Source organism: Eubacterium sp. An3, from assembly GCF_002159465.1.
Taxonomy (GTDB): domain Bacteria; phylum Bacillota; class Clostridia; order Lachnospirales; family Lachnospiraceae; genus Anaerobutyricum; species Anaerobutyricum stercoris.
The window spans coordinates 1-56007 of sequence record NZ_NFIR01000025.1 but is presented as its reverse complement, the minus strand read 5'-3'; the positions used below and the strand labels follow the sequence as shown (position 1 = coordinate 56007).

50 protein-coding genes and 3 pseudogenes are annotated in these 56007 nt (G+C 44.0%); 13 read left to right on the top strand and 40 right to left on the bottom strand.

What is annotated here, in order from left to right:
• Positions 1–174 precede the first annotated feature (174 nt).
• The 6 genes from B5F87_RS16080 to B5F87_RS16055 form a co-directional block, all read right to left on the bottom strand.
• Positions 175–570: a hypothetical protein gene (locus B5F87_RS16080; RefSeq protein ID WP_087282858.1), complete on the bottom strand. Its 396-nt coding sequence runs from the start codon at positions 568–570 to the stop codon at positions 175–177.
• 25 nt (positions 571–595) lie between these two features.
• Entirely contained in the window at positions 596–4498 is a 3903-nt protein-coding gene (gene dnaE, locus B5F87_RS16075) for a DNA polymerase III subunit alpha (protein WP_158097071.1), read from the bottom strand.
• Positions 4499–4559: 61 nt separating this feature from the next.
• Positions 4560–5813: a leucine-rich repeat protein gene (locus tag B5F87_RS16070; protein ID WP_087282854.1), complete on the bottom strand. Its 1254-nt coding sequence runs from the start codon at positions 5811–5813 to the stop codon at positions 4560–4562.
• Between the two features lie 65 nt (positions 5814–5878).
• Positions 5879–6259, bottom strand: a complete 381-nt coding sequence (locus tag B5F87_RS16065; RefSeq protein WP_087282852.1) for a hypothetical protein — start codon at positions 6257–6259, stop codon at positions 5879–5881.
• A 12-nt stretch (positions 6260–6271) separates the two neighbouring features.
• Complete coding sequence (locus tag B5F87_RS16060) at positions 6272–8035, bottom strand: hypothetical protein (RefSeq protein ID WP_087282850.1); 1764 nt, start codon at positions 8033–8035, stop codon at positions 6272–6274.
• 199 nt (positions 8036–8234) lie between these two features.
• Entirely contained in the window at positions 8235–8945 is a 711-nt protein-coding gene (locus B5F87_RS16055) for a CHC2 zinc finger domain-containing protein (RefSeq protein ID WP_087282848.1), read from the bottom strand.
• 132 nt (positions 8946–9077) lie between these two features.
• Here B5F87_RS16055 and B5F87_RS16050 point away from each other — a divergent pair, with 132 nt between their 5' ends.
• From B5F87_RS16050 to B5F87_RS16040, 3 genes are read left to right on the top strand one after another with little or no spacing between them, the layout of a single operon-like run.
• Positions 9078–9602 (top strand): hypothetical protein, encoded by a 525-nt coding sequence (locus B5F87_RS16050; protein WP_087282846.1) that lies wholly within the window; start codon positions 9078–9080, stop codon positions 9600–9602.
• Positions 9603–9654: 52 nt separating this feature from the next.
• Positions 9655–10020 carry a hypothetical protein gene (locus B5F87_RS16045; protein ID WP_087282844.1) on the top strand — a complete coding sequence of 122 codons (366 nt, stop codon included), beginning with the start codon at positions 9655–9657 and terminating at the stop codon, positions 10018–10020.
• Positions 10021–10042: 22 nt separating this feature from the next.
• A complete protein-coding gene (locus B5F87_RS16040) occupies positions 10043–10429 on the top strand; it encodes a hypothetical protein (RefSeq protein WP_087282842.1) in 387 nt (128 codons plus the stop codon).
• 284 nt (positions 10430–10713) lie between these two features.
• Here the strand turns inward: B5F87_RS16040 and B5F87_RS16030 are convergent, their stop codons facing one another.
• The 6 genes from B5F87_RS16030 to B5F87_RS16005 all read right to left on the bottom strand — a co-directional run bounded on the left by B5F87_RS16030 (position 10714) and on the right by B5F87_RS16005 (position 16820).
• Positions 10714–11637 carry a stomatin-like protein gene (locus B5F87_RS16030; RefSeq protein WP_204246087.1) on the bottom strand — a complete coding sequence of 308 codons (924 nt, stop codon included), beginning with the start codon at positions 11635–11637 and terminating at the stop codon, positions 10714–10716.
• A 73-nt stretch (positions 11638–11710) separates the two neighbouring features.
• The gene (locus B5F87_RS16025) at positions 11711–12166 is read right to left on the bottom strand and encodes an NfeD family protein (RefSeq protein ID WP_087282836.1); all 456 of its coding nucleotides are present in this window, start codon (positions 12164–12166) and stop codon (positions 11711–11713) included.
• A 104-nt stretch (positions 12167–12270) separates the two neighbouring features.
• Complete coding sequence (locus tag B5F87_RS16020; RefSeq protein ID WP_087282834.1) at positions 12271–13143, bottom strand: hypothetical protein; 873 nt, start codon at positions 13141–13143, stop codon at positions 12271–12273.
• 13 nt (positions 13144–13156) lie between these two features.
• Positions 13157–13660, bottom strand: coding sequence for a siphovirus Gp157 family protein (locus B5F87_RS16015; RefSeq protein WP_087282832.1), 504 nt, complete (start codon positions 13658–13660; stop codon positions 13157–13159).
• Between the two features lie 16 nt (positions 13661–13676).
• Positions 13677–14777, bottom strand: a complete 1101-nt coding sequence (locus B5F87_RS16010) for a DNA polymerase III subunit beta (protein ID WP_087282830.1) — start codon at positions 14775–14777, stop codon at positions 13677–13679.
• Between the two features lie 468 nt (positions 14778–15245).
• Positions 15246–16820 carry a DHH family phosphoesterase gene (locus B5F87_RS16005; RefSeq protein WP_087282828.1) on the bottom strand — a complete coding sequence of 525 codons (1575 nt, stop codon included), beginning with the start codon at positions 16818–16820 and terminating at the stop codon, positions 15246–15248.
• A 798-nt stretch (positions 16821–17618) separates the two neighbouring features.
• Between B5F87_RS16005 and B5F87_RS16000 the strand changes: the two genes are divergently transcribed.
• The 3 genes from B5F87_RS16000 to B5F87_RS15990 all read left to right on the top strand — a co-directional run bounded on the left by B5F87_RS16000 (position 17619) and on the right by B5F87_RS15990 (position 20280).
• The gene (locus B5F87_RS16000) at positions 17619–18566 is read left to right on the top strand and encodes a hypothetical protein (RefSeq protein WP_087282826.1); all 948 of its coding nucleotides are present in this window, start codon (positions 17619–17621) and stop codon (positions 18564–18566) included.
• Positions 18567–19601: 1035 nt separating this feature from the next.
• The gene (locus tag B5F87_RS15995) at positions 19602–19973 is read left to right on the top strand and encodes a hypothetical protein (RefSeq protein ID WP_087282825.1); all 372 of its coding nucleotides are present in this window, start codon (positions 19602–19604) and stop codon (positions 19971–19973) included.
• A 13-nt stretch (positions 19974–19986) separates the two neighbouring features.
• Entirely contained in the window at positions 19987–20280 is a 294-nt protein-coding gene (locus B5F87_RS15990) for a hypothetical protein (RefSeq protein WP_087282823.1), read from the top strand.
• 66 nt (positions 20281–20346) lie between these two features.
• Here B5F87_RS15990 and B5F87_RS15985 read toward each other — a convergent pair whose 3' ends face one another.
• The 10 genes from B5F87_RS15985 to B5F87_RS15940 form a co-directional block, all read right to left on the bottom strand.
• Positions 20347–21258, bottom strand: a complete 912-nt coding sequence (locus B5F87_RS15985) for a DNA/RNA non-specific endonuclease (RefSeq protein ID WP_087282821.1) — start codon at positions 21256–21258, stop codon at positions 20347–20349.
• 213 nt (positions 21259–21471) lie between these two features.
• Positions 21472–22173, bottom strand: coding sequence for an RNA-guided endonuclease TnpB family protein (locus B5F87_RS15980; protein ID WP_087282819.1), 702 nt, complete (start codon positions 22171–22173; stop codon positions 21472–21474).
• A 37-nt stretch (positions 22174–22210) separates the two neighbouring features.
• Complete coding sequence (locus B5F87_RS15975; RefSeq protein ID WP_087282817.1) at positions 22211–23017, bottom strand: AAA family ATPase; 807 nt, start codon at positions 23015–23017, stop codon at positions 22211–22213.
• Positions 23007–24296 (bottom strand): DDE-type integrase/transposase/recombinase, encoded by a 1290-nt coding sequence (locus tag B5F87_RS15970; RefSeq protein ID WP_242964519.1) that lies wholly within the window; start codon positions 24294–24296, stop codon positions 23007–23009. The genes B5F87_RS15975 and B5F87_RS15970 overlap by 11 nt, the downstream gene beginning before the upstream one ends.
• Before the next feature lie 92 nt (positions 24297–24388).
• Entirely contained in the window at positions 24389–24955 is a 567-nt protein-coding gene (locus B5F87_RS15965; RefSeq protein WP_087282815.1) for a DUF6431 domain-containing protein, read from the bottom strand.
• A gap of 224 nt (positions 24956–25179) precedes the next feature.
• On the bottom strand, positions 25180–25950 hold the full coding sequence (locus B5F87_RS15960; protein ID WP_087282813.1) for a MerR family transcriptional regulator: 771 nt from the start codon (positions 25948–25950) through the stop codon (positions 25180–25182).
• Entirely contained in the window at positions 25943–26854 is a 912-nt protein-coding gene (locus B5F87_RS15955; RefSeq protein ID WP_087282811.1) for a DUF2268 domain-containing protein, read from the bottom strand. The genes B5F87_RS15960 and B5F87_RS15955 overlap by 8 nt, the downstream gene beginning before the upstream one ends.
• A gap of 87 nt (positions 26855–26941) precedes the next feature.
• The gene (locus tag B5F87_RS15950) at positions 26942–27364 is read right to left on the bottom strand and encodes a YjdF family protein (protein ID WP_009258123.1); all 423 of its coding nucleotides are present in this window, start codon (positions 27362–27364) and stop codon (positions 26942–26944) included.
• Complete coding sequence (locus B5F87_RS15945) at positions 27361–27885, bottom strand: PadR family transcriptional regulator (protein WP_087282809.1); 525 nt, start codon at positions 27883–27885, stop codon at positions 27361–27363. The genes B5F87_RS15950 and B5F87_RS15945 overlap by 4 nt, the downstream gene beginning before the upstream one ends.
• A 238-nt stretch (positions 27886–28123) precedes the next feature.
• The gene (locus B5F87_RS15940; RefSeq protein ID WP_070090027.1) at positions 28124–29503 is read right to left on the bottom strand and encodes an MATE family efflux transporter; all 1380 of its coding nucleotides are present in this window, start codon (positions 29501–29503) and stop codon (positions 28124–28126) included.
• A 211-nt stretch (positions 29504–29714) separates the two neighbouring features.
• On the opposite strand from B5F87_RS15940, the gene B5F87_RS15935 reads away from it, so the two are divergent.
• A complete protein-coding gene (locus B5F87_RS15935) occupies positions 29715–30236 on the top strand; it encodes a PadR family transcriptional regulator (protein ID WP_070090080.1) in 522 nt (173 codons plus the stop codon).
• 100 nt (positions 30237–30336) lie between these two features.
• Here the strand turns inward: B5F87_RS15935 and B5F87_RS15930 are convergent, their stop codons facing one another.
• The 17 genes and pseudogenes from B5F87_RS15930 to B5F87_RS15850 form a co-directional block, all read right to left on the bottom strand.
• Positions 30337–32142, bottom strand: coding sequence for a CHAP domain-containing protein (locus B5F87_RS15930; RefSeq protein ID WP_087282807.1), 1806 nt, complete (start codon positions 32140–32142; stop codon positions 30337–30339).
• 33 nt (positions 32143–32175) lie between these two features.
• Positions 32176–32964, bottom strand: coding sequence for a class B sortase (gene srtB / locus B5F87_RS15925; RefSeq protein ID WP_087282805.1), 789 nt, complete (start codon positions 32962–32964; stop codon positions 32176–32178).
• A gap of 17 nt (positions 32965–32981) precedes the next feature.
• Positions 32982–33734: a DUF6674 family protein gene (locus tag B5F87_RS15920; RefSeq protein ID WP_087282803.1), complete on the bottom strand. Its 753-nt coding sequence runs from the start codon at positions 33732–33734 to the stop codon at positions 32982–32984.
• Positions 33735–33757: 23 nt separating this feature from the next.
• Positions 33758–34168, bottom strand: coding sequence for a DUF6075 family protein (locus tag B5F87_RS15915; protein ID WP_087282801.1), 411 nt, complete (start codon positions 34166–34168; stop codon positions 33758–33760).
• Positions 34168–36525 (bottom strand): ATP-binding protein, encoded by a 2358-nt coding sequence (locus tag B5F87_RS15910; RefSeq protein WP_087282799.1) that lies wholly within the window; start codon positions 36523–36525, stop codon positions 34168–34170. The genes B5F87_RS15915 and B5F87_RS15910 overlap by 1 nt, the downstream gene beginning before the upstream one ends.
• On the bottom strand, positions 36518–36931 hold the full coding sequence (locus B5F87_RS15905) for a PrgI family protein (RefSeq protein ID WP_087282797.1): 414 nt from the start codon (positions 36929–36931) through the stop codon (positions 36518–36520). The genes B5F87_RS15910 and B5F87_RS15905 overlap by 8 nt, the downstream gene beginning before the upstream one ends.
• 14 nt (positions 36932–36945) lie before the next feature.
• Positions 36946–37566 (bottom strand): annotated as a pseudogene (locus B5F87_RS15900) (hypothetical protein); the annotation flags it as partial.
• Between the two features lie 516 nt (positions 37567–38082).
• Positions 38083–38544, bottom strand: coding sequence for a metal-dependent transcriptional regulator (locus B5F87_RS15895; protein ID WP_087282795.1), 462 nt, complete (start codon positions 38542–38544; stop codon positions 38083–38085).
• 72 nt (positions 38545–38616) lie between these two features.
• Entirely contained in the window at positions 38617–40365 is a 1749-nt protein-coding gene (locus tag B5F87_RS15890; protein WP_087282793.1) for an ABC transporter ATP-binding protein, read from the bottom strand.
• Entirely contained in the window at positions 40365–42122 is a 1758-nt protein-coding gene (locus tag B5F87_RS15885) for an ABC transporter ATP-binding protein (RefSeq protein ID WP_087282791.1), read from the bottom strand. Before B5F87_RS15885 ends, B5F87_RS15890 begins: the two co-directional genes overlap by 1 nt.
• A 25-nt stretch (positions 42123–42147) precedes the next feature.
• Entirely contained in the window at positions 42148–43617 is a 1470-nt protein-coding gene (locus tag B5F87_RS15880; RefSeq protein WP_087282789.1) for an energy-coupling factor ABC transporter ATP-binding protein, read from the bottom strand.
• The gene (locus B5F87_RS15875) at positions 43614–44360 is read right to left on the bottom strand and encodes an energy-coupling factor transporter transmembrane component T (RefSeq protein WP_087282787.1); all 747 of its coding nucleotides are present in this window, start codon (positions 44358–44360) and stop codon (positions 43614–43616) included. Before B5F87_RS15875 ends, B5F87_RS15880 begins: the two co-directional genes overlap by 4 nt.
• Positions 44360–44944 (bottom strand): MptD family putative ECF transporter S component, encoded by a 585-nt coding sequence (locus tag B5F87_RS15870; protein ID WP_087282785.1) that lies wholly within the window; start codon positions 44942–44944, stop codon positions 44360–44362. The genes B5F87_RS15875 and B5F87_RS15870 overlap by 1 nt, the downstream gene beginning before the upstream one ends.
• Before the next feature lie 70 nt (positions 44945–45014).
• Complete coding sequence (locus tag B5F87_RS15865; RefSeq protein ID WP_087282783.1) at positions 45015–45626, bottom strand: TetR/AcrR family transcriptional regulator; 612 nt, start codon at positions 45624–45626, stop codon at positions 45015–45017.
• 249 nt (positions 45627–45875) lie between these two features.
• Positions 45876–46349 carry a sigma-70 family RNA polymerase sigma factor gene (locus B5F87_RS15860; RefSeq protein ID WP_087282781.1) on the bottom strand — a complete coding sequence of 158 codons (474 nt, stop codon included), beginning with the start codon at positions 46347–46349 and terminating at the stop codon, positions 45876–45878.
• Between the two features lie 80 nt (positions 46350–46429).
• Positions 46430–46857 (bottom strand): annotated as a pseudogene (locus B5F87_RS15855) (sigma factor-like helix-turn-helix DNA-binding protein).
• 817 nt (positions 46858–47674) lie between these two features.
• Positions 47675–48646, bottom strand: a complete 972-nt coding sequence (locus B5F87_RS15850) for an AraC family transcriptional regulator (protein ID WP_087282779.1) — start codon at positions 48644–48646, stop codon at positions 47675–47677.
• A 172-nt stretch (positions 48647–48818) separates the two neighbouring features.
• On the opposite strand from B5F87_RS15850, the gene B5F87_RS15845 reads away from it, so the two are divergent.
• The 6 genes from B5F87_RS15845 (at position 48819) to B5F87_RS15820 (ending at position 55535) form a co-directional block, all read left to right on the top strand.
• The gene (locus tag B5F87_RS15845; protein WP_087282777.1) at positions 48819–49430 is read left to right on the top strand and encodes an MptD family putative ECF transporter S component; all 612 of its coding nucleotides are present in this window, start codon (positions 48819–48821) and stop codon (positions 49428–49430) included.
• Complete coding sequence (locus B5F87_RS15840; protein WP_087282775.1) at positions 49427–50101, top strand: energy-coupling factor transporter transmembrane component T; 675 nt, start codon at positions 49427–49429, stop codon at positions 50099–50101. The genes B5F87_RS15845 and B5F87_RS15840 overlap by 4 nt, the downstream gene beginning before the upstream one ends.
• A gap of 3 nt (positions 50102–50104) precedes the next feature.
• Complete coding sequence (locus tag B5F87_RS15835) at positions 50105–51520, top strand: ABC transporter ATP-binding protein (protein ID WP_087282773.1); 1416 nt, start codon at positions 50105–50107, stop codon at positions 51518–51520.
• Between the two features lie 103 nt (positions 51521–51623).
• Complete coding sequence (locus tag B5F87_RS15830; protein ID WP_087282771.1) at positions 51624–53393, top strand: ABC transporter ATP-binding protein; 1770 nt, start codon at positions 51624–51626, stop codon at positions 53391–53393.
• The gene (locus tag B5F87_RS15825) at positions 53386–55113 is read left to right on the top strand and encodes an ABC transporter ATP-binding protein (RefSeq protein ID WP_087282769.1); all 1728 of its coding nucleotides are present in this window, start codon (positions 53386–53388) and stop codon (positions 55111–55113) included. Before B5F87_RS15830 ends, B5F87_RS15825 begins: the two co-directional genes overlap by 8 nt.
• 23 nt (positions 55114–55136) lie before the next feature.
• Positions 55137–55535: a metal-dependent transcriptional regulator gene (locus tag B5F87_RS15820; protein WP_087282767.1), complete on the top strand. Its 399-nt coding sequence runs from the start codon at positions 55137–55139 to the stop codon at positions 55533–55535.
• 354 nt (positions 55536–55889) lie between these two features.
• Here B5F87_RS15820 and B5F87_RS21460 read toward each other — a convergent pair.
• Positions 55890–56007 (bottom strand): annotated as a pseudogene (locus B5F87_RS21460) (sigma-70 family RNA polymerase sigma factor); the annotation flags it as partial.

The window sequence follows — 56007 nt, the reverse complement described above, 5'->3', positions numbered from 1 at the left end:
AAAAATTCTTTGAAGGATATTCATAAGACTATTATGAAGGAAAACAGCACAAAAAGAAACCCCTAATTCCCCCATGAATGGGGGCTAGGGGGTTGAAGTGTCAAAGACACTTTTTTATTCATCCCCGAACGACATCCGTCGCACGGGGTTTTCTCTTTAGACTGTCATAATCGTCTACGAAAAATAAATGATATCATCATTAAATTCTGCTTCTTCAACATACATATAAGAATCCTTTTTTGGTAGATAAATACTATCCTCATTCCAATCAGAATTTCCATATGACACTACATATTTTCCGTCAATATAATCTACTGATATTTTTCCAGATGAAAAATTTAAAAGTAAGTCGCGGATTGTGATTTCATCTTTTAACATTTTGACAATACTCGATTTATCTGTTTTTCCGACCAGCCATTTACATCCTTCTCGATTATTTTGACAACATACACAAATAAATATATTGTTACTGGCATTTCTACAAGTAAAAATAATCGGAAAATACGATTCAAAAAGAATTCTATCCACGTAAAGATCCCCATATTTATTTATCTTTATGAACTTTTTCATTTAATCCCCCCTCTCATGAATATGGTTATCTAAATCTAAATATCTTTTGTGTGATCTGTCCATAGGCTTTTTCTGTCAGGCTGACCGTAACAACAACCGGGACACTCCTAACAACGCCGTCTCTTCCATGTATAAATTTTAATACATGCAATGTACAGTATTTTTCTGCCGGGGCAGCGAAACGGTCCTCATTAAGGATATCCTGTAAATACTGCTGCTTTTCCATTGTATCACAGATAAAAGACGTCTCATTTTTCTGGTTCGTTTTTTGCAAGATCCGTATATTTTCCAGAAAGAACCCTTTTTCTCCCTTTTTTACTTGCATGGATACAGGTAGAAAAAGGTAATCAGACAATTGTGGAAAATATTTCTGTAACCCGATGATAGATAGATATTCCTTTCCATCAAAAAACGAAAGGATATAAATAGGAGTTCCCTTACGGCTGACCTTTTCTTCTAAGTTACAGATATATCCCATGATCTTATTTTTACCCGGACGTATCTGATCAAAAGGGACACATCCATAATATTGTGGTGGTGCAAAACCAGATAATGGGTCTTCACTATACACATCACCCAGATACTCCAATTCCATTTGCATGTTCCACCTTTTATCAGAGATGTTCCCAACAGGGACAGAGAAAGATTGGATGATCAATTTGATCTTATCCATACGATTTTCCCCTTTTGTACTGGATATCCTCTTCCTTATCTCCTGATACGCTTGCAATAATCTTTGCCTGTTTTTGTAAAAGACATCAAATACACCAACGGATATCATCTTTTCCACCAAGGTTGCGGGCGGTTGTACCACCTTGCCATCTTCTTCGCTAATGCAACACCTTAAAAAATCAGCAAAAGAATGCAATTGATCTGTTTCCCGGGCAACCTTGATCTGGTCAATAAAACCAAGGGTTTTTTCCGCGATACCCTTGATGCTCCGCATTCCAAGACGGATGGCGCCGTCCTCTATGGTACAGTCAAAATGAGACCGCAGGATAGATGGCGGCAGAATCCGTACCCCTTTTCCTCTGCAATCCTCAATGATAGGTGCATAATCCTTCTGTTCCGTATTATTAAGCATGGCACAAGCGAAACAATCTGGGTGATGGTATTTTAACCAAGCTGTCTGATAGGAGACCATCGCATAGGACGCCGCATGGCTTTTGTTGAAGGCATATTTAGCGAAATCCATCAGATTATCAAACAACGTATTTGCCTTTGATTCAGGGATTCCTTTGGAGAGACACCCGCAAATACCACGCTCTTTATCCCCATACAGGAAAGCCTTTCTTTCCTTCTTTAACTTATCCAACTTTTTCTTAGACATTGCCCTTCTCACCAGGTCTGCCCCTCCAAGGGAATATCCTGCCAGGTCCTGAAAGATACGCATGACCTGTTCCTGATAGATCACAGCACCGTATGTTTCAGACAAGATCGGCTCCAGCTCCGGGATATCATAGTGAATCGGTTTCGCTCCCTGCTTTACAGCGATAATATCATCCAGGTATTGCATCGGGCCTGGACGGTAAGCAGCGACCAGTAAGATGATATCCTCAAAACAGGACGGTTGGAATCGCTGCAGCATCTTCTTCATGCCGGCACTTTCAAATTGAAAGACGGAATTCGTCCGGCCAGCAGAATATATTTCGGAAAAGACAGCATCCTCAAATGGGATATTATTGATATCAACTGCGGTACCCGTATGCTTTAAGATCAGATAAAGGGCATCCGTGATGATATCCAGGTTTTTTAGTCCCAATAGATCAAACTTCAGAAATCCCTTTTCCTCCAATCGGACCATATCGCATTGCACGGCCCAGACATCAAGCGAGTGGTTATAGTAAATAGGAATATATTCGTTGATGTCACGGTTATCAGAGATCACTACCCCACCGGCGTGAACTCCTGTAGAAAATAACTTTCCTTCGAGTAAAGACGCTTTCTGTATGATTTTTTGAGATATATAACCAAATGAGCCTATATCTATATCAGCAACCTTCATTCCAGCATCCAGTTGATCTGAAACCGGATAGACATATTTGTGCATAAAGAAAGATTTTTCTTTATTTCGCTCCTTTAACGGCAGATGCCCATATAAACGGTCTGCTTCATCTCGTCCCGCTGCCTGAATCGCCCCCCTTGCGCCATAAGTTGTTTCCGTCATGATCGAGGCGACAGCGTTGATCCCATAACGCCATTGGACATATTGGATCAATATCGGGCGCAGGCTTGTAGCAATATCCGTATCAATATCCGGCATGGTCACTCTTTCCGGGTTTAGAAAACGTTCAAAAAGAAGGTGATATCGGATAGGATCGATATTAGTGATTCCCAGAAGGTAACAGACTAAACTGCCGGCGGCGCTGCCCCTGCCGGGACCGATCCCCTCCCCGATCGTATAATGATGTTCGGCAAGCCAATCATCTACTTTGCTGAAATCCGACGGGATATTTTTCCGTTCTTCTTTCGGCACCACACCTAATTTTCGTCCCATGATACAAAAATCCCGGACGACCAAATGATAGTCTACAAAGCCCATGGATTTTATGACAGGAATCTCATGCTTCAGACGGGACTCATGTTCCGGAGTCCATTCCCCGCGTCTTATTTTTTCCTCTCTTGCCTTTTGAAGCAAGGCGTCAAAGGATGTTTCCGTAGGGACTTTAGGATAATGCTTTTCTTCGGGTAAGACAACATGACAGGAGGATAAGATTTCCAGGTTATTCATCGCTTCCATGACGGTATCCTGATCTATGATCTGCGACAGCGACTGTGACAATTCTTCGTCTGTCTTTAAATACATCTCCCGGTCTGCCGAGGAGATTTCCTGATGTTTTTCAAAATAATTGAACCGCATAAGCCTTCTGGCTTCAATAGACTCCACAGAACCATCCACCATGTGGGCATCATTTGCAGCGATCACAGGGATTTCTGTCTCTTTAGCGATCTTTGCTAAGACAGGATACGCTTGCGCTTCCATAGAAAGCCCATGATATTGGAGTTCGATATAAAAATGCGGAAATAAATCCTTATACTCCAACGCTTTCTTTTTTGCATTCTGGTACAAGGTTTCCTCTGGAATGAAATAGCTTTGCAGCTGCTCCTTTTCTTCTGATAATTTTTTATATTTTTTCCATGCATTCGAAAGCCCGGATAACTGTTTTTTTAGATCATTCTTTTGCTTTTTCAAAGCCTCGACTTTATGTTCTAACACAGGGATTTCCTTCTCTGCCCGTTTTATATTTTGTTCCATAGAAAAAATTTCTTGTTGTGTGGTATCCAGAAAGAGAGAGATTTGTTCCGCCCCTTTTTGTTTCTTTTTCAATGCTTTTTTATATGCAGGGGTAAGGAACTTCTTTTCTTCTTTTATTTCCTGTTGAAAATATTTCAGGGAATCCTGTACATTCTGTAGCTTTTTTGTGATCTTCTCGTATTCCAGTGCAGCATCCTGTACTGCGGCTATCTGTTTTTTCTTTTTATAGATAGCTTCCTGTATCTTATAGTTTGAAAGGATGATCTTAGATAGTGGCCCTTGTACACAAGCCGAAGTTGCTATCACATGCTCTTTATTTTCCATTTCTTCCAAAGCCTGATAGGGAACAAGGGCATATGTCCTTTTCCCCACGTCTTTGTACTGCGCCTTTCGGAATAGATGGATCAGAGATTGATAGCCTGCATAATCCCTGGCGACCAATAAAAAATGTTCCCTGTTTTCCAGATAGATCTCCATACCAGGGATAGCGTTAACTCCCAGTTCCTTCCCTGCCTTTAAAAATGGCTCTATACCGAGCATGGTGCCATGGTCGGTCAGGGTGATGTTTGGAGCGCCCAGTTCCTTTGCCTTTTCTACCAGCTCCATCGGTGTTGCAGTACTGTCATTTGTCGAATACATGGTATGGCAATGTAAAAATCCATATTTAACCACAGCTTTCCCTCCCTGTAGTGAAAAATCCCCTGCTGTACATCTCATACAGCAGAGGATCGCATTAATTTGCTGTTGCCTGCGCCTGCGGCATCTGGCCGTTGACTGTGATGTGGGTGTTGCTATATTCTAACGCAATCGCATTTAACTGTGAGGAATTCCCTGCAAGGTTGATGGTCGTTGCCACGGCAGCATCATCAAAGCACCCGTTCCAATATGTTGTATTCGACTGGATCGTAAGGGTCCCTTGCAAAGCAGAACACCCGGAAAAACAACTAGAGTAATCGGTACAAGCCGCAGGGATATTTGTAACGGCTGATAAGGAATAGTCGCCTTGGTACATATTCGCCATGTTTGTGACCGTCTCCGGTGTCTGTGGCATTTCCTTCAGATTGATGCATCCCGCATACATGGATTCTCCATTTACCAATGCAGGAGGTAAAGATGCAGATACTAAATTGCTGCATTCATTGAACATTTCCTTTGCCTGTGATAAAGAAGATGCCCCGGACAGGTCCGGCGCCGTTTTTAACTTTTCCGCTTCTTTATACATCGCTTCCGCTACACGAACGGATGCAGGGAGGGGCGAACTTTCCTGCAGGCTGATACAGCCCTGATACATGGAAGTGGTGTTCAGCAGGTTCCCACACACGGTTAAGTCAGGTGCTTTTGTTAAGTTTTCACAATTTTCAAATGTATGGGCAGCACTCTCCACAGATGTAGGGATAGCAGGGACATACTCTAAAGTATCCATGTCAGAAAACCAATTATCCATGATCTTTGGAGTCACCCCTTCTTCAAAGGTGACGGATTTGATAACGATATCGTCCTCGGATTCATAATCCTTCCACGGGTGATCGCTAAACTGGCGGACATCCCCTTGCCCTTCAAAACACAGCTCCCCATTGCTGTAAAGAACAGCTTTTACAGAATCTAATTCTGGAGATCCGCATTTAAAACGCACGACAGGATCTCTTTTATTCTTCACATAAACATCTTTGGTGTATTCTTTGGAACCATCCTTGCAGGTAACTGTTACCTTTGTCGTTTTCCCTGTTTTTGCTGGGCGTTTCCGGGATACCGTCACTGCATCTTCCGGGGCAGCGCTTTTTTTACCGTTTTTATGGATAAACTCGACAGTGAAATCTTTCGCTTTGATCCTTTGTGACTGCGAATATGTTTTATTATTTGAGACAGAGATCCCTGTAACGGGAGACTGTGCGGTACGCAGCGCATTGATCTTCGGAATCAGGAAGACCATTCCCAGCAGCAAGAAAATAACTATCACCGGTAAAAATAAATAAAAATATCTTTTCATAAAAAGCTCAACCAACCATCTTTACCGAAAGCATCAGATAAAGAAAGTTGGGCAGCACCTCCTTCCTATTTCTGCGGCGGTGCAAGTAGCATCCGCCGTTGGTTTTGTACAGATTGGATCGCTTGTCTATGGCATTTATCGATTGCCCGGTTGAGCTTTGAGCTATCAAATACATCATAGATATAACTCAAAGCTGACGCATAATCACGGAGCAAGGAATGTTCCAGATAATAGATACCGGCTTCTAACGCTTTCCGCTCTTTTTTTCGTTTCCTATAGCATGAAGCAACCTGTACCATCGTCTGTTTGATATCGCCGGTCTTGCTAAAAGCCTCCGAAAAAAGAGTAATGTATCTTTTGGCACGACTTCTTTTCTGTATACGCATGATCCCAGCGACAAGCAGGGACAGTCCGATAAGTAAGATGCACGGTAAAAAAAAGATCATATACAATCCCCCCTACCGCAAAGGTTCAACACGTTTGATAACTTCTTTCAGATCAGATACGGTGTCGTCACTATAGAGGTATTTTTTCACAATCAGAAGGTTATTATATAAACTATAGGACGAATTCAGGTCGCTCGTATTCCAGTCATGGATAGTACGCACATGCTTTTTCCCACGCCGGAGCTCTTTCTGTAATAAAGCAAAACGGTGAAGGGTGTCGATAACGACAGTAAGCCCATCAGGGATGTCTGGAGAGCCATGCAGTTCGTAAAGACCTTCTTGCTCACCCACCATCTCCCTTATAGAAAAACCTGCCTCTTCAAAATCCTCGATATCCACAGGTTTGACCGTTTCCATCCGGGCCTGTTCGAGCCTTGCTTCTAAGTCGGAAGCTTTATTTTTCGCATCAGAAAGCTGCTGTTCCATCCGCTTAACTTGATCTTCCCATTTTTCCTGTTCTACCTTCTCTTTTTCTGCTGCGGACTGCATCCCATCATATAACCGACGAATCTTATTGTTTTCCGATGTCAAGCGGGAGACCTCAGACTGAAGATCTTGTACGGTCTGCTCAGAATCCCGCAGGGCTTTTACATAAGCTTCATGCTCTTCCCTGTTTACTGCATCGGTTTCCGGCAGGATTTCAGAAAAGAAGGAACCCCTCTTCATTTCCTTATCTTTTGCCTCAATGCTTTCCTGCAAGATCACGATCATCTGTTCTTTGTTCTGCAGTTCCTGTGTTAAGGCGATCCGTTCAGCAATATCAGCGGAATCTTTTTCGTTTTTTTCTTTCATTGCAAGGACTTCCGCTTTCTGCTGCATCAAGTCATCCTTCTTTTTCTGATAATCCGCAATCTTGTCATCGACAGCAGCTTCCATTTTTTTGACTAACTGCTGCCGCCGTTCGATGTCAGCGATCTGAGAACGGCAGAATTTTTCAAAATCCGATCTTTCCTTATGGAAAATACCAGGCTGTAAAATTTCAGCAATAGATTGTGAGGAATGCGTATTTGGAAATGGCGCAGCATTTTTTCGAACATCTCTTTCTGTCTGCGTTTTTTCTTTTTTTGATGTATCAGCGGAGCCTTTATTCGGCAGTTCCTTCGGCTTTTCCTGATTGGATGGGGCGACAGGAGGATCCATTTCCTTATCTCCTGCAACAATATGGTTTTCTCCATCTTTTTCTGCTACAGGATGTTCCTCTTCACTTGCTTTCTCTGCAAAGTATTCCGCAGACGGTGGCTCCGTCTCTGGTACAGGAATCACAGGAGCATCTACCTTTTCGGAAGTATCTGTCTGAAGATCATCAAAAGGGTCTTCTTTTTCCGGAATATCAGGTGTGACAAGCACTGGCTTTTCAAAGAAAGATTCGATCTTATCTTTGTTTTCGATAAGATATTGAATAAAATCCTCTGCTCCACGGTTTGCCTCTTTTTGTGCATTTTCCTCCGATAAATCAGAGAGCGGCAGGGTATAAGAACCAGACAACTTTCCGTTTTCGGCATACCACCGGTACTTAGTGGATCCCAATTCATTTTTGCAAAATTCCCTTGCGTCTGTTTCATTGATCCAATCCGGGATATCCCTTGATACACGGATAAGCAGAAGGTTGGTGTCTCTACGCAGCCGGTAGTCAACGTGAAGCCCTCCAACATCAAAGAAAAGATCATAATGTTTTCTTTTTTCCTGCGGCGGGAAACCTAAGTTTGTGACATCTGTCTCTTTTTTGAGACTTGCATAGATCGTTCTGTAGCATTTCGCTTTACTTTCGCTGTTCAAAATATAAAACTCCTTTCTATCATTGTTATCGCAGGGGACTCGCCCTGTCTGAATGTAAGTTGCCTACAATACGGAAATAAAGATATTTCCATATATTCTTTTTTAATATGAAGAAAAAGGTTGTGAGAAATCACAAAGAAAAAGATTCAAAAAAACACCTTTCCCTGTTATTCTTTGAATACAGGAAAAGGTGCTTTTGTCATACAGGATTATTTTGGCTGCTTAAGAAATTTTGGCAGTCGGAGAATGCTTTTACACAGATATCCCATTCTTCTCGAAGAATCTTTTTCATATATGGATCCTCTATGTTACGGAAACAAACCTGTATCGCTTTCATCTTTTCTTTTGCCCGGTTAAGTACCATTTCAGCTAAAGATTCTGTAGAAATAAAATCCATCCAGGTCACACGTTCTCTTTTGCACCTGACATACTCTAACGAATTGCTCATATAGGAATATTTTTCCTGATTCTTCTTCCTTCCTGCATTCCTGTTATAGTCATCGATCCCAACCGGTACCGGGATGTAGGACGGAAGCGTGATCCCCAGGAAACGTAAGGTTTTGTAATCTAAAGGAAGATTCTTTTTCGTATTCTTCTTTTCATCGATCTTCACATAATCCGGGCATCCGGATAATTCCCATAGCTCCCGGACCGCTTCATAAAAAGGCACTCCTTTGGTATACCGGATCAGATCGATCGCATCGATTGTTTTATGACAAACAAGACAGTACATATAATTATCTCCATCTTTGAAGAAACAATTGGTTGCATGTTCGTCATGATGGTGCGGAATGGGACACAGACAAAAATAAGAGCTTCCTCTTTTGACAGTTTCAATTCCAATGCTATTGGCGACAAATCCGATATCGGCATTGTCCACAAGCAGATTTACTCCTTCGATTTTATTCATTTATGTATAACCTCCTTCATTTGCTGAACTTTCATTGCCAATATGACTGTCTGTTTCTCAAAGAATTTAAAAAAAATAGATAAAAGAAAGCCATATTACTAACGATAAAAAAACACAGTAAGGAGGGTATTTATGACACCTAACGAATGGACAAGCTTATGTGACAAATACTGGAAAAATAAAGAAGGGTTAGGATTTCATCCTAAGATAAAACCAGTATCGGACGGGCGTTTTGAATTATCAACGGACGCAGATCCAAAATATGAGCCAGCGCTTAAAAAGATAATGATCGCAATGGCGCAGGGGGCAGTATCATATGCAATCGCTTCCATTAATACAGACAATGTGGAAGAAAAGGATAAAAATACATATGTACAAAAATGGACGGCCAACGTGAAAGAAAATAGCCTGATCTTTATCCAGATCCTATTGGAATATGGGCAAGAGAAATTTCTGGAACACATTTTTTTGGAACAAACCAGACATGAAATGTCCTACATACTAGAAAAAACTCATCCACGGCTCACAAAAGATGGAAGTATTGTGTTTTCTGCGCCAGGACATGTGTATTGGAATGGGGCTTGGCATAACAAAAAAAATGAATCCGTGCCATTGTTTGATAATACATTAAACTGGGGACGGATACTACAAGCGTAAAAGTCGCATCCATACACAGGTATGTAAATGTAAATGATAAGGAGGATGAAAGATGAGTTATTCAGCACGAGTAATAGAAAATCATTTAAAAATTGACTACGAAGGATTATCGAAAAACATATCATCCGATTTCATTGTTGAACATGGATGGATCTACGAATTAGATTCGTATAGAAACATCACCAACATACAGTGGAATACAGGTGCTAATTTCTATATCGATCGGTCGCTTCTCTTTTTTAAGAAACTGCTCCCATACATTAAAGCCGGATCTTATATCTATTTTAATGGAGAAGACGGAAACAACTACGGCTTTTTCTTTGAAGATGGGACGGTTACAGCCGAAGCACTTTATTTGGTCCGCGAAAAAGACTATGAGCTGCTTCAAAAGATTCAGAGACAACGCACTGATCATTGAGTATTGAAAAAGGAGAAAAAATATGGCAAAAGAAAATGCAAGAAACCGGATGATCCGGCAGTTATTGGAATTTAAAGATGCCGGATTGGATGTGTATATCAATCACGTTACTGAATTGACCGATTCCCATTATGGGATAATTACTGACGGGGAAAATATCATATATATACAGTTTGCAACATACAGTTCAGACACATTATTCAGCATGTCATTTGAGTATGTGCCATCCCGAAAAAATGGTTCTGGTGTAGGCTTCATAGAGAGTAAAGAGAGTCTTACCATGAATGATTTTGAAGAGTGCGTCACCTATGGACGGCGGTTTGCCGCCAGATATGGAGCAGAGTTGTACCGCTCTTTTGAGCAATACATGAAAGACCCATGGCACAAAGAACATTACGAAAAATTATAAGACAAACAGAAAGGATTTTTTATGACAAAAGAACTTTTTTTCAAATACGTTAGCGAAAACTTCAATCTTGACACCACATCCAGACGTCTGACTCACAACATCCTAGACTATCTGGAAAGACAACCGATAACACAAACTGAAAAACAGAAGGTAACTTACGAGTTGCTACGTGATATCGGCTTAACCGAAGAGGAAGCCAGCAGACTGCAATTATAACATTCAATAAAAACGCACAGATTGATTTCTGTGCGTTTTTGTTTTTTACATTGGATGATAAATGACTGTTATTCTGGATCCACGATTGTTTCTTTTAAAGATGCTGCCAGCCCGGCCAGCCCCTGGATATCGGACGGGATGATCAGTTTTGTCGCTTTGCCATCCGCTGCCTTCTCGAAAGCTTCCAGTGATTTAAGCTTGATAACCGCCTCGTCGGCCCCTGCTTCTTTAATTGATCTTAAACCATCCGCTGTCGCCTGCTGCACTTTCAGGATTGCTTCGGCTTCACCTTCCGCCTCCCGGATCATCGCCTCTTTCCTGGCTTCCGCATTTAAGATCGCAGCAGCTTTTTCCGCCTCCGCTTCCAGGATCGCAGACTCCTTATGTCCTTCTGCGATCAGGATGGAGGACTTTTTCTCCCCTTCTGCCCGGAGGATCGCTTCCCGGCGCTCCCGTTCCGCTTTCATCTGTTTTTCCATGGCATCCTGGATTTCTGCAGGCGGAATGATATTTTTAAGCTCAACACGGTTCACCTTGATCCCCCACGGATCGGTAGCTTCATCCAGTGTTGCCCTCATCTTCGTGTTGATGGTCTCGCGGGATGTGAGTGTGGCATCCAGCTCCAAATCACCGATAATGTTACGGAGGGTTGTCGCCGTCAGATTTTCAATCGCCATGATCGGATTATCCACACCATACGTATACAGCTTTGGATCAGTGATCTGATAATAAACGACGGTATCGATCCGCATGGTTACATTGTCTTTTGTGATGACCGGCTGCGGTGCAAAATCCTCTACCTGCTCTTTTAAAGATACTTTCTTTGCCACACGCTCCAGAAATGGGATCTTGATATGCAGCCCAACACTCCATGTACATTTATAAGTTCCCAAGAGCTCAATGACATAAGCCTGTGCCTGTGGCACGATCCGGATACAGGAAATGACCAGATACAAGACCAATACAATAAGTAGCATGATCAGTATATTCATAGATAAAACCTCCATAGATAAAACTCCCTCGACTATATTTTGCTAAGATTTTAAGACTATCACAGTTCACGCATCACTGGATCTCACTGGGATAAACGATCAACGTGACACCAGATATCTTTTTGACAGTGACTTTTGCACCTTCTCTGATGATCGATCCTTCTTTGATGAACTTCCCATCTTCTTCTGCCCGGGCAGTCCAATACTGTCCTTTGACCAAAACCTGTCCTTTTGCATGGAGATTATCAATGTCTTCTGTCACCACTCCGGTACATCCGATCACGCTGTCAGCGTTTGTTTTTTCTGTCTTGTCGTTAAGAAACTTTTTCGCGATAGGGCGTGTAAAGATCAGACATAACACACTGACGATCACAAAGACAGTAAGCTGTACGGAAAATACACAGCCAAAGAGCGCCATAGCAGCTGCTATAAAGGCACCTATCGCAAACCAGATGGTTGTAAGCCCCATCGTTAATGCTTCCAGCAATAAAAAGACGATCGCAGCAAGAGCCCATCCAACAGCAAACATAGGCATCCGCCTCCTTTCTTTTATTGATGATAATAATATGACAAAAAGCAAGCAAAAACCTAAAAAAATCCCCTGTACGATATGTACAAGGGATTTTGCTGTTTTCACGGAGAAGCCCAATAACACCGGTTGTCAATGATCATGATAGGCAGCACGATCTCTTTGTTCATAGGGAATGGATTTTCTGGAAATTTATTAAAATACAAGAGAAATCCATGTCCCTTCATAGAGCATTCACAGTAATAATACCCATTCTGATCCCTGCGAAAGTTGGATGTGATCATAAGCCGGTAATTCTTTGCTCCGGGAGGATTTTGCGGTGGCGCCGCCTGGTACTGCTGAGGCATAGCCGTTGCATTTTGACGGAAAGCCGCTCTCTCCTCTTTTTCTTTCTTTTCCCATTCTGCCAGGTTATGTTCCATGACCCCGACTTCTATCTTTTTTAATAGGAAGTAATCCGCGCAATTTTTCAGACATTCCGCGAGTTTAGGGGTAGGGAGGGAAAAGAATCCTTTTTTTGTCTCTTTGTATGTGCCACTGGCGGCCATATATCCGCCCGTCTTTGTCTTCACTTTTTTGGCGTACCCGTTTGAAATGGATATGCCCCACACTTTTTTGCTCTCCGTCCAGACAAATTCCAGTTTTGTCATTTGGCAGAGTCCTTGGTATGGGCCGGATGCCATCGGTTCGCCAAAGATCTTGCTCTCCGGGTATTTATTATCCGGATAACGCAGGTCCCTTCCCGCATAATAGGATGCCGCGAGGAGGTTCTGTAAATGCGGGAGAGCCCCCGCATCCAGCCTTGCAACAGCTTCTATCGCACTTTGCCCTTTTCCCTTGGAAAAGTCATAGATCCGGATCTTGACCTTCCCGTTGATGATCTCCCCGTAATGTTCTTTTGGGGCGATGGTCACAGAAGGAATAAAGGAGATATTTTTTGTCGGAGTTGACGCAAACCCCGCTACGTTATTATACATACAGATACCCCCTTTATTTTACCTGCAGACTGAAATTCGGCTCAAAGTGTCCAAAAGAGCTGACATCATGGGTCTGTGCCCATTTGTTCAGTTCCTTTTTGTTTACTTTCGGATCTTGCGGGTCCAAGAACTGGTCCGGGATATATTTTTTATCATCGATGATAAGCTTTGGCTGCAGTTCTTTTACCGTAACGCTAAATAAAGCATCACTGACACTATTTCTATTGACAGCCAACATACATTCCAGGATAGAATTATTTATAGTAGTGATCTGTTCCGTCACCTTTTTTTTTCGTTTCTGGAGTCGTTTGATCTCTGCGGCCAACTCTGCTTCTTCTGCAGATTTATTTTTAGAAACTCTCGCATAGCTCAGAATTTTTTTCTTAAAATCCGGGAGCAAAAGTTGTAAGAGTTCTTCTTTCGCCATTTCGGGATGTTCCCCATGGAGCCGGCTGACGGCTCCATCGATTGCATCTTGGGTGGCAAGGATTTCCTGAGTAATCTCATATAATGTCATATTTTTTCCTCCTCGCTTATTTGCTGACATTTAAGAGCAGTAACTCTATGTTGGTATCTTCTTTGATGATAAAAGGCTCCCTCTCGTTTCCAAAATGGATGGTTACATCCTCTTCCTTGAGAACACGCAAAGCAGATGCCAGATACTGCCCGTTGATCCGATAGAGCGTCACTGGATCCTGCCCAAGCATCTTTATATCCGCATCTAATGTCTGCTGGAAAGCACCTTCCTGACCTTTCACTGTAATGATAAAAGAATTATTTTCCATTGCGATTGTAAGGACTTTGGAATCATCGCCAGAATCCAGCATGGCAAGGGCCAACTGTGTGGCATTTAAAAGGTCTGCCGTTTTTACAGTCGCTTTTTTATTAAGCCTGCTTTCGAAATCACCAAAAATCTTAGCGATATCGAAATATGCTCCTGATAAAGCAACGACTTTTAATACGGTGGTATCATCGGCTATTTCTACCGAATCCCCCTTTTTCTGGATACGGACATTTCCAGATAAATACCGGATGATCTTTCGGACTGCTTCATTTGGTATGATGATGGAACATTTTGCAGCCCCTTTATCACCATGGACAGAAACACGATATCCATCTGTTGCAGTACACCGTATCCCCGTATCCGTAAATTCGAGGAAGAAAGCAGACGTTTTTTCCCCAGTTTTGTTGACTGCCAACGCATGCGCTGTGTTAAGTAAGCTTTCTTTTAATGCATCGGCGGATACCGATAGGGAGACTTCCGGTTCTACGATCAGTTTTTCCGATTTGAATGTCGAAAGGTCGTAATATGGAAGTTCTATTCTAACTCCTTCTCCGGCAATCCGCAGTCCAGAATTGGCCTTTACGATCATCAAGGATTCACAGCATAACTGCGGGATGACCGCATAAAGTTTCTTGATATCCACTACAAAGGAAGTATTATCTCCATCCAGGTTCATAGATGGAAAACGGACGATCAGGGACGTTCCGTGAGCACCATGTACCGTCATATCCATTTCCGTCTGGGAAATATCAAATCGGACAGCCTCACCAGTCAATGTCTGACCCCCGGCAATCTCCTTTAATTCCTTCAGCGCATTAGAAAAAGCCTTTGTATTTACTGTTACCTTCATTTTGTATTCCTCCTTATTTTTGGTTCTTTTTACATCAATAATCTAAAAAAGCTACTGGAAAAAGATTAGAGGAAGTCAAAGATAGATGCCTGTCTTTCCGTGCGCCGGACAAAGCCCGCGTCCCCCTTATCACTTAATTTCCATGTCCCGTTCAACAGGTAATGGATACACTCGTTAGGATCATCGTGGTAGTCCCGTTCCTCTGAGCGTCTACAGGAGTCCCATAAACAGAGAGCATCAATGCCATAAAGTTTATGTTCAGTTTGTAAGTTTGTCTCATAAATATAACCTCCTTTTGTTTTGAAATTAAAAAACACGGAATCAATATGCATAGAAGAATAGGCAATCATTAAAAACACCGGCAGCGAAATCGCTGCCGGTGTTGCGTCTATCCCTTACATTCGCGCATCCGCATCGGGTGCGACTGCATGATATAGTGTTTTGCTATGTTCTGACTGTTTCTTGTCCTTATTCTACGGACTCAAAATCAAGGATCTCGAACTGCGGCTTTATCTTTCCATGAAAATGTTTCACAGAAATATTTCCGATCATCTCCACCTTTTTTGGTTTCCCGCACCGGAGATATTTTTCTGTCAGCCCAAAGGCAATGAAATCCATCTCCTCCGTCTTATCGGCAAAGGAACTTCCATCTCCAACATAGACCGGTTTTTTAAACTCATAGATCATATGGAAGATCGGCGCCGGGTTGCCATTCCCAAATGGGGCAAAGATTTCCAGGTCAGCAATCATCTGTTCCGTAAAGGAATTAAATTCCATATCATACTTCTTTCGTCTGCCTTTTGGTACCGGGCCGCAGGCTTTTTTGAAACATGTTTCAAATGCCGCCAGGTTCTCTTTCTCTAAAGAAAGTCCTGCTGCCTGTGCATGCCCACCGAAAGAGATCAGGTATTTACTGCATTCTTCCAGCAGATTTTTAATATGGAACCCTTCAATAGATCGGGCGGAGCCGGTCAATACTCCATCAGAGCCTTCCCGGTCCGTAAAGGCAATGACCGGGCATCCATATTCTTCACACAGATGTCCGGCGATAAGCCCAATGATCCCCGGCATCCAGTCCGGGCTGTAAACAACGATCGGACGTTCTTCCTGTACTGGGAGCTCTGCCAGACATCTTTTTGTGATATCCTTTCGTTTTTGGTTATTCTCCACGAGAAGCTTTGCACTCCAAGGGAGGGTGAAATCTCGGTAATCTGCGGACATGACCTTAAATACATCTGTGGCCCCGTCATCTTTCAGACGGCTGCTGGCGTTTAAGATCGGACCCAAACGGAACCCGAAATCGGACTCGACAAAATAGTCAACATCCAGATATCGGATGATCTGTTTCAGCCCTGGGACCATTCTTCCCTGATTTAAGATTTCTAAGCCTTCCTTGACCAGAATCCAGTTAGCGCCGGTGATATCCATGACATCCGCTACTGTGGCAATGGCAGCTAATACTTTCAAATCGTCCGTATTCTGTCCCGGCAGCAGCTCTTTTATAAAGCGGTAAGCGATGCCGGCACCGCAGTACCCGGTATACTCTGCATCCGGGTAAGCCCATGGATCAACGATATGATCTGCCGGCGGCAGGATTATCTTCTCATCCTCTTTTTTTGGCAGATGGTGATCCGTCACGATCACAGACAGACCTTTTTCTTTTGCCTTTCGGATGGCTGAAATAGCGGCAATCCCGTTATCCACTGTAACGACAAGACCACTTGTGATCTCATCTATGATCTTTTCTGACAGTCCATATCCTTCGGAAAACCTGCGGGGGATCCGAACTTTGGTATCAACTCCATATCGGGAAAGCCCAATCTTCATGATCGTGGATGCCATGATGCCATCTGCGTCATAATCCCCTATGATCGTGACAGGCATATGGGACTTTGCACAGTGTTTAAAAAACTGAACGGATTCCTTTAATTGAGGAATCTCTGGATGATTTTCCGGATGTAGAAAATCATCTGCATCTTTTCCATGTGTTTTTTCAATAAATTCTCTGACCGTCAGGGAAAACTTTTTTGATCGTTCGAACATTTTTTTTCCTCCTTATTTTTTTATTTACATTCACGCACCTTTTGCGAGGTGCGACACGAGTACGAGTAAGTGTGGAGTATCTAGTTTACATTCGCGCACCTCTCACGAGGTGCGACATATCTCTTTCTATAATTTTCCCAGTATGACAATTCATTTACATCCACGCACCTCTCGCAAGATGCGACAAAAGAAGAGATACTAAAAGAGTTGGGTATGGAGATTTACATCTACGCACCTTTCGCAAGATGCGACGGAAGTGCATGTGGCTTGTCCATGTTGTTTTACATCCACGCACCTTTCGCAAAGTGCGACTAATATAGTGTTAGTTATGAGATTTTTGCTTTTAATATTTACATCCACGCATCTCTAGCGAGGCGCGACCTTAGAGGTGCGGGGACTAAAGAGTTCGATTATAATTTACATCCACGCACCTCTAGCGAGGTGCGACTGCAAGATATAGTGTTTGGCGATATGCTTTTACTATATCTCGTATTAATATACCGACACAAATAGGGTTATTAGCTAATAACACGCCATATGTGCCGCTTTTTAATACGAACCTTCCGGGACTTCTTGTTCGCTTTGGGTTCGCACGAGTTTCTCAGATCATAATATCAACCTCCTTATATTTGAAATATTTGTTACATCCTTAATATGATCATCTTTCCATTTTTCTTTTCACACGATATGTTTTGTGGTATACTGTAGACATAAAAAGGAACTTTATTCTAAAAAAAATAACATTCGGCCTCCGGCATATTATTTTTGTAATGATATTCAAAAGAAGGAGGATCGTATATGCAAACGTCATTATCACAAAGCATTGAAGCTAACCCAGAAAAACGGAAACTGGACCGGCAGTGTAAGATTGTCTTGTCCCATAAGCCACTCCTTGCCCGAATCCTGAAACGGACGGTGGAGGAAGTAGCGGATATGGAGATTAACGAAATCATTGCAGCAATCGAGGGAAAGCCGTCTATCGAAAGCATCCCTGTATTGGAAATTCCAGAAAAGATTGAAGGCAGCAACACAGAATCAGTCTCTAAAACAGAAGGTACCGTATACTACGATATTCGGTTTTATATCCTTGTCAACGAAGGGAAGACAAAGATTCTTTTCGATGTGGAACCACAGAATGACTATTATCCTGGATACAAGATCGTGACCAGAGGTGTCGTGTATTGTGCGAGGATGATCTCCTCACAGATCAACCAGGAATTTGACCTGGAACATTACGACGCGTTAAAGAAAGTGTATTCCATCTGGATCTGTTTCGGACCGCCGGCATATATCGGTAACGCCATCAGCCGGTACCATATCCAGAAGGAAGATCTGCTTCCCGGTATTCCGGACGAAAAGACGGCATATGATAAATTGGAGATTATCATGATCTGCCTAAAGGAGGACGCCGACGAGAAGGACGATGAGCTGATTGGTATGTTGAACACCTTGTTCTCGTCCGAAAAGTCAAAAGACGAGATTCAACAGGAGCTTTCAGGAAAATATGGGATTGTTATGGAGCGCAATTTCAAAAAGGAGGTTGACAAAATGTATGAATTATCTGCATTGGTTGAAAAACGCGGCATGGAACGTGGCATGGAACGTGGATTCAGGCGTGGTGAATTAGTCGGACAGATTAAAGCTTACCGGAAATGTAAGTATTCAGACGAAAAAATTGCACAGGAGATGAATATTTCTGTACGGGAAGTAAAAGAGATTATAAAAGAATGTGAATTACAGCATTGATTAGAAAAAAGCGGAGCGTCGACTCCGCTTTTTCTTTTGACAAATTTTCCATCTACGCACCTCTCGCGAGATGCGACCAATTGCACGATACAGTCAAGATCTGCCGTGGTATTTACATCCACGCACCTCTTACGAGGTGCGACTTGAAAATGCTTTATCAGTTTCACAATGTAACCATATTTACATCCACGCACCTCTCGCGAGGTGCGACCTGTGATGCATCTATCATACCACCATCTATCATTTACATCCACGCACCTTTTACAAGGTGCGACAGCAAGATATAGTATTTGGCGATATACTTTTACTATATCCCGTATTAACATACTGACACAAATAGGGTTATTGGCTAATAATACGCCATATGTGTCGTTTTTTTAGTGCGAATCTTACGGGATTTTTCTGTTTGCTTTGGGTTCGCACGAGTCTCCCAGATCATAATATCAACCTCCTTACATTAGAAATCAAACTGGTGCAGGCGTTTACACCCACGCATCTCTCACGAGGTGCGACGAAAAAATAAAGGAGGTCACTTATGTTGGCCTGCACCAGTGTAGGAATATCTGTTGGCACTGAAAAATATCCCTTACAAGATTAATATGATAAAATAATTATTTTAGCGGCATCCTTGAGCGCCAGAAAACTCAGAGCAAAAAAACCAAATAATTACATTGGACATGGAACATACACTTACAAAAAACTTCACAGGAAGAAAAAACTGGCGCTCTAATGCCGACACCAGAGAGCCTATCATCCTCTCCGGCTTATTTAATACGAAAAACAAAAGAATTTTCTTTTAAACCATTATTTTCGCCAAAAAGAAATCATTTCTTTTTTATTCCAGTAATCCACACTTTACCGGCAAAGGTTCCTTTGGAGAGTATAAGAACTTCCCATTATTGTCGTCCAATCTTACTGTGTTTTTTGCAACCATCACAAAAAGAAATCATTTCTTTCTTTGACTTCTCAAAAAAAGAACTCCATCCTTCATCAGATTATTTTTGCAAATCATAATCAAACGAAGGAGGATATAAAATGGAAAAATTAATAAAAAAATGGAACGGCAGGAGTATCCAGGATGATGAAGCTTATGTCAGTAAGGAATTTAAGAGCTTTTACCGGGAATGCATCAATGCCATGAAACGGGAATTTCCGGATGCAGAATTCTTAAATGTACACGCAGGTCATTACGATTTTTCCGGCTTTATCCACAGGGATGGGAAATATATTTATTTTTCCTATTGCGTTCCGAGAGGCGGGATCCGAATGGATATGGGACAGTCAAACGTCACGCGCGGCATCCTGATCCGGCAGGCAAAAAATGAGAAAGATTATCGCGGGAAGTGGAACCACTTCACATGCTTTTATCTTTTCAAAGATGATGTAGAGCAGTTGCTTCGCGAATAAGAAAGGAGAAAAAATGAATTTGTTTGACATTGTTCTGATTGAAAAAGACAACATGTCCGGACTTTCAGCGGAGGATATTTCCACAATGCTTCAATTGTTGGAAAAAGACGAATATCTTTTTCTTGATATCGAAGGGAATAATTCCTCTGCCATGGGCCTGATCACGTTCAGTGCAGCGGACGAGATGGCTTTTTGCTATGATGACTTAGAGTATTTCATATCTGGAATCTTAAATGATATGGAAAAAGAATCTAAGGACGGGGTTTATTTTTACAGTCGATTGAAGATCCGTCTGACAAGAGAATAAAATTTGATAAAAGCCCGGGAACCGATTCCCGGACTTTTTTTTTTAAAGAATTTATTTCTTATTTTATTATGGATTGCAGCATCCGGATGGCTCGTATCCATCATCGATCAGTGCCTCCCTGTTGCCGCTATATTCTTCTCTGTTTTTATCAGAGATCCGATTTGCATTGCTGCAGCTCGGGAGATGGAATTTCTTTGTATTGGTATTGAGGATATATGTCCCTCCCTCTTCGTCCGTTTTGCTGCCTTCTTCCCAGTTTTCTCCAGTGGTGTAGTCAATGACAACACCTGGCTGTACATTATAGACATACACACAGAACTGACAGCCATAGCCATTATCCTCTACGGACCACGCTTCCATCAGCACACCGGAAGCCATCAAATCGTCTTCGCCATCATAGACCGGCGTTACCCGGTACAAGACATGATTGGCCGGATTATCGTCAATGTAATCTGCCACCGTATCTTCAAACGGGAGCATCCCATCTACATTGAAACACCGGGTGCCGGTAATCAGGTTCTCTTCATTGGCGTTTTCTCCGGAAAGCTGGTATCCGATCAGATGGCAGCGGTTCAACAGATATTCGCCGTCATATTGATTCTGGTGCCAGCCGGAAGGCGTTACCGAACTCAAAGAACTCTCCCGTTCCTCTGTCGGCATCAACTCCTCACAAATATTGGCATAAGCTACTCCGCAGCGGCCAAGACTGTCCAGTTCGCTGTATTCCTCAAAGGCATTTGTATTCTCTTTCTCTTCCTTTGTAAAAAATGGGATATCATTATTAATCTCGATATATGGCGTTCCTCGATATTCTGGCACAGAATCATACCAGGTTTGCGGATCCGCATTTGACGATAACAAACCGTCAAAATCATCATAGTTTGTGCTGTAGAAGTTCGTCTCGCATCCTGTGACCAATAATACCAGCATGCCGATAACAACGATTATTTTTTGAAATGATTTCTTTTTCCTATTCATTTTTTGCCTCCTGTTCATGTGAACTACTCGGCAACAAGTTACCGAGCTTCCGAAACCTCCCCTGGCGGAGCCAGGGCGGGAATCTTCTTTTATTCCTGCTTGACCGGGTGACATATTATGGCATGACTGCAACCATGCGCCCCGTAGTTCGACAGGCTATCCCCGGTGAACCACCGGTTCTTTTTACGGTTATCGTCCGTCCGTCTCCGGAGGCTACGCCGCAAAGGGGTGTGTGCTGATATAGATACGCACTCCCTCCTCTCTTATGTTGACCGCCGCCTGATGGTCCCGGCCCATCACATGCCCGTAGGCCGGGCAGACATAAACCCGGTCTGACAGCTTGAGTTCCTTATGGACATGCCCACAGGCGCAGCAGGTCTTACTGGATGGGAAGAACTTCCCCACTTTGATGACTGTGCTCCCATACCATTCCGCTTTATAAGAGAGCATCCGGACGAACATCCCCCATCCGTTGTCACTGGCAGACTTCCCAAAGGACAGCGCTTTCTTGATGGCGGACATAGAAAGGTCCTCAATACAGATGATGTCATAGTGAGTTACAAGCCGGTATGACAGCTTATGGAGAAAGTCGGCCCGCTGGTGCTTGGCTTTCGCATGGAGCTTCGCGATCTTCTTAAGCTGCTTCGTATAGTTCCTGGAATCTTTTTCCATCCGGGACAGCTTCCGTTGTTCCCGGGCGATCTTACGTTCCAGTTTCCGGTACGGTTTTGGGTATGCCGGTGTATTGCCGTCCGAATCCACGTACAGTTCCGGCAGGGACATGTCAAGCCCGATGGCTTCCCAGGACCCTGGTCCTTTCCCTGCTGCCTTCTTGGGTGTCGAGCGACACTTTCTGGTAGCCACAAACAGCACTTTATAATCGCCAACTTTTCCAGAAAAAAAGCATGATCGCATCTCAACGACACGGTCATGCCTCTTTTTCCGCAGGCTCTCAGCTCAATGCCTGGTTATTGATCGCTGCCAGCATTACTTCTGCATCGATCACCTTTTTCTCCATCTGGCTCCCTAACGTCATCGCGTCCGTCATCACATTATCGATCAGACGGGGATTCCCCTGGCTGTAGCTGTGAACGGAGCTGATCGCCGCGGTATCAATGATCTCCGGGCTGCCTCCTGCATTCCGGATCTTCTGCCGGATATAATCCGGCACCTCCTGATCTGTCAGCCCATGGAAGTTGTAGTGGACCACAACCCTCTGCCGCAGCGCCTCGTTCACCTGTTTCTCCAGGATGTGGTTCAGGTAGGGCTCCCCACAAAGGATCAGGGAAAAACAGTTTACCGAATCATACTTCTGGTTCATTAGCATTTTCAGATCCCTCAGGATGCTGCCGTTCAGGTACTGTGCTTCATCCAGGATACAGATGAACGGCTGCCGTTTCTCTTTGTACAGATAATACAGCCGTTCCTGGATCGACTTGAACATCTGGCTCTTCCCAAATCCCGATTCCAGCCCCAGAGCTTCACACAGCTGGCGGTAGAATTCCTGCACGCTTACGGTTGACAGGCACAGGTAGGCACACTGGTACAGGTTCGGGTTCAGTTTCTTCGAAAAGCACCGCAGCGCGAACGTCTTTCCCATTCCCGGACTTGCCGTAAACACCCCGATCCCACGGATCTCCTTCAGGTATTCCAGCCGTGCGGTCATCTCCCGGAAATCTTCCGACTCAAACGCGTCTTTCTCTTTTACCATCTGCTTATCAAACGGGTTAAAACTCAGGCCATAATAATCAGTGTACATCTTCCCCACCTCCAAGTACTGTGCTGTAATCGATCGACACCTGGTTCTTACGCTTTGTTTTCCCATTTTCCGCCCGGTCTGTCAGACGCATCGGATATCGCTTCCCTTCTGAAAATACCCATACTTTCTCCGGGTCGTCGGGAAGGTAACGTACTTCTACTTTCTGTCCGATGAACTGCATCGGCGCGTCATAGCACCGGGAATCCAGTTCCACCGTGGCATCCCTGGATACCCTGCGGGTCGTGCGGTTCAGGAAACATTCCTCCAGCCATTCCCGTGACTGCGGCTTCCTGACGGGGCGTCCGCTGTGGAGATAACGGGAAAGGGGTGTTTCCCCGGTCGTGGAATGTTCTGTCGTATTGTGCTTCCGGATATATCCTGCCAGAAGATCATTGAATTCATCCAGGGAACGGACCTGGCTGATGTCGATCCCGTAAAGCCATCTTTCCTTGAGCGTCCTGAAATTCCGCTCCACCTTCCCCTTACTGGCCCCGTCCCGGACAGGGGTATGCAGAAGCACTGTCCCAATGGATGCACAGATCATATCCAGCTGCCGGTTTTTATAGGGTGCGCCGGAGTCCACATACAGCTTGTCCGGGATCCCATAAGCCGCGACTGCCTCTTTGAGGACTTTCTGGAAGTTGTATGCATTCTCCCTGTAAAAGATCCGCCCGCCTACGATCATCCGGGAGTAGTCGTCCAGGATCATGATCAGGTACGTCCTGTGCTTCTTCCCGTGTTCTTCCAGATACGGAAGATAACACGTATCCGCCTGATACATGCCTCCGAAATACGCTTCTTCAAACGCTTTCCGGTCACGGCCGGTCAATGCTGCGTCCACACTTTTCAGCCCGTTTCGTTTCACGAACCTCTGGACAGTTGCTACGGACACCGTTGCGGGGATCAGGCTTTCCTGTACCAGTCTGGCATGGATCTGCGTTGCGTTCAGCCTTGGATATTTCTGTTTGATCCGGTAGATCTCATCGATCGCTTCCTCTGTGAGCACCCGCGTCTTCCCCAGGTCGGACCGTGTTTTCGGCGTCAGGGCGTCAATCCCGCCATTCCGGTAAAGGGAGACCCATTTCCCGATCGTTTTAGGCTTATATTTCACCGTCCGCCCGTCCGGAAGCCGCATGGGGGTTTCCGATACCCTCCGGCAGTAAGCCATAATGGATTCATCTGGATACGTCTCCTGGATCACTGGCGCGATCATCCCAAACCGGAGCCGTGCGATCTCCATCAGTTCCTCCGTCCTGTCTGTTTTCTTTTGCTGTTCCATTTCTTATCGCCTCCGGTTACATCATATCCCTGCGGTCTCCCATAGTACATGCCGGGATCATGGGAAGGATCCGGGCCACTCTGCATGAAATCTCAGCGGTGATGAAAATCTGACGCATGATATGCCTGGAGAAAGGAATACCGGAAGGAATCCAGGAACTGAAGGAGCCGCGTCCCGTCTATCTTTTCAATGAAATCCGATGCTTTTTCCTGTGCGCTGTTCAGGACTCCCAGGATCAACTGCTTGTGGGAAAGGAACAGGTTCCGGAAGACATAAAGTGTGGAATGGGCGATCTGATACGTTTCACAGATCTCCTCTATGGTATGGGCATGCAGGAAATAGGCTTCCAGCACGGTCAGGACGAAGCGCAGGCTGTAGGAAGAATACGGGATCAGCATCTCGGGAAGAAGGAAATGGGTATGCCCGCAGGAAGTGCACTTTACCCGTGGGACACGCAGGATCACTGTCACTGGCCGGCGATCCTTTAACGTGATCATATACCGGGAATAGCTGTCATGAGGGATCAGATTCCCTTTCGAAGTGCAGTAAGGGCAGATTTGATCGGAAAGATCCAGACTATGGACTGTCTGGTAAAACCACTCCTGATCGGAGATTTTTATTTTTTTCAGCTTGCAAAACAGATTGAAAATGCGTATCATAGTAACTGGATACTTCCTTCGGGATGTATTTGTTGAAAGAGGGAACCGGTTCTTGCCAGGAAGGGGTTCCTTCTTTTTTATTATAATCCCATCTGTAAAGAGAAAAGAGCATGCCGCAAATCACAGCACACTCTCGTCGTCCTTTTGATCGATCTATTCTTACTATCTGCTTTTTTCTTTCAATCTCAGTCATTTATAAAATGTCGCTCTACATCATCCCCCCTTTACTCTTTGTCCTTTGCGCAGAAAATGTTGATTGCTTCACTGAAGAAAGACGCCAAATTTCCGCTGCTAAACCCATTTATATAATTGGAAAAGCGTTCATCACTGATGTAGAGTTGCCCTAAGTAGAGCAAAATTTGATTATCACATTCATAGAAGGATTCAGAGATATACTGCTGCCACTCTTTTACGATTTGTTGCACTTCTTGACAGGCAGGAGATTGAGCTTGAAATTGAGCTAATTTCTCAAAGGTATCCTTAGACACAGAAAGAAATCTTTCTAACTGATTTCGTTGACCTTTTTCTGGCTGCGACAGAAATGCTGCTTCATATTCTTTGAAACTATGGGTATTACCCCAGCGTTCCAAAACTTCCGACCTATATTTCTCTTTCAGCTCAAGCACTTTTGTATCTGAAAAAGGAGCAAAAGACGGGACGGGATTTCCTTCTATTTCTGTTTTAACAAGGGAGATCAGAGCATCAATACGATCCTTTTGCGCCTGTAAAATATCAAGGTGTCTTTTCAACGCTTCTGTCCGGTCATAATTAGGAGAGCCGAGCAAGCTCTTGATTTCCTTCAATGCAAATCCCACTTCACGAAAAAATAGAATTTCCTGCAACCGGCTCAAATCATCATCAGTATACAAACGATATTTACTGTCTGTAACCATAGTAGGCTTCAAAAGTCCTATTTCATCGTAGTAGTGCAATGTCCGTATTGTGATACCGGTTAGGTCAGCAACTTCATGTACCGTCATCCTCCTATCATTCATCCCAAAAATCCTCCACAGTTTCTAAAATTTCACTTGCAGGCAGCATCGTGGCTTCAATAATGCTTTTTCCTGTCTTTTGCAAGTAGTGTTTAACCAAATGATACCCGCAAGCGTAGCCAGCACAGTAGGGCAATCCAACACAGGGGAAATTTTGCATCGCGGCCATCTCGTCACCATAGAGATAGGCGTTTAGATTCTCAAGCCCTTGAACATTCAGTCCATTGTGAATAATAGGTTTGATGTACTCATTCAGGGTTTGCATATCCGTTTTGGTTACCCAGGGGCCTGCCTTGTCCTCGCCATACAAATGAGTTGCAAAGTTTTCAGCAAGGCCCTCGCTGACCATCATCTCCCCAAGGGTGATACTATTCCGCCACTTAATAAACTGAAAGCGCACATTATGGTTTACTTCGTGGGCCAGCGCAACAGGAAGGCGAGTCAGTGTAAATTCATTGGGGATCAGCCACGCCATGATATACCCCGGAATACCACCATCGCCACAATACCCTTCATTCAAAGAGGTATAGGGGCTCTCGGCGTTTGCCAGTAAAATCGTAAATAGATACTCGCTGACGGGTAGCTCAATCCCATTGTTCAAAAAACATTCCAAGGATTTCCGGATGGACTGCTCACAAGATACCCAGAGCCGATCCGATGAAAGGCTCTCAATGTTTGCTTTTTGTGACTGATCTACCTTTGTAGGAGAGATAAGACCCAGCATATCACTTGCCATAATAATGTCATAGCCATTAGGTGTAGCTGCCTTCATGGGGATTTGATAGCAGTCCCACTTGCCTTTAAAAGGCATCATCAGCTCATACCGGTAAATGTCATTTTTCTTTTCGACGGGAGCCTCCATTATTTTTTTGTAGACGGCATCCGAACGTACATAGCTTAATTTCATATAGTCACATTCCTTTCTTGTTTTTTTCAGCATACACCATGACGTAACGTGAGAGTCAAGAGGAATGAACAAATATGAAATAGATGCTTACCTCCCTCGATGTTTGGCTTTCTTTTTTTCCTGCCGCAAAGCAAATAGGCGATCCTTTTCTGCTTCTCGTTGCTCTCGGCTCTTTGTTTTTCTTTCTAACTTACACTGTTCATGTTGGAGTTTAAGGGCTTGCTGTGCTTTAGTACCAATTCCCTTATCTTGCAGTTGACTGTTTATTTCACGCTGCATACGTTTAGGGTTGATTTTCCGTTCTGCAATAACTTCCGCTTGGATAGGTGGACTGAATTTTAGCTTGTGCCAATTCTTCAACAGAAACTCATAAACCTCATAATCCTTTGGTTCTGCACCAAAAGTGATTTTGCACACCTCATACTTACCGTTGCACGATCTCTCATATATGCCAATCCAAAATGGAGCCTCAAATAGAATGGTTAGACTACTTTTAGAATCGGTACTCATTCTTGCAAGAACTGCCCTTCAAAGTGTTTCAGCCATTCAAGGAGAGCATTGTAAAGCAGTTGCTGCTGCTCAAAAATTGTTCTCCCAACCAGAGGAATGTCTGCAAATTCCTGAGCATAGCCCTCGTTTAATTCAGCCGAGGACTGTATGCTCTGGCGCAAAGTCGAAACCAGCTCCATTGCTTCAGCTTTGTCCATCTTGTTCAGATTGGTAATGACCACATTGAAATCAAATAACAGCGGTATCGGGCCAGCGGCATAAAAGGCCATTAGTTCCTTGAAATACACTCTGCCCTTGTCGGTAATTGAATAGATTGCTTTATCTGCAAACTTACCACCTTTTACAATGTCGCTTTGCAGGTAGCCTTTCTCACTCATTTGAAGCACTTTCCGATAGATAGAAGGGACACTTATTTTCGTCCAGCGGGAAAAATGATGGTACTCCACATCTTTTTGAATATCATAAGCACTTTGGGGCTTCTCCAGTACAATACCCAGTATGACTAAATCTATTGATGACATAACTACACCTCCAGTCTTACTATTAACAATAGTACTATTATTGATAGCAAAAGTCAAGAGGGTGTATTTTAGTGTCCTAATTTGGAGCCTTCCTGTTCCGAAAGTCATTGCTGATCTAAAATCCTGGAAAGTTGATTGAAAAACACCGGACGCATGGACAACACATAAATGCGTCCGGTGTATCTTTATATAATCTTATATGCTGTTTTGGATTGATTTCTTGCGGTTTCAAACAGGCTTATTCGTTTGAGTTAGTGGGAATAGTTTGCTTTTCGGTCATAGATAGTTCCTTATGAAGATGTACGGCCATAAAAACAGTTATTACTACGGAAATCACATCAGCGATGGGTTGAGCATACAAAATTCCATTCATTCCCCATATCATAGGCAGCAACAAAATAACAGGAACAAAGCAGATGCCTTGTCTGCACGCCCCCAAAAAGAAGCCTGCCGCACCTTTGCCCAGTGCAAGAAACAGAGAGGAATATACCGTGTAGAAGCCAAAAAGAATGAATGTGATCCCGTTTGCAAACAGCGATTTTTGACCAGCTAAAATCATTTGAGTATCTCCATCGGTAAATTGAGAGATAATCTGTGTGGAGAAAATGGCCATCGCCAAGCCTACGACTAAGCAGAAACTTGTAGACCAAATGATCGAGGTTTTGATTGCTTCGCGCAGGCGGTCAAACTTCTTTGCCCCATAGCTGAATCCAGCAATAGGCTGGAATCCTTTCAGAAAGCCAAAGACAACCAGCGTCCCCATAGAAGTAATTCGTGTAACTGCCCCCATGCCTGCAATGACCGAATCGCCATAATCGCTGGCTGCACGGTTAATCAGTGTAATGGAAAGACTTGTAAGCAACTGAAACACCAAAGTAGGTACACCGATTTTCAAGATTTCCGCCATCATTTGCCCAGATGGAGAAAAGGCTTTTACGCTGAAAGAAAATGCACTTTTTTTTCGCAGAATGTATGTAAGATAAACAAGTGTAGATACCATCTGCGAAATTGCGGTGGCGATTGCTGCACCGGCAACTCCCATGTTGAAAGTGTAAATAAAAAGAGGGTCTAATCCGATATTCAACACAGCTCCCAGCAGTAACGCACACATAGTTGTCTTTGCCGCACCCTCGCTGCTTACAATGTTGTTCATGGTCACGTTAAACACGTTGAAAACACAGGACAGTATATAAATTCTTGAGTACGTCAGGGCATACGGCATGATGGTTTCTGTCGCGCCTAACATGGTCAAAATTGGTTTAAGGAAGATTGTAGAGAAAAGGATGATAATAGCGCCGATCAGAAGGCTGCTATACAGGGCTGTACTTGCCACTTTATTGGCAGTATCCTTATCGCCACGTCCCAGAAGTCTTGACAGATAGGATGCTGCACCGTTGCCGAACATTAGTCCCAATCCAACTACGACTTGCCCCAACGGAAAAACGATGGAAATAGCTCCCATTTGACTTCTGCCCAGTCCGCCCACAAAATAGGCATCCACCAGATTATATAGGGCATTGATTAACATCCCAATCATAATCGGTACGCCAAGTGCCATCAGAGCTTTTGGGATGGGCGCACTTCCCAAAAGTTCAAGTTTTTTGTTACGTTCACTCATTGTAATACTCCTTTCGCTCTCGTGAGTGTAATTTACAGTAGTATAAATTATAGCATACTGCCGCATGAATCATACTACTATAATTTATAGTATATGTCAAGGGAAGTGCGGGGATTTGCCTTGACAAGGAGTATAAAATCTAATACTATAATTTATAGTGAATTTGACAGTATTCTTTCATGCATAGAACAAGCGAAAGGTCGTGATCCACATGGCTACCATAGATTTGATCGTGTTGGGAATGTTAAAAAAGGAGCCAATGAGTGCCTACGATATTCAAAAGTTGGTAGAATATAGAAACATATCAAAATGGGTAAAAATCAGCACCCCATCCATTTATAAAAAGGCCATTCAGTTGGAAGAAAAAGGGCTAATCCGAAGTGAAATCGTAAAGGAAGGAAAGATGCCAGAAAAAGCGATTTACTCCTTGACAGAAGCTGGAGAAGCAGAATTTGAACGGCTCATGTTTGAGATTTCTGCAAAACCCATTAACATTTTTTTGGACTTCAATGCTGTTATTGTGAATTTAGATTCCTTACCGCCTGAAAAACAAAAATCGTGTATAGCAGAGATTGAGGAAAATGTTGGTATCCTGAAATCCTATCTGGAAGATAATATACGGGAAAAAGAAAACGAACCCAGCATTCCGGCAACAGGTATGGCTGTTTTGCGGCAGCAGTATGTATTGGCAGAAGCAATCCAAGAATGGGTTACTTCTTTGAAAAGTAATTAACCAAAAAGTAAAGAGGCGTATTCAAACACACTTCTTGATATGCAGATATGGACGTATGTACCCAGCCGGTTTCACGGCTGGGTCTTTTCTTTTCGATCAGTTAATATGCCGGGGTTCCATACCCATAAATTTCATAGTAACCGACCGGATAACTGTTTTGACGGCAACTATCACCGGAGTTGCCTTCGATGGTGTAGATGCGTCCATTCTCCACCTTCTCCACAATGCCAACATGATCGGAAGAACCATCCTGGCCGCCATCATCCCAATCGAAAAAGATGATGTCGCCGGGGCGCGGTTCATAGCTGTTGTCCTGCCACAGTCCCCGCTCCTGGAACCACGGCACACCCTGAGATGCGCAGGCTGCAAACTTCGGAATGACGCCAGCTTCAATATAGCCGCACTCATTGGCACACCAGCTAACAAAGCAGGCGCACCACTCCACTCGGCTGTCAAAACCATACCAGCTCCAATATGGCTCGCCGCCGACATTCCCCACCTGGGAGAGTGCCACGGTGACGATCTCGCCGTCGCCTCCGCTGATGCCGTAGAGGACTTGTGACCAGAGGGGATTGTTTTCATCGGACAGTAGCTCCGCCATCTGTTCCCGCTGATCCTCATTGAAGCCGAACTGATCGGCCATCTCCTCGGCAGTTTTGTGGCTGACGGTGATATAGAGGTAGGTCTGCGTAACTGTGGTTTCTGTTTCCACGATATTACCATTGCCGTCATCCGAGGTTTCAATCACCGTTTCGGTTTTGGTGTCGGTGCTGGATGAAATCTCGTTCATCTGCCAGAAGATGTCCTTGAGAAGCTGTTTCTTGGTATCATCCATTGTAGCGACTTCCTGGGCTGCATCTGGGTCAGTGGTGGTCTTGACGGCATAAACAGCCAGAACATCCTTCCACACTGCGCGGGAGCCGGACATCTCCAGAACGTCATAGCTGTGGGATGCCTTGATCTCGTCCAGCCTGTCCTGATAGTCCGTGTTGATTTCCTGCACAGCGGTCTGCATTGTCTGCCCGGTGCCGGAGTCCTCACCGGAGAAGAAAATACCAAAGCAAGAACCGATTATCATACCGATCAGACAAATCACGATAACCACCAGTACCGCAATCCATCCCCCGGCTGCGATGGCCGCAATCAATGCCTTTGTCGCCGCAATGATGGCCTTCACCGCTGCGGCGGTGGCTTTGGCCGCCACCTTGATGGCGTGAGCTGTGGCAATGGCTGCTGCACGAGCGGCATGGGCCGCAACTCTGGCGGCTCTGGCGGTGACAATAGCGGTCTGCTTGGCCGCCTTTGCCGCTTGCTGGCTGGTTTTGATACTGGCCTTTGCGGTGGTTTCCGCTGTCTTGATGGATTTAGTGGTGGTTTTCACCGTGCCTCTGGCAGCGGATGAGGTCTGTTTAATGGTCTTTCGGCTCCTGTCCACCGTCTTGATGCCTTTCTGTCCACGATCCAGTGTCTTAATGGCACTGTGCTCCTGCCGGACGGCTTTAGCCGGTTCAGAAACCGTGTCCGCTGCCTGCCGTCCACTCCAACGGGCAGGCTGCCCGGTTTGCTGTGTCGCCCGTTTCTCCGCTTGTTTTTTGGGCTGTTCAGCCGCGGCTTTCCGCTTTTGGATATTTTCCTTGACCTTAGAGATATTCTCTTTGGTGGTCTGTATTCCCTTACGGCCTTGCTTATCAAATTGGTGGACAGCTTCATGGCTCACACTATCCACACCGGATGAAAAACGATCAGAAGCATATTCGGCGGGAGAGCTTTCCTCTGCATACATCCCATGTTCCGCTTTGTCTTTGGTACGGATATATGCCTGCTTCATTCGCTCGGCGGCCACGGCGCTTTTGTCCAGCGCCTTCACATCTTTAACGGTGGTCTTTGTTTTAATGCCCTTGCTCATGGGCCTCACCTCCTTTCCGGAGCAGGGCAGCCCTTATTCCTCCAGCAGCTTTGCTACCACAACCATCCGCCCGTTTGTTTGGGAATACTCGCAGGTGGAAAGGGTGATGAGCTTATCGCCGTATTCAGCGGTTACGCCGGTGTCATAGAGCGCCAATTCTTTGCACTCCGCGATATACTCGTCAAACTGCTCGCCACTCTCCGCCCGGACAAAATGGTAATACTTAAACCCTTCCTCTGAGTACGCTACTGTCTTAAAGGCGGCAATCACTTCATACTCTCCGAAGCTCTCCAACGTATCAAAGTGGATAATCTTATGCTCCTGATAGAAATCCTCGCTCTCGTACTTGCAAAGGTCGGAAAACATGGAGCCGTTGTTCATGTGGTGGCCATATAGAACCAGATTGTCAGAAATACCAATGTCGCAGTTTTCCTGCACATAGGGAACTCCGTAGCTGCTGTACGATTTATCAAAGGCGTGCTTCAGATAAAAGTCGGGGTTTTCTTTGGTCTGCATAACGGGGTAATCAATCCGGGTGCCGGGGATGGAAACCCAGCCCACCAAGTCGCTGTTCTGGGCGTACACATCGGCATACTTGTCAAAGGCCGTCATTTCATCCTGCACAGGCTCTTGTTCGTTTTCCAGCTCCAGAGCAGGCAGCTCCGGCTCCTCTTTTACCAGATTGGCCACCTCTTCAAAGGCTTCGGCACTCTGCTTCTGGTCAAGATATTCCCGGCAGAGCATAAAGCCGGAGAAAAGGAAAAGGGCGGCACAAAAGGCCGCCCAAGCAATCATCGCTTTGGTTTTCATTTCTTTTTTCATGTTTTGCCCTCCTGTACTTATCGTGCCTTATCCTTGACGGGTTCTGCCCGATGCTGACCGGACGGGGTTGCTTTCAGGGCTGTCAGCTCGGTCTTGACAGAAGATTTTTCTCCACCAGCCTTTTCAGCCAGTCGGCCCGCACCGCGCTCCATCTCGGAAAACGCCTTGCCACAGGATGAAAGAAAACCTTTCAGCTTGGCAAGCACCCCTTTGTCGGCGTCCAGGTCTTTGACCTGCTGCGCTTCCTTTCCTACAAGGGCGCGTCCGGCACTTTTCAGATGGCCGCCCGCCTGATGCAGTTCCTCCCGGATCACATCCATCCGTCCTGCACACTTCTCCATCGCTTGGCTGGCATGGGAGAAGCCATGCTCCATTCGGGTGAGAACTGCGGGAATCCGCAGCGCCTGCACCGCATGACGCAGCGCCGCTTGGCCTTTTTCTTGAAAGGTCTGCACCATGCGTCCGGCAGCGGAAAAGGTATTGTTCTTGGCCGTGGACACCATGCTGCTGACCTGATGCACTTTGTTTTCCGCCTCGTTCATCAGGAAGGTACATCTGGCCTGAATGCTTCTGTCGTGAAGCCGGTCAACCTCCTTTCGCATGGCGGTCATTTCATCCACCATCCGGGACAGCTTATCTTCCATACCGTCGATATAACTCACCAGCGCCTGCACCTCGTCCTTCTGCTGGTGAAGCCCGTTCTGCTCCAGAACGGTAAAGAGTTCAATGATCTGCGGATGTTCCCGCAGGGCAATAGCCGGTTCAGCCATGTTAAATACCTCCAATCAAATTTTTATCGTGCCGGTTCCGCCTGCTTTTTGACAGGCGGAAGTTCACGGCAGTATTCGGGATAACGGATTTTGATACCCTCCATGAAGTAAGGCGCAAACTCGCAGCAAAACAAGTCCTCCGGGGAAAAAGCGTTGCTCTGCTCCGGGTCGGTATAACCATTCCAGAGGTTAAAGGCCAGACGGCACACCCTGACGGTGCCGCTGGTCTGCCAGCCGCCGTGTATCCCGTCCGGTTCGATGCAGTCTTCCTTGAAATTGAACATCTGCTGGATATTGGCTCGTGTTTCCGGGGCAATCCCCATCACATAGGAAAAGGAACGGTGATAGCTGTCATTGTGCCGGGACTTGGACATCATGGCCAAATAGAAATCCCTGTGTTCCTCGGATGCAAAACGGATATTCTGTGCGCCCATCACATTGCCTCCTTTTCACCACCGAACACACCCTCGCCGGGTTTGGTGGTCATCAGCTCATACAGATTGGTGTCGCGGGGGAACCGGTTGATAAACGGAACCAGGGCGCTGCCATACCGGATCAGGCCACAGCCTGCGTCAGCGTTGGTAACATAGCTCATCTGTTCTTTGGAGATATTGAGGAGCTTTGCCAGCTTTTCACGGTCAGAGGCCGCCTGATTGAGCATAACGATAAACTCGGAGTTGGAGAGCATGGTGCTGGCCTGTACGGAATCCAGCAGATATTCCACGTTCTGGGTGATGGCAGTGGGATATGCGCCGCGCTTACGGAACTGACGCCATGCAGAGTTGAAGAACACGCCGCTTTGCTCGTTCTCAAACACCACATGGAACTCGTCAAGGAACACATGAGTGCGCTTGCCCCGTTTCCAGTTAAGGGTGACGCGGTTGAGGATGGTGTCGGTAATGACCAGCAGGCCAGTGGGCTTTAATTGCTGCCCCAGACCGCGAATATCGAACACCACCACGCGCTTATCCAAATCGACGGTGCTTTCCCGTCCGAAGATGTCCAGCGAACCGGTGGTGAACAGCTCCAGAGAAAGGGCAATATCCTTTGCCTTTTCCTCCGGCTGTTCCAGCAGCTTTTCGCGCAGATCGCAGAGCGTGGCAATCCTGCCGGTGCGCTCTGCGTCTTGATACACCAGGGCGGTACAGCGGTCAATGATGGACTTATGCTGCGGCCCCACGCCGGTCTTGTCGATCTGCTCGATGAGGGACATGATGAACTGAGATTTTTCCACGATGGGATTCTGCTCACCATAGCCCTCTACCATATACATGGCGTTCAGACGGTCTTTGCCACCCGCAGTCATGTGGATCACGGAAGCCATATCCTGACCCAGCGCACTGCATAACGCTCCAAATTCATTTTCGGGATCGCAAATCAGAATATCGTCGTTGGCATAGTCCGGGTGCAGCATCAAAAAGGCAATCAGCTCTTTGGCGCTGAAGGATTTACCGGCACCTGGTACGCCCAGCAGGAAAGCTGACTGATTCAAAAGGTTTGCCTTGTTGCACATAATGAGATTGTGGGAAATTGCGTTCTCTCCGAAGTAGATGCCGCCCTTGTCCTGAATCTCCTGCACTTTGAAGGGAATGAACACCGCAAGGCTCTCGGTAGTAAGGGTGCGGAACGCATTGATTTTGCGCGCCCCAATGGGCAGCGCGGTGTTCAGGCCGTCGAGTTGCTGGAACTTCAATGTGGCAAGCTGGCACATATGCTTGCGGGCCACAGAGAGAACCGCCTCGGTATCGCTGTCAAGATGTTCTTTGGTGTCGGCGGTGATGTCCAGCGTAATGACGGCAAACATCATTCTTTGATCGCGGGTAGTGAGGTCGTCCAGGAACTCTTTACTCTCCTTGCGCTGCAATTCCATGTCATACGGCACCACCGCAGAGAAGTTGTTGTTGGCGTTCTGGCGGCGCTGCCAGTTGGTGATGTTGGTTTCCACGCCCAGCAGCCGGTTTTCCACCTCGCGGACGGCTTCATCGGTGGGAACCGGTACAATGTCAATGGAGAGCATCATGTTCCGGTTGAAGTCCGTCAGCTCCGTTACCATATTGTCCTTGATATAGCTGGCGTAATCCTTGAGGAACAGGACGCGGCAGTATTTTTCGCCCAGCTTCAGATAGTCGCTGTTCTTCTCGATCCCGTCCGGGCAGATATAATCGCGGAAGTCATGGCCGCGCTTCATCATCTCGCGGGCATTGAAACGGAACTCAGCCTCCTCGCCCTGACGGTAGAAATCGTGCAGGATACGCAGGCGCTCGGTGGCGTCCAGCTCAACACATTTGGAACCCAGCGCCGCAAAGTGAGAAACAAGGTCAGCCCCCACACGGGCAAAGTAGGCACGGGCTTCTTCAATGTCCTTTTTCACCACGGAAATGGTGATATACTTCTCCTGCGTGATTCCGTTTGCACCGGTGGCCTTATCCAGCAGCATTTGATTGTACTCCCGGCGATACTCATCACGGAAATCCCCCTGCATGGGCATGAGGATGGACTGCTCAAAGTTGGCCTTGTTCATACGGCGGTTGTTGATGGTGATCTTCGTCACCGCACCGGAATCCAGAGAGTTCAGCAGCTCCGAATAGGTCAGGAACATGGATTCCTTGTCCTCATGGCTGGCTACAAGGTAATTGATGTCGGTGAACTTATAGGTCTTGGTGAATTTCGTCCCCACAAGAAAAATGCCGTCCGGCCAGATACGGCGGACGGGAATCACATCCTGCACCTTGCGCGGGACGTTGTATCGTTCCTTCTCCTGTTTGGCCATTGTTTTGATGGTTTTAATCATGTTTTTCCTCCTTCCGTTTGCTCAGATATTTCGGTTGTTTTTTGCGCTTTCTGCCGGAGCTACCACTCTGCAATTCATCGATAGTTCCTTTGAGGGCCGCATAGTAATAGTTGCTGTCCTCGAACTTAAGTTCTTTTGGTTCCAACATCTCCGAGCGCAGCCATGCCCAGATGAACTGCTCCGCTGTCATGCCATGATAAGTGATGAACCCCAGCAGGGCAAAGGGGGCCGCGCCCAAAATGCACATCCAGGAAAGGGTTTCCACACCGAAGTAGGGACGCAGGATAAAGTAAAGGCCCACGGCTACACCGCAGGCCAGTACCGAAAAGATGAACTGCCGCATGGACAGCCCAAAAAACATACTCTCCGTGTAATTACGGATTTCTCGATTGATCTTAACTTCCAAAATATCTTCCTCCTTTACAGGCCCATCATCTCGCGCACCACGCGGTCTGCCATCTTGACCGCACCCACGAGGACGAGCATATTAAACAGCAACTCCCCGACGTAACTCCACACCTGTGTGACAGCTGCCGCATTGGGGTCAACGGCTGGTGGAGATGCAGCGAACAGGGAGAAGATAATGCAGGCCAGCACAATGATGGCACCCTCCAGACAAACCGCCGCATAGCTTTTGATAAAGCTCTTGCCCACGTTCTGGCTCGGTTCTCCGGCGAAGGTGGACAAAGGCACCGGCGCGATGGCGGTGTAAAGGTAGAGCTTAAAAAATCGCCCGTAGACGGTCATAATCATCACGAAGGAAAGTACGGTGATGAAAAGCCCGCCGATGAGCGTTACCGCCCAGAGGGGGATGCTCTCAAAGAAACCGCAGCTTTCTACTGCGTCAATGATCTCCTGCGGCAAAACCGTCTGTTGGGCGGAGCCGAAGCCGGAAGCATTCATAATAGTGCTGACCAGCCCCTGTGCGATGTTAAACAGGGCCATCATCAATTCCAGTCCATAGGTGACAATGCCTTTGGCAATGGCAAACCGGATGAACAGCTTGAGCGCGTGTTCCGGCTTTTTGACCTCTGTGAAGTTTCATTAGAGAACATAAAGCAAATACCCTCATATCCAAAGATACAAGGGTACGCTTAATGGTCATGTGTTTAGGCATTTCTTCATCTCTGCCTTTACCTTTTCTCTGGCGGCAGTTACAGCACGACTTACGGATTGTTGACTGCAATGCTCAATTTTCCCTATCTCCTTGAACGGCAGCCCATACCGGAAGAAGGCTTATCCCTTTTCCCGACAAATATCGACAAACAAAAAACCGCAAAGGCTGTTATCCCTTTGCGGCAGTAAGAAAAATAAGAACTACATTGTAGATATAAAACTTTTGTATAAGGGGCGTGAGAGTTCCAATAACAGAAGAAGTTTTTTTTGACAGGTTATCCTCATCCCTGTATGAAATTATGTAGGTAGTTGCTGCTTTGGATAAGCAGCAGGGCGGCTGAAGCAGACCAGCACATAAAAAATCCCTCCAAACCCAAAACGGGTTCAGAGGGAAGATGTGTAATCAGGCATGATGAATCCGCCCACCGAAACACCGTTTTTTTATTCGGTGGGCTTATCCTTTATCGCTTTTGACAGGGCAGAAATCTCGTTTTCCTGATTTCTAAAGGCGGCCTTTTTCAACCGTTCAAAGCTTTCATTACTGATCACATGTTCTATCCGGCAGGCATCGACTTCTGCAATTTCAGGATCAACACCAGCTGCAATAAGCTGTTCCGTAAAGAAGCAATGGCGTTCATAAATTTTTTCGGCAACCTCGCGGCCTACATCGGTCAAATGGAGAAAGTGATCTTCGTCCATTGTGAGAAAGCCGCCGTCCCGCAAGGTTGCTACCGCATGGCAAACGCTGGGCTTTGTGACCTCCATGTGCCGGGCCACATCTACGGAGCGTACCATACCGAGTTTATTTTGGAGAACAAGGATGGTTTCCAGGTAGTCCTCCCCGGACGCGTGAATATTAAAACTATTTACATCACTGCAGGCGGATTTGTTCTTTTGTTCCATCATTGCCTCCGCTATAATCTGTGAAATAAGGGCGAGTACTATTTATGCCCCTCTGCCATAGAGTAACTAACTTTATGAGATACTCCAACCTTCGGATTGCTGCCGGATGGAAACAAAATTTTGATAGATACCGGGTTTTTTAAGAAGTTCCGCATGTGTGCCGTTCTGGACAATTTCCCCATGATCTACAACAAGAATTTGATCTGCATTTTCAATAGTAGCCAGCCGATGCGCGATGATTAGAATAGTTTTACCGTGAGTAAGTGCGCTGATAGCCTGCTGGATTAAATGCTCATTCTCAGGGTCTACGCTTGCTGTAGCCTCATCTAAAATCACGATGGGGGCGTCTTTAAGCATAGCGCGGGCAATGGAAATTCGTTGCTTTTCACCGCCAGAGAGAGTTGCGCCGCCATCCCCGATCACTGTATCAAAACCGTCTGGAAGGCTCATGATAAAGTCGTAGCAGCACGCTTTTTTAGCAGCTTCTATGACCTCTTGTTTCGTCGCATCAGGTTTGCCAAACTTAATATTGTTGGCAATCGAGTCCCTGAAAAGATATACATTTTGAAAAACCATTGTAATATTTGCAAGCAGGCTGTCGCACTTTATATCGCTGATTTTGATCCCACCAATTTTGATGCAACCGTTATCCACATCATAGAAACGAGCAAGTAGATTGCAGATGGTGGTTTTGCCAGATCCAGATGGCCCAACAATGGCCGTGGTAGTGTTCTCTGGAATGTGCAGGCTTACATGCTCTAATACCTTTTTTTCGTTGTATCCAAAGGAGACGTCTTCAAAGTCAATATCAAACTTGGACAGTTTAATGTCTCGCCCGTTTTCATCAATCGGAGGTGTGTTTTTTATGACATCCAATTTGTCCATAATAACATCGATAGTACGAAGGACATGAATTGCATTATTCATAGCCTCAGTGCTGCTGAACATCATAAAAGAAAAAATGACGATCATCAGCATCATAGGGATTTTCAAAGTACCGCACAGTACAGAGTTGGATGCCAGAAGAATCATGGCTACCGCTGCCGCTTTTAGTGAGAACAGATGAAGCAGATTGAGCGGAACAAAGTTTTTCTCAATTTTGATGTTGATTTCCTTGCTATCCCGATAGGCTTTGGCAATGCTCTCTACAGCCACGCCCTCTTGCTTGAAGGACTTGACGATTGGCATCCCCCGAATATACTCCAGTGTCGCGCTGATCATGTCATCCTGGGCTTTCTGATGTACCGGAGCATTCCGCTGACTTTTGCGGCCTAGTAGTTGCAGAAACAGGTTTGAGAGCAGGACACCGACCACAGCAATCACGGATATTATAGGGTTGACAAAACCCATACAGAGAACGATGGTCAATACGAAAATGTAACTGTTCACTACCACATCGATCATATTGGTAGCATACGTTTCAAAAAAGGATAAATCCGTTGTGACGGCACTGGTCAGCTCGCCGGTGTTGTTGTTTTGATAAAAGCCAAGAGAAACCTTTTTGAGCTTATCGCCCAAGCGAATACGCTCGTCTGCTGCAGTTTCATAACCTACCCCATTCAAATAACGGGCCTTGAGGTATGAAAACCAAAACCGGCCTAAAATGGATAAAATAATAAATGCCGTAATCAGAAATATCTGTGTCGTCTGAACGGTTGGACCGCCTTTTGTCTGCTCCAAAACCAGATTGATAGCATAAGCAGCCGCCATGACCGGCATGGCTGTGAAAAGTGCCTGAATAAAGGAGAATACAAATCCCCAATATATTTTTGATTTCCGAGGTCCAATCCAACGGATGATCCTTCCAATAATTCGAAACATTATAACACCCCCTTATTTGCAGACCAGCCCTTTGCGTTAATATGAGCCTCCCACATGGTTTTGTATAGCCGGTTGCTTTGAAGCAAGGCCTCATGAGTACCAACTGCCTCTGCTTTCCCTTGATCTAAAACCACAATTTGATTTGCGTTTTTAATCGTGGACAGGCGATGGGCAATGACCAGCAAAGTCTTGCCTTTAGTCAACTCCGCAATAGAACGTTGGATTTTATCTTCGTTCTGTGGATCAGTAAAGGCCGTTGCCTCATCCAAAATGACAATTGGCGCATTTTTTAATATAGCCCGCGCAATAGCGATACGCTGTCGTTCTCCACCAGACAAACGTCCACCGGCTTCACCCGCTGTTGTATGATAGCCTCGTTCCAGTTGATTGACAAACTCATCGCAGCAAGCCGCCCGAGCCGCGGCGTACACATCTTCATCGCTGGCCTTTGGATTACCCAGACGGATGTTTTCCAAAATTGAACAGTCAAATAGGAAATTATCCTGCGTTACAAAACTAACCAAATCACTCAGCTGTTCTAAAGGGATGTCCTTGATATTAACGCCTCCAATGGATATACTTCCTTCGGTCACATCCCAAAAACGTGCAATCAGTCGGGCAATCGTAGATTTACCACCACCAGATGGTCCCACCAAAGCAGTAAAACTCTTTTCTGGGATAAGCAGATTGAGTCCTTCCAGAACCATTTTACCCTGGTCATTATAAGAAAACGCAACATCTTTCAATTCAATGGAATAATCTTTGACCTTAGCTGGTTGGCTGGCATCCGACAGTTCTTTAAGTTCCAATATTGCCTCCGCTTCCATGACGGCATATTGAATGGACTTTATCTCATTCGTATAATTTGCAAAGGTTGTCAATGGGGTAATCATGCCAAGGGACAGAATAATGCAGATGACGAGATCTGCAGGCTGGAGCGACCCCTGCGCAAAGAGCACAAGGCCAACCGGAAGCGTTCCCAAAAGCGTGGAAGGAAGAACTGCTGCACCAAAATTCATCGGTTTCCAGGTGTTCCGATACCAATCCAGCGTATAATCCAAAAACATCTTGACTGCCTGTTCAAATTTCTCATAGGATGAAGCGGATTGATTGAAAGCTTTGATGACCTGAATACCCTCAACATACTCCACAATTACGCTGTTGACATGATTATTGGCATTCATATATTCTTCATATTTTTTGTTAAAAGTCCGCAGGACAAAGGCATAAGCAATCAGTGCGATAGGAATTGTCAGTAAAGAAGCCAGCGCCATGCGCCAGTCGATGGTTATGATATAAATAAAAATGGACATCGGCAGCAGCATCGCGGGCAAAATTTCCGGTATTAGATGAGCAATGGGGCGCTCAATGGTTTCCACCCTATCGATAATTTGGTTTTTTAATTGCCCGATGGGTTGATTAATGACGGTGCCCAAGGGAGCTTTCATAAGTTTGTCTGTCATTTTTCTGCGTAAGCCTTCTAATATGGTATAGGCAGATTCATGAGAAAGCGTGGTTGAAATCCCATGAAAAATCAACATTAAGGCGTATCCAAGAAGGCATACTCCAGTCCATAGAAAGACACCTTTTGTAGATGCTGTTTCATTAAAAAACATCTGGATAATACGATAGACAGCTAAATAAGGGATTAATCCAGCTGCCACGCTAATGATTTGAAGACAAGTAGAAAGGATCAACTTTCCTTTGCAGGGGGCAGCGAAACTCAAAACAAGCCCAAACCAGTTTTTCTTCTTCATGTTGTATCACTCCTCTCATTTTTTGTCAGCGCATCTGCATTACATCTGCCAAATGCTCTTTCGTTTGTTCGGTGACCGCAAAGCACTCAGAGCGGTAGTCATCGAATAAACAAAGAACTCTCTGGCAGGTTGCCAGCAGAAATTCGTAGTCATGGGAAATAACCAGCAAAGTTTTTCCTTCCGCTGCCATCTCTTGAAAGAGATTACGAACGCGAAGCATATTTTTGAAATCCAATCCGCTGGTAGGTTCGTCAAAGCATATCACGCTGGCGTTTTTCTGATAGGCAACAGCAATGGAAAGTCGCTGTTTCTGTCCTCCGGAGAGAGAGGCCGGATGCCGCTCTCTTAACTCATCCAGCCCCATATTCTGCAATATCCCGTTCGCTTTGGCTATAGCCTCTGGATCATTCTCATGCTCTAACAACAATTCACTTTCCACGCTTTCCGTGAAAAGCTGGTAGTCGCTGTCCTGCATAACCAGATAGGTTTCCTGGATGCGTTTTTTGGGTGTAAGATGGATTCCATGGAATTTTATTTGCCCTGACCGTTCCTTTTGCAGTCCGCAAATCGTTTCTAACAGAGTGGTTTTTCCAACACCATTGTGTCCAACAATACCAAGAATTTCTCCTTGGTTGACCTTGAGATTCAAATTTTGAATAACTGGCTGTTGTGCAGTATAGCCAGCTGTAACCTGCTCCAGTTCCAATGCAACGATGTCTGTCTTAAAAGAAGGCTGGTTGGGAACTGGTAAAGCATCCAAATAGAAACTCCGCAAGCCTAATTTATTTGCTTCAGCATTTGTTATAGCTTGAAAAGCATCCTTTTGAAATTCTTGGATCATTTTCCCGTTTTGAATGAAGATTGCCCGGTCCACCAGATCTGTCAGGTAATGAATGCGATGCTCGGAAATCACTATAGTAAAACCATCCGTACGAAGTGCCTGGATAATCTCCCTTAATTTTTGGGTCGCCATCGGGTCCAGATTGGCTGACGGTTCATCCATAACAATAACCGAAGGAGCGAAAGCGTACACAGAGGCCACGGCCACAGCCTGCTTTTCTCCACTGGACAGCGCAAAAATACTGCGGCCAAGAAGACTCTCAATGCCCAGTTTCCTTGAGGCATTCTCTACTCTGCGATGAATTTCGTTTCTTGGTAATCCTGCGTTCTCGCAGGAAAATGCAATTTCTGATGTTACATCCGTGGCAAAAAATTGTGAGCGCGGGTCCTGGAATACTGAACCGACTATATCTGCCAGACTTTGAATCGTTGTCTCGGTCGTGGTACGGCCACCTATCCGAACAATCCCTTTCAACTCACCTTCATAAAAATGAGGAACCAAGCCGTTAAGCAAGCGCGTGATTGTTGTCTTACCGCAGCCACTTGGCCCCAGCAGCAGAACGAGTTCCCCTTTGGCAATAGAATGGGTGAATTCTCTTAATGCTGGATGCCTTTCCGACTCATATTGAAACGATACATTTTCAAAGCAAATCATAGCAACCTCCCTTCCAACAGCATGGGGGTCAAGTACCTTCCAACCAAAATGAGTGCGACAAAAAGGACAGTGATTAGAAAATCATGCAAATGAAGGCGTACCTCCCGGTAAGAGGTCCGCTTTGTTTGTAAATCCAGTCCTCTTGTCATAGCAGAAGCGGAAAGGTCATCTGCTACTTTAATGCTCCGCATAATCAGTGGAACGAGGGCATACTCTATGGTTCGCCCTGGTTGGAATAACAGATTTTTTGCATTACAGGCAATTCCGCGCATCTTCATTGTATTATTGATATTACGGAACTCTCCACCAATGGTAGGAATGTAGCGGAACACAACCGCCACAGTGATGGTGAACCCTTTCGGGATATGCATGTTTTGCAGGGATGTAATCAGGTCATCGACACACAGCCCCGCAGACATCCACAGGCACATGATCACCATGGATAATGAACGAGCCACAATAAAGAGCAGGAAGGATACCATCATCTTAACTGTATCATTTGGTATCCAAAGAGAGACGTATTCCACCACTAAAACCATCGCGAATATAAGGGCAAACTTCAAAGCGCGCCGGACCTCCCCCGAAATCAGCCAAAGCAGAATGATGATAATATAATTCCAGGCTACTACTTCTCGGCTTGGAGTAAACATTGTGGCGGTACTAATTACGACAACCAGCAGCAGTTTCATTCGCGGATCAAGAGAGCGAACCAGATTTTTGTGCTGGGTTGAGGCCGCCTCCATTATGCAATCCCTGCTTTCTGAAAATGCTTTTTTAAGATTGCTTTTCCAAGGAAAGAGCCAGCAATGCCTCCAACCGCTGTTTCAGCCAGCGCGACAAAAAACAGAGGTCCGGCAACCAGGTCGAAAACCTGAGTGTTAAATTCTGCCATAGTGGGAAGGCTGGCAATGTACATATCCTTCAGCAAAATCAGTGGGGCAAATGCGCCGACATACCAACCGACCATGAGGATGGTATAACAAATCAGCATAGTGGAGAATTTCTTCCGGTCGCACTTCTCCCAAATAATTTCTCCAATTATAGCAGCTGCGGCCACGCATAGGGATACCATCCAAAGGCTCATCAGCAACAATGCAGCCAACAAAAGGCCGGAGATCAGCACCGTTCCCTTTTTATTTACCTTGGTGTACATGAGCATAAAGACAATTCCGAGAGGGAGGGCTTGAATGCCAAGACAAAATATCCAACTCAATGGCGTACTGCCAAGGGGCATGCCGATGACAAAGTAAATTGCCAGTTCCACAACAGTCAAAATTGCAATCGTAGCAAAATCCCGGACGTTTAGCTTCTCGGTTTGCGTTTTCATAATTATTCCTCCTAACTTCGCATTTCGGTTACTTGTGACTAACTTGGTGTTAAATTTTTTCGGCTTCCATTCAGAAGCCGAAAATCGCCTGCCAATTAAAAAACTGACAGACATATTTGCAGTGTTCCAAAGCCTCCTGCCGAGAGAAATCATGGATTATTGGTTCAAATATTGTAGTCCAATAGGCCGTCAGCAAAAGATGAAGTTCTTTTTCTGAAATATCATTGTGTGGCAAGTCCCGGTTCCGCGCCTCTTCAACGAACTTTGCACATACCTTGGTGTTTTCTGCAACAAAGTCATGCAAAAAATCAGCATGATGTGATCCTTGAGCAGAACACAGCAACAATTTCATGTCCTCAAAGCGATCATAAAAATAATTGATCCAATACTGATGCGTTTCAAGCGACATATCCCACATTTGCATCAAAGTATGGTCATCCAGCCGCTTATAGTTGCGTTCATAAAAAGACCTTTTCAAGTCCTCAATGTCTTTGAGTGTTTGTTCAACCACTGCATCAAACAACCCTGCCTTATCCTGAAAACGGGTGTAAATGGAGTGTGTACTGACGCCACATTGCTTTGCGATCTCCCGCAAGCTAGCATCTGCAAAACCTTTATCCAAGAACTCTTTGGCTGCGCAATCTAAAAGTTGCTCTGCCACTCCTTCAATTTGTCGTTTCATGTTTCACCTCTTTTCTACGTATGGGAACAGTGTTTCCGTAACACTGTTCCCATAATATCATTTTTTTCTTACAAAGTCAATACAGCACAAACAAGATAACAGATCATTCGAGTTTTGTGGCATAAAAAGTAGGTGCAATTTTTTCCTGGTACTCTTTTGCCCTTACTGGAATACCAGATCTGTGAAGTTTCATTAGAGAACATAAAGCAAATACCCTCATATCCAAAGATACAAGGGAACGCTTAATGGTCATGTGTTTAGGTATTTCTTCATCTCTGCCTTTACCTTTTCTCTGGCGGCAGTTACAGCACGACTTACGGATTGTTGACTGCAATGCTCAATTTTCCCTATCTCCTTGTAGGTCATTTCATACTCATAGTGGAGCAGAAAACGCCGCCTTTGCATTTCCAGCAGCTTGCTAATAAACTTCTGTAGCAGTTCTGCCCGTTCTTCCTCAAGAATAATCTCCTCGATGCTTTTAGGCTGTCTCACCGCCCGCCAGTTCAGGGTTTCCTCCATAATCTCCGAAAACTCCCTGTGTCGATAATCCCATCCCTCAATTTTTCGTTCATCCAGTTCCAATCTCCGAAACGCCATGTAAAAATCATAGGGAACACATATTTTTTGAATTTTTCCTTGCCCATCCCGAAAACTGATATGATAACTTATACCTTTCTCTGTTACTACTTCCCGAATCCAGTATGACCGTTTAGGCATCATCATTGTTCTCTCCTCCTGCTGAAAAGTGGGTGAGAGGATTTTGACCTCTCACCCAACAGTCCATCAGGAAATCTGTTTTTCCCCTATGCCTTAAAATCTTTCAGCTTTTTCCGCAGACGATCTAACCTTTTATAAATCGCTTTCGGTGTCAATCCTACAAGCAGGGCAATTTCCTTGGTAGAATAACCCTGCATTTTCCATAGAATAATTTGTAAGGTGCGCTTGTCCACCGTAAGCAATGCACGGTATAGACTTTCACTTTCAATTTCATCCAGCATATCCGCCACCTATGAATTTCAGGGAGTTGCTCTTGTGCAGCTGTATCTCCAACATATTCTCCGGCGTTATTTAATCGACGGTAAAACCGTCTGTCAGAATTAAACTCCACTCTATCAAAAGTACGGATTTCTTCAATAGTATCCTCATCAATGCCATATTCCCGTAAAATCTTTTCTTCTTTCTCTTTCCAGAGTCTCCATTTGCGCTCTTCTTTTCCATGGTTGTATGCCACTTTTCCTTACCTCCAATCTGATTTGTTTGAACATTCAGATTGGAAAGGGCGGAGAACGGCAGCCGATACCGGAAGGAGGCTTATTCCTATTCCCGACAAATATCGACAAACAAAAAACCGCAAAGGCTGTTAACCCTTCGCGGCAATAAGAAAAATAAGAACTACATTGTAGATATAAAACTTCTGTATTAGGGGCGTGAGAGTTCCAATAACAGAAGAAGTTTTTTTTGACAGGTTATCCTCATCCCTGTATGAAATTATGTAAGTAATTGCTGCTTTGGATAAGCAGCAGGGCGGCTGAAGCAGACCAGCACACAAAGAAAAAGCGTACCCGCCGCAGGACGGATACGCCATTTAAGGATTTTTTGCAATTTGAGGGGAATGGATTTTGAAATAAGAAAAATACTGTCGAATAGAAAAATACCGCAATCCCTTCAAGGACTGCGGTATGTACGGTATATGTTTCTTTTTTTTCGACTCGGCGACTGACCGCCGGATTTTACTTTTTCTGTCGCCATGTTCTCCCCTTATGGGGATAATGACAGCAAATGCACATTTCCCCTCACCGAATTTGTTGATGAGGGTATTATAATAGGGAATTTTGAGGAATTAAGCAGAGAACGCTTAGTATTTGGCAAGGCTTTTCGCAAGTTTTGACAAATACTTCCTTATCACAAGTTTCCTGGGAAAAAGAGCTATGGTTTATTTGGATTCATACCGCCGACAAATCAGATAAATAAAAAGACTCACGGATTAGAGAGCTTCCTTCCAACCCGTGAGCCTTTCCGTCTTTTTACGATGTATTATACGCTATGAATCAATCTTGTTGTACTCCACGAGAGCTTTTTCGATACTCCCTCGGCAACATACCAGTTTCTCTCTTAAACATACGTGAAAAAGAACCTGCTTTTTTATACCCGACCAATCTGGCTACATCAGCGATAGAGTTTTCTCCACTCTCAAGGATTTTTTTTGCTTCTTCCAGTCTTAAATTGATAATATATTCATTTACAGTGCATCCATATAGCTTCTTAAATATATATTTTAGTTTACTCACACTCATATTCCCCCTAACCGCCAATTGAGAGAGAGAAATATCCGAAGCGTAATATTTATGAATGAATTCGCTTATTTCTTTTAGCAATTCTTTTTCTTCATCAATATATAACACATCATACGAAAATGAACTTTCTTCATATGAAAGCACAATAGAAATCAATTCATTTACTTTACTTTCATAATACAATCTGGCAATATCCCCGCTTATTTTACTATTTTGTAATTGGCGGAGAACCAGAAGAACTTCTGAACTCACTTCACGGCCATTCAGGGCTGCAAAAGCTTTTTTTAAACGTTCAAAACCTCCGGGAATCCAGTGTTTTAGCCTTTTTTCGTAGTACGCAGGCATGATATTTACAGCTACTCCCCGCAAAGGAGTACCTTTGCAATATGTTAAAGTATAATTTTCTCCGCAACTTATGTATGCGGCTACTCGTCCGCTTACCAATGGAGGATTATCATTCAATGGTATTGTTTTTATCGAATCATAATAGTATAAACTTATATATTCTGTTTGTTCATAATTAAAACTAATATCTTTCATTGCGAGAATGTCACTGATTGTAATAGTAAACATATCGTCACAGTGGTAAACCCAATAATTTGAATGTATTTCTTTTCTGCGTAAAGAAAAGCATGTTCCTGCTTTTCCATATGGATGGTTGTGACATTTATCAAAATTTCCACTTATTAACACCTTGTCAATCATATCCAAATCATCTTGTAACATTCTAATTTCCTCCCTGATAATGTGCAGATACGCCAGTATAATTAACTGAACAGCTTATAATTCAGTTGTTTAATTGACTTTTCGGTTAAATTTCAGTATCCTATCATCTGGTTAGCACCCTCTAACCAAACTATATCACACTCAACTTTTCAAGGTCAAGGAGGAACCAGAAATGAATCAAGAAAAGAGTTCGAACAGGTGGACAATGAGAAATATTATTACACTCGCCATATTTACTTTCATCATTGTTCTTGTCATTAACCTCGACAGCATGTTGCTAAATCTGCTAATAACACCTCTTGGTGCATATTATGTAGTTGCTGGCGTTTCCGCAATTATTTGTGGGCCATTTTATATGGTAATGGTAAACAAAATAGCCAAGCCGGGAGTTTTCTTTTTTACATGCTTATTGTCCGGCCTGATATTTCTTCTGACAGGCTATTTTATTTCAACGGTAATATTTATTATTGCAGGCGTAATCGGTGAAATATGTATGTTGGGAAAAGATGCCTACAAAAATTTCAATCGTAATCTGATCGGCTACTTCATTTATATGCTTGGCTATATCGGAGGACTTTTGCTTCCAATGCTATTGTTCCGCGAGCAGTATCTTGACTGGTATTCTCAGTATGCAGATAGTACTGCTGTTGATGTAATGCTTCAATTTTTTAGTTCTGCCGCAGGGCCCCTTACAGCACTTGGCATTACGATAGTCGGTTGTATAATCGGCGGTTTTATTGGAAAAATGATCTTGAAGCGTCATGTGAAAAAGGCACGTATATGAAATCTGTAACTGATCCACGTACCCATTTGGTCACATTGTTGATTGCTACAATATTTGTATTTACTATTCATCAACAGCAACAATTGCATTTTCTTATGGCGATCAGCATCTTATATGTACTTATTGAGAAAGGACTCCGTCGCGCAGTTGCATTCCTTATCGCATATTTATTGGTATCAGCACTTGTACAACTCTTATCGTATGGAGCCGGCGGTATAGCTGCCGCTATGTATTTATTTGTCCGTATGATGCCTTTATTTGCGATAGGGAATGTATTGGCGACATCTCCTGCCAGCGCTTTATTGTATGTAAGTGATAAAATGAAGTTTCCTCACAACGTTGTAATAATGGTTTGCATACTTCTTCGTTTTTCTTCAATGATATATGAGGAAATATCCTCCATTGGACAAGGCATTCGAGCCCGCGGATTATTCCCGCATTGGTATAGTATTTTTCTTCATCCAGTGCAAGGTTATGAATGTTTTGTTCTTCCTTTAATTATTAGAGGACTCAAACTATCAAATGAACTTACCTGTGCGGCAGAATTTCGAGGAATTGAAAGTACGTGTCCACGTTCAAGTATCTATCAATTGAGCGCATGGCACAAAAATTTTAGTATTGTGATTGGATATGGCTTTTTAGGATTAATTGTATGGTATTGGGCAGGGTAAGCAATGATAAGGATTAATAATTTAACTTTTTCTTATGGTTCTGACGAGTCTGACGGGAGTGTAGGGAACATTTCTCTGCATGTTCCCGAAGGACAATGTATAATGCTGTGTGGGCCATCTGGGTGCGGGAAAACTACGCTTCTAAGGATAGTAAGCGGTCTTATTCCTTCTCAGTATGGTGGCGATTTGTCTGGAGAAATTCTTATAGATGGAAAAAATCCTTCATCCTTAACAAGTGAGGAAAAGGCACATTTGATAGGAATGGTTTTTCAAGATCCTCGCAGCCAATTTTTTATGTCAAGTGTGCGGGAAGAAATTGCATTTTCAGGCGAAAATTTGGGGTATTCTTTGCCCAATATGCTTAAAATGATGGAGGCTCAGTGTATTCGGCTTAATATACAGGATCTGCTTGAACGGAAATTGAATCATCTTTCCAGTGGGCAAAAACAGAAGGTTGCAATTGCTTCTTCTAATTTACTTTCTCCTAAACTATTGTTATTAGATGAACCATCTGCTAATCTGGATGCCCATGGTACGGAAATCTTGGTAGATATTTTAAAAGAAATCAAAAACTCCGGAACAACCATAGTAATTTGCGAACACCGCTTACATAGTTTTCTTCCGGTTGTGGATAGATTCATTTGTCTGAAAAAGGGAGTAATCATAAAAGAATGGACTGCTTCTGAATTTGCAGCTCTAAGTAGCTCTGAAGCTGTTTTTTATAGCTTAAGACATCCAGGTTTAATAGAAAAATTCTCTTATATCAGACCTGTTTCAAAAGCAGCTTCCATAGAATATAGAGGTGATAACCTTAGTTTTCGATACCGCAATAGTAACAAAGGTTTTTCTGACCTTTCTTTTCATTTGACATCTGGAACCATTACTGCGGTCACAGGAAAAAACGGTTGTGGGAAAACAACCTTGTGTAAAATAATATGTGGACTTTTAACTCCAAATGAAGGGACATTTTTTGAAAATGGAAAACGGATAAGAAAAGCAAAACTTCGTCAAAACAGTTATTTTGTAATGCAGGATGCTGATTATCAACTCTTTACCGAAAGTGTCGGTAATGAATTGGTTCTCGGACGAACAGTAAATACTCAACTCCGTGATCGTGCTTATGAAGCGATGAATTTGTTTGAATTAACCTCTTTAAAAGAACGCCATCCTGCTTCTCTCTCAGGTGGGGAAAAACAACGTGTAACATTAGCGGCTGCATGGTGTTCGGACGCAAAACTTATTGTTTTGGACGAGCCTACCAGCGGCTTAGATGCCCGTCACGCACAAAAGGTTGCCGAATATATGTGCCGATTGGCCGAGAGTGATAAAATTGTTTTAGTAATTACGCACGATCCCTTATTAATTGCTCTCGCGGGAGAAAATCGAATTAATATGGATGAAGTATCTTCATATTGCTGAAGAGTGCTTTGTGTTCCTTGCACTCCTCGCTTTTTTGACCATGAATATATCACAACAGGGATACACTAACCGTATAAAATGAAATCAGAAAGGAGAGGCAGGTTTGAATACAATTAAAGAAGTTTATACTTTTGCCGCTAAAGGAAAACGATACATGTTTTGGTCTGTGTTTCTTCAAGGCGCAAGTTCAATTTTGGGCATATTACCATATTACGCTTCATACCGAATTATTGCAAAGTTATTTAATCACAGCGGTTCTGCCTTATTCTTCTTAGAGATGGCGCTTCTTATCCTAATCGGTATGACTATGAAAACTATACTTGGTGAATTGGGACTAAAAGTTTCACATCAATTAGCATATGAAACTTTAGCTGGTATGCGTAAATATGCGGCAAATCAATTATTAAGAATGTCTCTTGGAACAACAGAAAAACGGGGAAGCGCTTCATTGAAAAAAGTATTTGTTGAAAATATTGAAGAAATGGAAGTAGTTCTCGCACATGGTTTACCTGAAGGACTGGGGAATATAATCGGCTTAACAATAACAGTCCTTGCTATTTTCGTTTTAGATTGGCGAATGGCTCTCGTTAGTTTAGCTGTTATGCCCATTGGATATATAGCGATTATTTTAATGAGTATGAACTCCAAAAAGAAGTTAGAAGAATTTTATAATGCTTCTCGAAATATGAATAATACAATCATCGAATTTGTTCGTGGCATGAAAGAGATCAAAGTCTTTGGACAAGGCGATAACGCTTTCGCAAGGTATAAAAAGTCTGTAGAAGAATATAAGGATTACTCCTTGAATTGGTATAAAACCAGTTGGAAATATATGTCGTTCTATGAAGTAGTCTTACCTACGACTCTTTTATTTTTATTGCCGGCAGGTATCCTGTTTTACAGCGACGGAAGCTTAAGTTTAGCCGCCTTTATTGCATGTGTAATGTTGGCCTTATCAATTGGCCCAATGTTAATTCGAGTTGTGTTTTTTATACCCTTAATCCCCAACTTGGAGCAGAAATTTAAACCGATTAAGCAATTATTCTCGGAGCAAGTGCTGAAAGAAAAAAATGATCTTTATCTTGTGCCGCGCCAGTACGATGTGGAATTTGATTCCGTTATATTTGGTTACGGAAAACAATCCGTATTAAATAATGTATCGTTTTGTGCCAAGCAAGGCTCGGTTACCGCTATTGTTGGAAAATCTGGCGCAGGAAAATCTACGGTTGCAAAATTACTTTGTAGATTTTGGGATGTAGATAAGGGAACGATCCGTATCGGCGGACAAGATCTTCGGGATATTCCTTTTCAATCATTAATGGAAATTGTTAGTTTTGTAGCACAGGATAATTTTTTATTTGATATGAGCATTATGGATAATATCCGTCTGGGGAGACCAGATGCCACGGACGAAGAAGTAATTGCTGTGGCAAAGGCGGCAAGATGTGATGATTTTATTCAAGAATTACCAAAGGGCTATGCTACTTTGGCAGGAGAAGCAGGGGGGAAACTATCAGGAGGCCAACGTCAACGGATTACAATTGCACGGGCAATTCTAAAAGATTCTCCAATCGTTATTTTAGACGAAGCAACATCAAGTACAGATGCAGAAAATGAAGATTTGATACAAGAAGCCCTGAATCATCTTTTGCATGGGAAAACAGTGTTAGTTATAGCCCATAGATTGTCTACCATTGTTGAGGCCAGCAGAATAGTGGTAATCAAGGAAGGGGAAATATACGGTCAGGGTACCCATAATGATTTGCTTAATAGCTGTGACGAGTATCGTCATATGTGGGAAAAATATAATACGACAGCCAATTGGGGATATAATGCTGATTCTTCAGCTCAGGAGGTGGTACATAATGCTTAGATTTGTGAATAGAATGATTCATTTGGCCGGTTCTTATTCCGGAAAATTGAAATTTTCATTTGCAATAAGTTTTTTGGAAAATTTATTGCAAAATGTACCTGTCTTTCTGTTGCTATTTACTTTTGATTTAGTATTAAACGAGAATCTGTCGCAAAAGTATGCCTGGATAATTGGCAGCATTATACTTGCTGTCGTCTTGATTCGAATGTTTCTTCGATATTGGTTTATTCGTTTTGAAAGTGGAACTGGCTATGAAATATGTTCACGAGAACGTCTTGAATTAGGAAAACGTCTCCGACATTTCCCAATGAGTTTTTATAGTGAAGGCAATCTGGGGAATGTTTCGTCTGTAGTAACCATAGATTTACCTTTTATTGAAGAAAAGGGAATGGATGCTCTGGACAAAATCGTGTCTTATTATGCTTTTTCCGTGATTGGTATTATTTTTTTGTGTACCATAAGCCTTCCAATAGGATTGATTGCACTGATTACCTATTTGATTGCCGGTCTTTCTTTCAAGTGGCTCGAAGTAAGGAACAAAAAACAATCATTTATACGACAACAACAACAAGCTTCTTTAGTAGGCGCTGTTTTAGAATATATTCGTGGGATATCTGTTATTAAAGCATTCAATATCACCGGAGAAAGAGCAGTAAAATTAACAGACGCAATTGATTCCACTTGCAAAAACGCCATACAATACGAAGCTCAATCCATGATTCCCACCATTGTTTACAAAACCTGCTTTTGTTTGGGTTCTTTTGGGATCACGTTGTTCTCATCTTTTATGGCATATAAGGGGGAGTTGGAAGTAGCTTCTGCAATCATGGCTATTGTTTTTACATTTTCAATGTTTGTTCCGGCCCAAATGTTTGCCAGTATCAGCAGCCAGCTCCGGGTTATGGAAGCTGGATTAAACCGATATGAAAATTTAAGAAGCACGGAACCGATTAAAGATGGAATGAAACCATTCCCTGAAAAGGAAAATATTCAGTTTGAAGATGTGAGTTTCTCTTATAAAGATTCCACAGTCATTGAAAATATCAGTTTTCTGTCAAAGCCGAAAACCATCACTGCTTTAGTTGGCCCATCAGGAGGCGGAAAAACAACGATTGCCAATTTGATTGCTCGTTTTTGGGACGTAGATTCAGGAACTATATCAATAGACGGCATAGATGTACGGGATATAAAATATGATGACCTTTTACAGAATATAAGCTTTGTGTTCCAGGATGTCTATCTTTTTAATGATACTATAAGAAACAATATCAGCTTCGGTACGCCAGGAGCAAGCTATGAATCAATTATTGAAGCGGCAAAAAAAGCCAAGTGCCATGATTTTATTATGTCCTTGCCAAATGGATATGATACAGTATTACAAGAAAGTGGAGGCGGGTTGTCTGGTGGTGAACGTCAACGCATTTCAATTGCACGAGCTATATTAAAAAATGCACCTATTGTAATTTTTGACGAAGCTACCGCAAGTATTGATCCCGATAACGAGAGCGATATTCAATTAGCTATAGATTCCCTTATCAAAGACAGGACACTTATTATGATTGCTCACCGCTTAACCACGATTCAAAATGCAGATAATATACTGGTAATAGACGATAAGCATATTATCGAATCCGGAAGGCATGAGGAACTAATAAACCTAAACGGAAAATATTATGATCTTTGGTCCCGCCGACAAAAAGCATCCGGCTGGAAAATATAGAACAAAGCGAGGAGGTGTGCTATATGCCCTTAACATCATCTATGGAGGATTATCTGGAGACTGTCCTCGTACTTCAGCAGGAAAAAGGCTATGTCCGCTGCGTAGATATTTCCAACCATATGAGCGTGACGAAGCCTTCTGTGAGCCGGGCGGTCAAGGAACTATCCAAAAAGAATTATCTGGTGAAAAAGGACGATGGTACCCTCTCCCTGACAGAAACCGGAAAGTGGATTGCTCTGCAGATTTATGAAAAGCATCGTTTCTTCACCCGGCAGCTTATTGAAGCGGGTGTTTCGCCGGATATTGCAGCGCAGGACGCCTGCAAACTGGAGCATGTCATCAGCGAAGTGAGTTTCTCCAAGTTGAAAGCGGCAGTAAAACAAAATGAGGAGGTGGTCGTATCGGACAAGTCATCATCATGAACCTTTCAGATAAAGATTCCCTTGCCTTTGAGGATTTCGTTTCTTTTCTCAAACGTCATCCGGAAATAAAAAATAGGCTCCGCCTATTCAACTCCCCTGCCCCTCAATCATGAGGGGTTAGGGGTTTCTTTTTGTTACTTTCTCCTGCATAATAGTCTTATGAATATCTTACAAGCAGTAGGGTATGAACGTCCAGAGAGCTTTGCAAAACAATTTCACCGTATAACTGGGTTACTTCCGAGAGAATATCGAAAATTAGTAAAATAACACCTTTTTATTTCTCTAATTAACATTTACAAGCAACACATGCGGAAATCAAAAAATTTTTATGTTATAAAATCAAAATACAAAACGATCCAGGAAGTCCTGTACTGTTTTCAGTTCTGCCTGATCTGTGGATGCTGCTACGGTATCCAGATATGTACCTGTTTCCTGCACACGCTCATAATAGCGTCTGTCTGAATTAAATGCC

Coding starts and splice junctions, on each gene's coding strand:
- B5F87_RS15950 (WP_009258123.1), bottom strand. CDS start 27,364: ATGAGTACCGATTCTAAAAGTAGTCTAACCATTCTATTTGAGGCTCCA.
- B5F87_RS15850 (WP_087282779.1), bottom strand. CDS start 48,646: ATGTTACAAGATGATTTGGATATGATTGACAAGGTGTTAATAAGTGGA.
- B5F87_RS15940 (WP_070090027.1), bottom strand. CDS start 29,503: ATGAGTGAACGTAACAAAAAACTTGAACTTTTGGGAAGTGCGCCCATC.
- B5F87_RS16015 (WP_087282832.1), bottom strand. CDS start 13,660: ATGACATTATATGAGATTACTCAGGAAATCCTTGCCACCCAAGATGCA.
- B5F87_RS15975 (WP_087282817.1), bottom strand. CDS start 23,017: ATGTACACTGATTATTATGGCCTGAGTTTTAACCCGTTTGATAAGCAG.
- B5F87_RS15835 (WP_087282773.1), top strand. CDS start 50,105: ATGATAAGGATTAATAATTTAACTTTTTCTTATGGTTCTGACGAGTCT.
- B5F87_RS15985 (WP_087282821.1), bottom strand. CDS start 21,258: ATGAATAGGAAAAAGAAATCATTTCAAAAAATAATCGTTGTTATCGGC.
- B5F87_RS16065 (WP_087282852.1), bottom strand. CDS start 6,259: ATGATCTTTTTTTTACCGTGCATCTTACTTATCGGACTGTCCCTGCTT.
- B5F87_RS15960 (WP_087282813.1), bottom strand. CDS start 25,950: ATGAATGATAGGAGGATGACGGTACATGAAGTTGCTGACCTAACCGGT.
- B5F87_RS15870 (WP_087282785.1), bottom strand. CDS start 44,944: ATGAAAACGCAAACCGAGAAGCTAAACGTCCGGGATTTTGCTACGATT.
- B5F87_RS15930 (WP_087282807.1), bottom strand. CDS start 32,142: ATGAGCAAGGGCATTAAAACAAAGACCACCGTTAAAGATGTGAAGGCG.
- B5F87_RS15980 (WP_087282819.1), bottom strand. CDS start 22,173: ATGCGATCATGCTTTTTTTCTGGAAAAGTTGGCGATTATAAAGTGCTG.
- B5F87_RS15865 (WP_087282783.1), bottom strand. CDS start 45,626: ATGAAACGACAAATTGAAGGAGTGGCAGAGCAACTTTTAGATTGCGCA.
- B5F87_RS15885 (WP_087282791.1), bottom strand. CDS start 42,122: ATGAAGAAGAAAAACTGGTTTGGGCTTGTTTTGAGTTTCGCTGCCCCC.
- B5F87_RS16080 (WP_087282858.1), bottom strand. CDS start 570: ATGAAAAAGTTCATAAAGATAAATAAATATGGGGATCTTTACGTGGAT.
- B5F87_RS15840 (WP_087282775.1), top strand. CDS start 49,427: ATGAAATCTGTAACTGATCCACGTACCCATTTGGTCACATTGTTGATT.
- B5F87_RS15910 (WP_087282799.1), bottom strand. CDS start 36,525: ATGATTAAAACCATCAAAACAATGGCCAAACAGGAGAAGGAACGATAC.
- B5F87_RS16050 (WP_087282846.1), top strand. CDS start 9,078: ATGACACCTAACGAATGGACAAGCTTATGTGACAAATACTGGAAAAAT.
- B5F87_RS15890 (WP_087282793.1), bottom strand. CDS start 40,365: ATGTTTCGAATTATTGGAAGGATCATCCGTTGGATTGGACCTCGGAAA.
- B5F87_RS15880 (WP_087282789.1), bottom strand. CDS start 43,617: ATGATTTGCTTTGAAAATGTATCGTTTCAATATGAGTCGGAAAGGCAT.
- B5F87_RS15965 (WP_087282815.1), bottom strand. CDS start 24,955: ATGATACGCATTTTCAATCTGTTTTGCAAGCTGAAAAAAATAAAAATC.
- B5F87_RS15990 (WP_087282823.1), top strand. CDS start 19,987: ATGAATTTGTTTGACATTGTTCTGATTGAAAAAGACAACATGTCCGGA.
- B5F87_RS15820 (WP_087282767.1), top strand. CDS start 55,137: ATGCCCTTAACATCATCTATGGAGGATTATCTGGAGACTGTCCTCGTA.
- B5F87_RS16000 (WP_087282826.1), top strand. CDS start 17,619: ATGCAAACGTCATTATCACAAAGCATTGAAGCTAACCCAGAAAAACGG.
- B5F87_RS15845 (WP_087282777.1), top strand. CDS start 48,819: ATGAATCAAGAAAAGAGTTCGAACAGGTGGACAATGAGAAATATTATT.
- B5F87_RS16020 (WP_087282834.1), bottom strand. CDS start 13,143: ATGTATAATAACGTAGCGGGGTTTGCGTCAACTCCGACAAAAAATATC.
- B5F87_RS16005 (WP_087282828.1), bottom strand. CDS start 16,820: ATGTTCGAACGATCAAAAAAGTTTTCCCTGACGGTCAGAGAATTTATT.
- B5F87_RS16025 (WP_087282836.1), bottom strand. CDS start 12,166: ATGTTTGCTGTTGGATGGGCTCTTGCTGCGATCGTCTTTTTATTGCTG.
- B5F87_RS16040 (WP_087282842.1), top strand. CDS start 10,043: ATGGCAAAAGAAAATGCAAGAAACCGGATGATCCGGCAGTTATTGGAA.
- B5F87_RS15945 (WP_087282809.1), bottom strand. CDS start 27,885: ATGTCATCAATAGATTTAGTCATACTGGGTATTGTACTGGAGAAGCCC.
- B5F87_RS15955 (WP_087282811.1), bottom strand. CDS start 26,854: ATGAAATTAAGCTATGTACGTTCGGATGCCGTCTACAAAAAAATAATG.
- B5F87_RS15935 (WP_070090080.1), top strand. CDS start 29,715: ATGGCTACCATAGATTTGATCGTGTTGGGAATGTTAAAAAAGGAGCCA.
- B5F87_RS16030 (WP_204246087.1), bottom strand. CDS start 11,637: ATGAATATACTGATCATGCTACTTATTGTATTGGTCTTGTATCTGGTC.
- B5F87_RS15995 (WP_087282825.1), top strand. CDS start 19,602: ATGGAAAAATTAATAAAAAAATGGAACGGCAGGAGTATCCAGGATGAT.
- B5F87_RS15875 (WP_087282787.1), bottom strand. CDS start 44,360: ATGGAGGCGGCCTCAACCCAGCACAAAAATCTGGTTCGCTCTCTTGAT.
- B5F87_RS16010 (WP_087282830.1), bottom strand. CDS start 14,777: ATGAAGGTAACAGTAAATACAAAGGCTTTTTCTAATGCGCTGAAGGAA.
- B5F87_RS16055 (WP_087282848.1), bottom strand. CDS start 8,945: ATGAATAAAATCGAAGGAGTAAATCTGCTTGTGGACAATGCCGATATC.
- B5F87_RS15915 (WP_087282801.1), bottom strand. CDS start 34,168: ATGGGCGCACAGAATATCCGTTTTGCATCCGAGGAACACAGGGATTTC.
- B5F87_RS15920 (WP_087282803.1), bottom strand. CDS start 33,734: ATGGCTGAACCGGCTATTGCCCTGCGGGAACATCCGCAGATCATTGAA.
- B5F87_RS15860 (WP_087282781.1), bottom strand. CDS start 46,349: ATGATGATGCCTAAACGGTCATACTGGATTCGGGAAGTAGTAACAGAG.
- B5F87_RS15825 (WP_087282769.1), top strand. CDS start 53,386: ATGCTTAGATTTGTGAATAGAATGATTCATTTGGCCGGTTCTTATTCC.
- srtB (WP_087282805.1), bottom strand. CDS start 32,964: ATGAAAAAAGAAATGAAAACCAAAGCGATGATTGCTTGGGCGGCCTTT.
- B5F87_RS16070 (WP_087282854.1), bottom strand. CDS start 5,813: ATGAAAAGATATTTTTATTTATTTTTACCGGTGATAGTTATTTTCTTG.
- B5F87_RS15895 (WP_087282795.1), bottom strand. CDS start 38,544: ATGGAACAAAAGAACAAATCCGCCTGCAGTGATGTAAATAGTTTTAAT.
- B5F87_RS16045 (WP_087282844.1), top strand. CDS start 9,655: ATGAGTTATTCAGCACGAGTAATAGAAAATCATTTAAAAATTGACTAC.
- B5F87_RS15970 (WP_242964519.1), bottom strand. CDS start 24,296: ATGGAACAGCAAAAGAAAACAGACAGGACGGAGGAACTGATGGAGATC.